The 57201-nt window shown below is 60.1% G+C and carries 53 protein-coding genes and 11 pseudogenes (2 of these 64 running past the window's edge); 42 read left to right on the top strand and 22 right to left on the bottom strand.

Annotated elements, in window-relative coordinates; translation table 11 throughout:
• The 6 genes from DM992_RS40760 to DM992_RS40740 all read left to right on the top strand — a co-directional run.
• On the top strand, positions 1-4309 hold the 3' portion of the coding sequence (locus DM992_RS40760) for a filamentous hemagglutinin N-terminal domain-containing protein (protein WP_239511559.1). Its footprint begins 4592 nt before the window's first position; only the last 4309 of its 8901 coding nucleotides appear in the window; its start codon lies beyond the left edge, outside the window; the stop codon is at positions 4307-4309.
• Positions 4306-4749 carry a replication initiation protein gene (locus DM992_RS42180; RefSeq protein ID WP_162631883.1) on the top strand — a complete coding sequence of 148 codons (444 nt, stop codon included), beginning with the start codon at positions 4306-4308 and terminating at the stop codon, positions 4747-4749. Before DM992_RS40760 ends, DM992_RS42180 begins: the two co-directional genes overlap by 4 nt.
• A 132-nt stretch (positions 4750-4881) precedes the next feature.
• Complete coding sequence (locus DM992_RS40755; RefSeq protein ID WP_111021856.1) at positions 4882-6966, top strand: filamentous hemagglutinin N-terminal domain-containing protein; 2085 nt, start codon at positions 4882-4884, stop codon at positions 6964-6966.
• A 124-nt stretch (positions 6967-7090) separates the two neighbouring features.
• Complete coding sequence (locus DM992_RS40750; protein WP_111021855.1) at positions 7091-8878, top strand: ShlB/FhaC/HecB family hemolysin secretion/activation protein; 1788 nt, start codon at positions 7091-7093, stop codon at positions 8876-8878.
• A 90-nt stretch (positions 8879-8968) separates the two neighbouring features.
• A complete protein-coding gene (locus DM992_RS40745; protein ID WP_111021854.1) occupies positions 8969-9823 on the top strand; it encodes a peptidylprolyl isomerase in 855 nt (284 codons plus the stop codon).
• A gap of 14 nt (positions 9824-9837) precedes the next feature.
• On the top strand, positions 9838-10359 hold the full coding sequence (locus DM992_RS40740) for a hypothetical protein (RefSeq protein ID WP_204356226.1): 522 nt from the start codon (positions 9838-9840) through the stop codon (positions 10357-10359).
• A 237-nt stretch (positions 10360-10596) separates the two neighbouring features.
• Here DM992_RS40740 and DM992_RS40730 read toward each other — a convergent pair.
• A pseudogene (locus tag DM992_RS40730) lies at positions 10597-10956 on the bottom strand (transposase); the annotation flags it as partial.
• Between the two features lie 52 nt (positions 10957-11008).
• On the opposite strand from DM992_RS40730, the gene DM992_RS40725 reads away from it, so the two are divergent.
• Positions 11009-12028, top strand: coding sequence for an IS30 family transposase (locus tag DM992_RS40725; protein WP_111021852.1), 1020 nt, complete (start codon positions 11009-11011; stop codon positions 12026-12028).
• A gap of 15 nt (positions 12029-12043) precedes the next feature.
• Here DM992_RS40725 and DM992_RS40720 read toward each other — a convergent pair.
• Positions 12044-12610 (bottom strand): annotated as a pseudogene (locus tag DM992_RS40720) (IS110 family transposase); the annotation flags it as partial.
• Positions 12611-12681: 71 nt separating this feature from the next.
• On the opposite strand from DM992_RS40720, the gene DM992_RS40715 reads away from it, so the two are divergent.
• The 3 genes and pseudogenes from DM992_RS40715 to DM992_RS40705 form a co-directional block, all read left to right on the top strand.
• Positions 12682-13769 (top strand): IS3 family transposase gene (locus tag DM992_RS40715; RefSeq protein ID WP_111021851.1). Its coding sequence is split into 2 segments (ribosomal slippage): positions 12682-12943 and positions 12943-13769, totalling 1089 coding nucleotides; the frame shifts between segments, so codons are not numbered across the junction.
• A gap of 18 nt (positions 13770-13787) precedes the next feature.
• Positions 13788-14887, top strand: a protein-coding gene (locus DM992_RS40710; RefSeq protein ID WP_111021850.1) for an IS3 family transposase whose coding sequence is annotated in 2 segments (ribosomal slippage) — positions 13788-14040 and positions 14040-14887 — 1101 coding nt in all. Because the reading frame shifts where the segments join, the coding sequence is not laid out codon by codon here.
• A 30-nt stretch (positions 14888-14917) separates the two neighbouring features.
• Positions 14918-15142: pseudogene (locus DM992_RS40705) on the top strand (transposase); the annotation flags it as partial.
• Positions 15143-15520: 378 nt separating this feature from the next.
• Here DM992_RS40705 and DM992_RS40700 read toward each other — a convergent pair.
• Positions 15521-16543, bottom strand: a complete 1023-nt coding sequence (locus tag DM992_RS40700) for an IS110 family transposase (RefSeq protein ID WP_111021849.1) — start codon at positions 16541-16543, stop codon at positions 15521-15523.
• A gap of 219 nt (positions 16544-16762) precedes the next feature.
• Here DM992_RS40700 and DM992_RS40695 point away from each other — a divergent pair.
• Positions 16763-17122, top strand: a pseudogene (locus DM992_RS40695) (transposase); the annotation flags it as partial.
• Positions 17123-17131: 9 nt separating this feature from the next.
• Here the strand turns inward: DM992_RS40695 and DM992_RS40690 are convergent.
• The 8 genes from DM992_RS40690 to DM992_RS40660 form a co-directional block, all read right to left on the bottom strand.
• The gene (locus DM992_RS40690) at positions 17132-17878 is read right to left on the bottom strand and encodes a response regulator (protein WP_111022001.1); all 747 of its coding nucleotides are present in this window, start codon (positions 17876-17878) and stop codon (positions 17132-17134) included.
• Between the two features lie 130 nt (positions 17879-18008).
• Positions 18009-18590: a potassium-transporting ATPase subunit KdpC gene (kdpC, locus tag DM992_RS40685; RefSeq protein WP_111021848.1), complete on the bottom strand. Its 582-nt coding sequence runs from the start codon at positions 18588-18590 to the stop codon at positions 18009-18011.
• A 15-nt stretch (positions 18591-18605) separates the two neighbouring features.
• Complete coding sequence (gene kdpB, locus DM992_RS40680; RefSeq protein ID WP_275427589.1) at positions 18606-20711, bottom strand: potassium-transporting ATPase subunit KdpB; 2106 nt, start codon at positions 20709-20711, stop codon at positions 18606-18608.
• 46 nt (positions 20712-20757) lie between these two features.
• On the bottom strand, positions 20758-22566 hold the full coding sequence (kdpA, locus tag DM992_RS40675; RefSeq protein ID WP_111021846.1) for a potassium-transporting ATPase subunit KdpA: 1809 nt from the start codon (positions 22564-22566) through the stop codon (positions 20758-20760).
• Entirely contained in the window at positions 22563-22655 is a 93-nt protein-coding gene (gene kdpF / locus DM992_RS40670) for a K(+)-transporting ATPase subunit F (RefSeq protein ID WP_063597840.1), read from the bottom strand. Before kdpF ends, kdpA begins: the two co-directional genes overlap by 4 nt.
• Complete coding sequence (locus DM992_RS42570) at positions 22655-22759, bottom strand: potassium ABC transporter ATPase (RefSeq protein WP_204356225.1); 105 nt, start codon at positions 22757-22759, stop codon at positions 22655-22657. The genes kdpF and DM992_RS42570 overlap by 1 nt, the downstream gene beginning before the upstream one ends.
• Positions 22760-23464: 705 nt before the next feature.
• Complete coding sequence (locus tag DM992_RS40665) at positions 23465-23662, bottom strand: hypothetical protein (RefSeq protein WP_111021845.1); 198 nt, start codon at positions 23660-23662, stop codon at positions 23465-23467.
• A 1238-nt stretch (positions 23663-24900) separates the two neighbouring features.
• Positions 24901-25350, bottom strand: coding sequence for an Rrf2 family transcriptional regulator (locus tag DM992_RS40660; RefSeq protein ID WP_343212494.1), 450 nt, complete (start codon positions 25348-25350; stop codon positions 24901-24903).
• An 18-nt stretch (positions 25351-25368) separates the two neighbouring features.
• Here DM992_RS40660 and DM992_RS40655 point away from each other — a divergent pair.
• The 6 genes and pseudogenes from DM992_RS40655 (at position 25369) to DM992_RS42170 (ending at position 28356) form a co-directional block, all read left to right on the top strand.
• Positions 25369-26374 (top strand): annotated as a pseudogene (locus tag DM992_RS40655) (alpha/beta hydrolase).
• A 149-nt stretch (positions 26375-26523) separates the two neighbouring features.
• Complete coding sequence (locus DM992_RS40650; protein WP_059755051.1) at positions 26524-26769, top strand: AbrB/MazE/SpoVT family DNA-binding domain-containing protein; 246 nt, start codon at positions 26524-26526, stop codon at positions 26767-26769.
• Entirely contained in the window at positions 26766-27164 is a 399-nt protein-coding gene (locus DM992_RS40645; protein ID WP_111021843.1) for a type II toxin-antitoxin system VapC family toxin, read from the top strand. The genes DM992_RS40650 and DM992_RS40645 overlap by 4 nt, the downstream gene beginning before the upstream one ends.
• Positions 27165-27249: 85 nt before the next feature.
• Positions 27250-27432: a hypothetical protein gene (locus tag DM992_RS42175; RefSeq protein WP_162631882.1), complete on the top strand. Its 183-nt coding sequence runs from the start codon at positions 27250-27252 to the stop codon at positions 27430-27432.
• Between the two features lie 157 nt (positions 27433-27589).
• The gene (locus tag DM992_RS40640) at positions 27590-27886 is read left to right on the top strand and encodes a hypothetical protein (RefSeq protein WP_162631881.1); all 297 of its coding nucleotides are present in this window, start codon (positions 27590-27592) and stop codon (positions 27884-27886) included.
• A complete protein-coding gene (locus DM992_RS42170; protein ID WP_162631880.1) occupies positions 27847-28356 on the top strand; it encodes a hypothetical protein in 510 nt (169 codons plus the stop codon). The genes DM992_RS40640 and DM992_RS42170 overlap by 40 nt, the downstream gene beginning before the upstream one ends.
• 200 nt (positions 28357-28556) lie before the next feature.
• Here the strand turns inward: DM992_RS42170 and DM992_RS40635 are convergent.
• Positions 28557-29071, bottom strand: a pseudogene (locus DM992_RS40635) (IS5 family transposase); the annotation flags it as partial.
• A gap of 461 nt (positions 29072-29532) precedes the next feature.
• On the opposite strand from DM992_RS40635, the gene DM992_RS40630 reads away from it, so the two are divergent.
• The 8 genes from DM992_RS40630 to DM992_RS40590 all read left to right on the top strand — a co-directional run bounded on the left by DM992_RS40630 (position 29533) and on the right by DM992_RS40590 (position 34564).
• Positions 29533-29922, top strand: coding sequence for a hypothetical protein (locus tag DM992_RS40630; RefSeq protein WP_204356224.1), 390 nt, complete (start codon positions 29533-29535; stop codon positions 29920-29922).
• A 32-nt stretch (positions 29923-29954) separates the two neighbouring features.
• Positions 29955-30260: a hypothetical protein gene (locus DM992_RS40625; protein WP_239511558.1), complete on the top strand. Its 306-nt coding sequence runs from the start codon at positions 29955-29957 to the stop codon at positions 30258-30260.
• 362 nt (positions 30261-30622) lie between these two features.
• Positions 30623-31018 (top strand): OmpA family protein, encoded by a 396-nt coding sequence (locus DM992_RS40620; protein ID WP_111021841.1) that lies wholly within the window; start codon positions 30623-30625, stop codon positions 31016-31018.
• A 58-nt stretch (positions 31019-31076) separates the two neighbouring features.
• Positions 31077-31271 carry a hypothetical protein gene (locus DM992_RS40615; RefSeq protein WP_111021840.1) on the top strand — a complete coding sequence of 65 codons (195 nt, stop codon included), beginning with the start codon at positions 31077-31079 and terminating at the stop codon, positions 31269-31271.
• Positions 31272-31352: 81 nt separating this feature from the next.
• Positions 31353-32477, top strand: a complete 1125-nt coding sequence (locus tag DM992_RS40610) for a hypothetical protein (RefSeq protein WP_162631879.1) — start codon at positions 31353-31355, stop codon at positions 32475-32477.
• Between the two features lie 79 nt (positions 32478-32556).
• Positions 32557-33183, top strand: a complete 627-nt coding sequence (locus tag DM992_RS43635; RefSeq protein WP_343212493.1) for an H-NS histone family protein — start codon at positions 32557-32559, stop codon at positions 33181-33183.
• A 53-nt stretch (positions 33184-33236) separates the two neighbouring features.
• On the top strand, positions 33237-33890 hold the full coding sequence (locus tag DM992_RS40595) for a hypothetical protein (protein WP_111021838.1): 654 nt from the start codon (positions 33237-33239) through the stop codon (positions 33888-33890).
• 11 nt (positions 33891-33901) lie between these two features.
• A complete protein-coding gene (locus tag DM992_RS40590; protein WP_111021837.1) occupies positions 33902-34564 on the top strand; it encodes a hypothetical protein in 663 nt (220 codons plus the stop codon).
• Positions 34565-34822: 258 nt separating this feature from the next.
• On the opposite strand, the gene DM992_RS40585 is transcribed toward DM992_RS40590, so the two are convergent.
• Positions 34823-35883, bottom strand: a protein-coding gene (locus DM992_RS40585) for an IS3 family transposase (protein WP_111021836.1) whose coding sequence is annotated in 2 segments (ribosomal slippage) — positions 34823-35685 and positions 35685-35883 — 1062 coding nt in all. Because the reading frame shifts where the segments join, the coding sequence is not laid out codon by codon here.
• Positions 35884-36046: 163 nt separating this feature from the next.
• Here DM992_RS40585 and DM992_RS40580 point away from each other — a divergent pair.
• Positions 36047-37177 (top strand): IS110 family transposase, encoded by a 1131-nt coding sequence (locus DM992_RS40580; RefSeq protein WP_111021690.1) that lies wholly within the window; start codon positions 36047-36049, stop codon positions 37175-37177.
• Between the two features lie 348 nt (positions 37178-37525).
• Positions 37526-38661 (top strand): IS3 family transposase gene (locus DM992_RS40575; protein ID WP_111021695.1). Its coding sequence is split into 2 segments (ribosomal slippage): positions 37526-37790 and positions 37790-38661, totalling 1137 coding nucleotides; the frame shifts between segments, so codons are not numbered across the junction.
• A gap of 61 nt (positions 38662-38722) precedes the next feature.
• On the opposite strand, the pseudogene DM992_RS40570 reads toward DM992_RS40575, so the two are convergent.
• Positions 38723-38980 (bottom strand): annotated as a pseudogene (locus DM992_RS40570) (alpha/beta fold hydrolase); the annotation flags it as partial.
• 617 nt (positions 38981-39597) lie between these two features.
• Between DM992_RS40570 and DM992_RS40565 the strand changes: the two are divergent.
• From DM992_RS40565 to DM992_RS40555, 3 genes are all read left to right on the top strand, one after another.
• Positions 39598-40479: an RNA polymerase sigma-70 factor gene (locus DM992_RS40565; RefSeq protein WP_111021835.1), complete on the top strand. Its 882-nt coding sequence runs from the start codon at positions 39598-39600 to the stop codon at positions 40477-40479.
• A gap of 149 nt (positions 40480-40628) precedes the next feature.
• A complete protein-coding gene (locus tag DM992_RS40560) occupies positions 40629-41639 on the top strand; it encodes a LysR family transcriptional regulator (protein ID WP_111021834.1) in 1011 nt (336 codons plus the stop codon).
• Positions 41640-41851: 212 nt separating this feature from the next.
• Complete coding sequence (locus DM992_RS40555; RefSeq protein WP_111021833.1) at positions 41852-42364, top strand: Ohr family peroxiredoxin; 513 nt, start codon at positions 41852-41854, stop codon at positions 42362-42364.
• Between the two features lie 25 nt (positions 42365-42389).
• On the opposite strand, the gene DM992_RS40550 is transcribed toward DM992_RS40555, so the two are convergent.
• A complete protein-coding gene (locus DM992_RS40550) occupies positions 42390-43388 on the bottom strand; it encodes a bestrophin family ion channel (protein WP_111021832.1) in 999 nt (332 codons plus the stop codon).
• A 300-nt stretch (positions 43389-43688) separates the two neighbouring features.
• On the opposite strand from DM992_RS40550, the gene DM992_RS40545 reads away from it, so the two are divergent.
• Positions 43689-44168: a carboxymuconolactone decarboxylase family protein gene (locus DM992_RS40545; protein ID WP_111021831.1), complete on the top strand. Its 480-nt coding sequence runs from the start codon at positions 43689-43691 to the stop codon at positions 44166-44168.
• A gap of 111 nt (positions 44169-44279) precedes the next feature.
• On the top strand, positions 44280-44639 hold the full coding sequence (locus DM992_RS40540; protein WP_239511597.1) for a cupin domain-containing protein: 360 nt from the start codon (positions 44280-44282) through the stop codon (positions 44637-44639).
• A gap of 76 nt (positions 44640-44715) precedes the next feature.
• Here the strand turns inward: DM992_RS40540 and DM992_RS40535 are convergent, their stop codons facing one another.
• On the bottom strand, positions 44716-45594 hold the full coding sequence (locus DM992_RS40535) for a LysR family transcriptional regulator (RefSeq protein ID WP_111021829.1): 879 nt from the start codon (positions 45592-45594) through the stop codon (positions 44716-44718).
• Between the two features lie 108 nt (positions 45595-45702).
• Here DM992_RS40535 and DM992_RS40530 point away from each other — a divergent pair, with 108 nt between their 5' ends.
• Positions 45703-46452 (top strand): glucose 1-dehydrogenase, encoded by a 750-nt coding sequence (locus DM992_RS40530; protein ID WP_111021995.1) that lies wholly within the window; start codon positions 45703-45705, stop codon positions 46450-46452.
• Between the two features lie 18 nt (positions 46453-46470).
• Here the strand turns inward: DM992_RS40530 and DM992_RS40525 are convergent, their stop codons facing one another.
• Together DM992_RS40525 and DM992_RS40520 are read right to left on the bottom strand one after the other, a co-directional pair.
• Entirely contained in the window at positions 46471-47043 is a 573-nt protein-coding gene (locus DM992_RS40525; RefSeq protein ID WP_111021994.1) for a YbhB/YbcL family Raf kinase inhibitor-like protein, read from the bottom strand.
• A gap of 189 nt (positions 47044-47232) precedes the next feature.
• Positions 47233-48165: an MBL fold metallo-hydrolase gene (locus tag DM992_RS40520; protein WP_111021828.1), complete on the bottom strand. Its 933-nt coding sequence runs from the start codon at positions 48163-48165 to the stop codon at positions 47233-47235.
• 294 nt (positions 48166-48459) lie between these two features.
• Here DM992_RS40520 and DM992_RS42565 point away from each other — a divergent pair.
• A pseudogene (locus tag DM992_RS42565) lies at positions 48460-49499 on the top strand (IS3 family transposase); the annotation flags it as partial.
• Positions 49497-49940: pseudogene (locus DM992_RS42560) on the top strand (IS3 family transposase); the annotation flags it as partial. The pseudogenes DM992_RS42565 and DM992_RS42560, both read left to right, overlap by 3 nt.
• Before the next feature lie 122 nt (positions 49941-50062).
• Here the strand turns inward: DM992_RS42560 and DM992_RS40505 are convergent.
• The 4 genes from DM992_RS40505 to DM992_RS40490 all read right to left on the bottom strand — a co-directional run bounded on the left by DM992_RS40505 (position 50063) and on the right by DM992_RS40490 (position 52039).
• Positions 50063-50449 (bottom strand): hypothetical protein, encoded by a 387-nt coding sequence (locus DM992_RS40505; RefSeq protein WP_111021825.1) that lies wholly within the window; start codon positions 50447-50449, stop codon positions 50063-50065.
• A 92-nt stretch (positions 50450-50541) separates the two neighbouring features.
• A complete protein-coding gene (locus tag DM992_RS40500; protein ID WP_111021824.1) occupies positions 50542-51123 on the bottom strand; it encodes a cold shock domain-containing protein in 582 nt (193 codons plus the stop codon).
• Between the two features lie 85 nt (positions 51124-51208).
• Positions 51209-51703: a hypothetical protein gene (locus DM992_RS40495; protein ID WP_239511557.1), complete on the bottom strand. Its 495-nt coding sequence runs from the start codon at positions 51701-51703 to the stop codon at positions 51209-51211.
• A 120-nt stretch (positions 51704-51823) separates the two neighbouring features.
• The gene (locus tag DM992_RS40490; protein WP_111021823.1) at positions 51824-52039 is read right to left on the bottom strand and encodes a hypothetical protein; all 216 of its coding nucleotides are present in this window, start codon (positions 52037-52039) and stop codon (positions 51824-51826) included.
• Positions 52040-52433: 394 nt separating this feature from the next.
• Between DM992_RS40490 and DM992_RS40485 the strand changes: the two genes are divergently transcribed.
• The 7 genes and pseudogenes from DM992_RS40485 to DM992_RS40450 form a co-directional block, all read left to right on the top strand.
• On the top strand, positions 52434-52847 hold the full coding sequence (locus DM992_RS40485; protein ID WP_111021822.1) for a hypothetical protein: 414 nt from the start codon (positions 52434-52436) through the stop codon (positions 52845-52847).
• A gap of 72 nt (positions 52848-52919) precedes the next feature.
• Positions 52920-53570, top strand: a complete 651-nt coding sequence (locus tag DM992_RS40480) for a BON domain-containing protein (RefSeq protein ID WP_111021821.1) — start codon at positions 52920-52922, stop codon at positions 53568-53570.
• A 61-nt stretch (positions 53571-53631) separates the two neighbouring features.
• The gene (locus DM992_RS40475) at positions 53632-54081 is read left to right on the top strand and encodes a CBS domain-containing protein (RefSeq protein WP_111021820.1); all 450 of its coding nucleotides are present in this window, start codon (positions 53632-53634) and stop codon (positions 54079-54081) included.
• A 210-nt stretch (positions 54082-54291) separates the two neighbouring features.
• Entirely contained in the window at positions 54292-54681 is a 390-nt protein-coding gene (locus tag DM992_RS40470; RefSeq protein WP_239511556.1) for a hypothetical protein, read from the top strand.
• Complete coding sequence (locus DM992_RS40465; protein WP_111021819.1) at positions 54665-54904, top strand: hypothetical protein; 240 nt, start codon at positions 54665-54667, stop codon at positions 54902-54904. The genes DM992_RS40470 and DM992_RS40465 overlap by 17 nt, the downstream gene beginning before the upstream one ends.
• 739 nt (positions 54905-55643) lie before the next feature.
• Positions 55644-57020, top strand: a pseudogene (locus DM992_RS40455) (nicotinate phosphoribosyltransferase).
• Positions 57017-57201 (top strand): annotated as a pseudogene (locus DM992_RS40450) (hypothetical protein) (its annotated part continues 40 nt past the right edge of the window); the annotation flags it as partial. The pseudogenes DM992_RS40455 and DM992_RS40450, both read left to right, overlap by 4 nt.

Raw genomic sequence — 57201 nt, 5'->3', positions numbered from 1 at the left:
GCCGCACTTTATTCCTTTGACACAGCAGGCGACGCTGGGCGATCTGCTGTCGCCGGTCGGGGTTGCCATCACGCAGGCGCCCGTTGCCTCGACGGGGACCTTCACGATGGTCCAGTTGTCGGGGGACGCGTCGCAGGCACAGCCTCCGATGGGTAACCTCGGGGCGGCGTACTGGTACGTGCAGTCGGCTAACGTTCCGAATGCCGGCATTAGCCAAACCTTCACGCTGCCGAGCGTGATCGAAACGACGACGACGGTCGGCGCGGTGTCCGGCCCACCGTCGGTGATCGCGGCCGGTCACAATCTTTCCCTGACTGCCCAGACGCTTAATAACCAAGGCGGGACCGTCAGTGCTGCGAACGATGTGTCGCTGAACGTGCAGACGTTGAACAACGAGTCACGATCCTATACGTCGACGGTGACGGACACGATCGATGCAACGGGGTTGAATACGCTGCTGTCGGGTCTGCAAGCATTGAGCGGTTCGAATGCGGGGGGATTCTTGGGGCAGGGCGGTACGCCGATCGCGGTTTATCAGAGCGTCAACACATCACCGGGTTCTTCGGGCGGCGGTATCGTGGGCACCGGGATTCACGCTTGCGATCTGAACAGCATTTGCTCGTACGACATCGGCTTGCCGACGACGTTTACGATCAACTCGCCGTCGGCCGTCACGATTCCTTCCGTGTCGCAGAGTACGACCGTGCAGGGAACGGCAGGTCAAGTCCTTGCCGGTCACAATCTGAATGTGTCCGGCGGCAACTTGACCAACGCGGGTACGCTTTCCGCCGGCAACGACGTCAACATTCAGGCCGCGAGCTTCACAAACCAGGGATCGAATGTTGGTTCGAAGTCGGTCACGGCGGGTTGCGCATCGGGCGTATCGAATGCGGGTTGCACGTCGCTGCATACGACGAATCCGAACTCCGAGACGTATAGCTACCAGCAGGCCAATAGCAACGTCACGGCAGGTCACGACATCGTCATTGCGGCCAATCAGGTCGCCAATACCTACGGCAATCTGGTCGCGGCGCATGATGTTGTGATCGGCGGCGCTGGCACGACTGCGGCGAACCCGACGCAAGCGGCGAGCGTCACGAATACGTCGGCGGCGATCGCGGCGGGCAACAACGTCAATATCAATGCGGCGAGCGTCACGAACACGATCGCCGCGCCGGCCACGGTTCACCAGAACTACGGATCGGCGTCGCCCTTTACCGGCTGCGGACAGAACTGCGAAGCGTATATCGAGGTGCAGTCGGCCGCGCCGGCGACGATCACGGCCAACAACAATCTGTCGATTTCGGCTGGGATGTTCAGCAACACCGGCAGCCTTGTCACGGCGCTCAATACCGCGACGATCAGCGCGACGCAGAGCGCATCGAGCGACAACCAGTACCTGCACGCGTACTGGACCGGCAATCCCGGCGGGCTGCGCACGTGGGGCTGTCTCGGCATGGCGTCGAACTGCCAGAATCTGTACGGCAGCGCGTTCAACGCCGGAAATGCACAAGCCGTGTCGGGCCTGCCGTCGAATGTCGGATCGCCGGACTTCGTGCCGGGCACGATTCAGGCCGGCAGCCTGAGCGTCAACTCGCCGACCTTGACGAACACCGGGAATGTGATCGGGCAATCGATCGCGCTGACGGGTTCGCAGCTCGTCAACGGGATCACGAATCCGAACGTCTTTACGCCGCCGCCGGTGGTGTCGGGACAAGTGATTTCGTTGGCGCCGCCGACGTTGCCGGGTTCGGTCGCGACGACCATCAACAACGCTGGGCGGGTGACGAACCAAAACGGCCAGCTGACGTCGGTCACGGGCGCAACGGGTCTGCCGCCGAATACGCCGATTGGCGTGCAGACGGTCGGCAAGCCGGTTGCGCCGACCATCACGACGGTCACGGCGAATGGGGGCGTGACGGGCTCGTTGTCGGCAGGAACGGCACAAACGCCCTATAGCACGACCGTCAAGACGATCGCGGGTCAGACCGTGCCGGTCAGCTACCTGACGAGCAACGCGGCCGTCCAGGTTACGCAACCGCTGTCGTCCGCGGCACTGATCGCAGCGTTGCCGGCGAACCTGCAACCGGGCAGCGTGCCGTTCTATTATGACCCGTACACCGAGAACCAGCAGATCGAGCAGGCAGCGCTGCAGGCGACGGGCAAGAGCAGCTTCTATAGCACGCCGAGCGCGACCGACAGCACGAGCCAGGCGTCGATCAACGACCAGGACAAGGCGGCACTGTACGGTGCGGCGCTTGAATACGCGAAGCAGAACAATGTCGCGCTCGGCACGCAACTGAGCGATGCGCAGCTCGCGCAGATCAATGCGCCGATGCTCTGGTATGTCGAGCAAAGCGTGCCCGAGCCGGGGTGTCAGGGCGCGACCTGCCCGACGGTGCAGGCGTTGATGCCCGAGATCTTGCTGCCGAAGAACTTCGCGGTGGTGAATGCGGACGGTGAGATTACAGGAACGAATGTCGCGCTGAATTACGCGAACAGCATCCTCAACACCGGGACCGTTACCGCACAGAATCTGACGGTCAACACGAACTCGCTCACGAACGAACAGCGGTCGACGAACGTCGGCACGATCTATCAGACCGGTCAGGACGGCATCCTGCTTCAGACCACGGGTACCGTGGCGCAGCAAGGCGGCTTTATGTCGGCCGCCAACTACGATCTGAACGTCCAAAGCCTGAATCAGATCGGCGGGGCCTTGCAGCAAGCTAGCGCCGACGGCAGCGTGAATCAGGCGGCGACGCAGCAAATGCTGTCGAACCTGAAGACGCAACTCGGTGGGCAGTTCACCCAATCGACTGTCTCGGATCATCTGGATACCTCGGCGGTCTACGGTAGCGACGGCTGGTACGACCAGCTCTTCATGACCGGCGTGATCGTCGGGCTGTCGATCATGTCGGGGATGGTGGCGTCGGCAGCCGTTGGGGCGGCAGCCGGTGCGACGGCAGGCTCTGGTTCGGCATTTGCTGCGGCAGGAACCGGTGCAGGTGCATTGGGAGCAGGCACTGCCAACGCAGCGCTGTCGGCGGCTTTCGCCGGCATGATGAACAGTACGATGAGCCAGTTGAACAGCGGCGGTGCGTTCAACGTGGGAACGATGCTGGCGACAGCGGGCACGGCGGCGCTGACGGCGGGCTTAACGAACGGCATCACGTTCAGCAATGGCGCGCCTGGCTGGTCGTGGACGGCGTCGAGGGACAGCCTTGCCGCATTGGCCGGTGTGCAGACATTGGGGAACACGCTGGTGCCGCAGGCGGGTGCGGCGGCGGGTTCGCTGCCGACGACGATTACGGCGATCGCGGCGGAATCGGTGCTTCAAGCAACGGTTCAAACGACCCTTCAAGGCGGTAGCTTCCTGACGAATCTGCGCGACAGCGCGGCAACGAATGCGGCAGCATCAATCGCTTACACGATCGGCAACCTGAATCAGGACAACAAGCTGACTGGCGCTGCTTACGTGGCGGCTCACGCGGCCCTCGGCTGTGCTGCGGGTGCCGCTACGGGGCAAGGGTGCGGCGGAGGTGCCATCGGTGCGGCAACGAGCGCGGTGCTGTCGCAGCAGATCATTGGCTTGCTCGATCCGAGCGGTGCACCGCTGGATCAGGGCCAGGTGGCAATGCTGGCAACGCTTTCGGCGTGGTCGGGCGGTGGGCTTGCGGGACTGGCTGGTCAAAACGCGATGGCCGGTGCAACGGCCGCGCAGAATGAAGCTCTGAACAACGCAGCAGGACACATCAAGCCGACGTCAAGCTTCGAAACGAATGGCGGCGAGCCCGGAATGCATGTCGATGCGGGAAAAGAAACGCTCAACATTCTTCCGCCCAATGCAGCTGAAGCTGCTGGTCCTCAGCCAGGAGCTGAGCCAGCAGCAATTACGACCGGTAACGGTCCAGTAGCTGCGGGTGTCGCCGGTGGGAGAATGTCTCTTTCGGACGCACAAGCGTACGCCGCCGGCCGAGCTGCTCAGTTGCAATCGCAATTGCCCGCGGGATCTCAAGGTCGAGTAACAATGGGCGTCGGCGTCGTGTTGGATCCGAACGGCAATCAGGTAGTAGTTGTTTCTACTAGCGAACCAAACGGATATCTTCGACCTGGTGTCAGCCTGAATCCTGGCGAAGTCGTCATTAAGGGTACCGGACATGCAGAAGCTGACATTACTTCGTGGGCCGCTCAGAATGGATACACGGTGCAAACCGTAGGAGCGGGTCGTCCGATATGCGCAAATTGCGCCGGAGCGATCAGTGGCGCAAACGCCGTTCCGGCAACACCTTTGAAGGTTCCAAAATGAATTCGTGCGACAGGCTAAATTCGGTAGCGACAGACCTTGTCGATCTCGGCAAGACTTTGACTGCAACGCAGCGGAAATTGATGGCTTGCCGCGTCGCAGAGTGGGCTTGCCGCTCTGCTGAGGTCGTGGCCTATCTGAGTGGCGATCGGTTGCGATTTCTCTCCGATCCGTCGTATCAGACCACACGAGCCGAGCGGCAAGCGATTACCAACGAAGTATCAGATCTCGATGAAAAGTATTTTGAAATTGTCGAACAACACGATGGGTTAGATGACGCGGGAGAGGCCATGTCATGGTTTCGCAAAGCGAGGGCCGTCGCGGCCGTCTCATACGCACTTGACGCTTCAAGCGTTGGGACTTTTTGTGAGGCACTCTATGAAGCTCATGCCGCGACAGACGATCTCGCTACTCTTCGGAAGTTGTGCTCCGCAGGTGAATGACGCACTCGGAAACGACAATGCGCGGAATTGGAAAGTAGCCACTTCGTCATCGATCTGAACGTAATCATCTGACGGAGCCTCGCTGAGTAAGCGTTCGGTTATTAAAAGACACAAGAATGATTCGGGGGATTGATGCTGAATGACATACTGGGGCGCAGCCTATTGGCAGCCTGGGCGACACTTCCATACTGCGCTCATGCAGGCGGAATCAGCGTCGACGGTGGTACGGCGACGTCCGTCTCGACCAGTGCGACGGGCCGGCAGACCGTCAACATTGCCCCCGCAATCGGTGGCGTTTCGAACAACACCTATTCGTCGTTCAACGTCTCGAAGGCCGGTGCGGACCTGAACAACATCGGCATCAGCGCACGCACGATCGTGAACCAAGTCACGAGCACGAACCCGTCGCTGATTCAGGGCAACATCAATGTCCTTGGCCCGCGCGCGAACGTGATCCTGGCGAATCCGAACGGCATCACGGTCGACGGCGGGAGCTTCACGAATACCGGCCACGTTGTGCTGTCGACGGGGCAGGTGAGCTTCGCCGACGTGACAATTGCGCCCGGCACAATTCAGCGAAACGTTGTCTTGAACACGGATCGCGGTGCGATCACGATCGGTGCGGGTGGCTTGTCGGGCACCATGCTCGGCCTCGATCTCATCGCGAAGCAATTGGCCGCGAACGGAACGATTGAGAACGACTACAAGAATCCGATCGGCGTGCCGGGCTTTATTCGCGGCACCATCGGTAGCAGCGTCACGACGTGGGACGGCGGACTCTCGCCGACTGACAACAGCCACGACTGGCGGATCGGCATGTCCTCGCCCGGTGCGTCGAGCAAGGCGCTCGCCGTCGACATCACGGCCGCTGGCGGTCTGACGGCCGGCCGCGTCGAACTGGTCGTCACCGATCAGGGCGCTGGCGTGCGTAGTCTCGGCTCCCTCTACGCGAACGCGGGCGATGCAGTCGTCACATCGACTGGCGACATCACCATCGGCCGGACGGCGTCGCCGAACGGCTCTATCAAAGCGGCCGATGTATCCATCACGACGAGCGGTGCCGTGTCGTTGCAAGGCGCGCAAGTGAGCGCCGGCAACAACGCGACGATTAAGGCTGGCTCGATTGCCCTGTCGGACGACGCGACCGGCCCATCGACGCTCGGCGCGGGTAACGCGATGAGCCTGACGAGCAGCAGCACGATCACGAACATCGGCAGCGTGATTCAGACGGGCACGACGACCAACGGCACACTGGCCGGTGGCGACTTGACCCTCAACGCTGCGGGCGACATTCTCAACGGATCGAGCGCGAACAATCAGGGCGTCATGTTCGCGGCTAACGGAAAGGCGTCGCTGACGGCGGGCGGCAACATCATTAACGACAATGCACGGATCGTGTCGAACAACGGCATGAGCCTCACGGCGACTGGTGACGTGCTGAACGTGATCGACCATACGGGCGGCACGAACGGCGGCCAGCCGACCACGTATTCGGATCGCGGCGGCAGCTTTCTGTTTTTCACACACACGACGAGCGTCGTCGGCGTCGACTACGGTACTGTCAGCCGCCCGGATCAACTTTCGTTGATTGAGGCAGGCGTCGGGCCGTTGACGATCTCGGGCCGCAACGTCACGAATTCGGGTGGGATCATCAAGGCGGACGCAGGTAATCTCTCGATCACCGCGCAGAATGCCTTCACGAACGCGGCGGTGTTCTCAGGACAGGCGAACTATTCGCGAAGCTGCTGGATCTTTTGCCATGCCAACGCGTCGAGCAACGTCACGCCCTACGGCGGCACGATTCAGGCCGGCACGCCGCAGGGCGGCGCGGACTCGAGCATCAACAACCTCACGATCAAGGCCAGTACCGTCGCACGAAACGTTGGCGGCAACGTCTACGCGACCGGCGATATCACGGTTGATGCGCCGATCACTTACGCGCAGGGCGTAACGGGCTATTCGGCGATCAATCAGGATCGCGGCTTCAAGGCGTTCTTCGGTAGCACGTGGGCGCAACTGATTGCGATGGACGTCGGTGGCGGTTTCGCCGCGAATGGGCAGGTCACGCTCACCGGCGACGGTGTCATCGACGGCGGTTCGTTCAGCGGCGGCAAGAGCGTCACGGCCGCGGGTGGCATCACTACCATTCGGGCACCGTCGAGAACGCCGGTCTCGATCGACCAGCACTTGGGCCTAACGACGTGGTGGTGGCGATGAAATGGTCTGTCGTCAGTATCGCGTTAATGGTCGCCTTTGCGTTCGTCTGTGTGCTGGTTTTCATCGAAGTGACGGGGCCTATGCCCGAATCGGCAATCGCGAAATGGGCGAGGACAAACTAAGCATGAGCCGTCTGCTGAAATCCCGCCTTTCGATTGCGGTCACATTAGGCATTGCATCCCTGTTGGCACGCCAATCCGCTCAGGCACAAGTTCCGCCCGTTCAAGACCCGGCGCAGCTCATCATCGAACAGCAGCGGCGGCAAGCGCAGGAGCGCCAGCTCGAACAGCCGCCGGCCTCGGTGTCGGTGCCGCAGCCGTCCGCGACGACGCTCGACATTGCTCCCGGCACGCCGATCGACGAGATCGTCGAAAGCGGCCCGACGTTTCGGGTCGGGCAGATTGTGCTGCAAACGGCTGACGGCAAGCCGTTTGAAGTGCCCGGCGGCATATCGCGTGCGAAACTCGATGCGATCACGGGCCTGTTCGTTGATCACGAACTCGGCACGCACCGCGTCAACGTGCTGCTCAAGCGCCTCACGGATACCTTTGTCGGGGCTGGCTACGTGACGACACGCGCGTTGCTCGGCCCGCAGAACCTCGCATCCGGTGTGCTCAAGGTCACGATCCAGCTTGGCCGCATCGAGGCATTCACGATCAACGGCAAGCCGATTCACCGGCTCAACACGAATGAAACCTCAGCAGGCGGCGGATGGTTTACCGACGCAGGTTACGAGACCGCATTCCCCACGGATGCCGGCGATCCGCTCCGGCTGTCGGACATCGATCAGGGCGTTTCCCAGATCAATCGCTTACGCCGGAATCAGGCGGCGGTGCAGATCCTGCCGGGACAGAATGCAGGCGACTCGGTGGTCGCGATCAACAACAAGCCCGGCGACCGACTGTATTTCAATCTCGGCATCGACAACTACGGCAGCTCTGCAACGGGTGTCACGCGTTATCGGGCTGGCGTCGAAGCCGATAACCTGCTCGGCCTGCAGGAATCGCTCAACGTCACCTTTCTCGACAGCCAGGACAGCAACGCGCTGGTCGGGTCGTTCGCCATACCGTTCGGACGCAGTACGTTTAGCTACACGATCGCCGATTCCGAATATCAGCAGTTGATCGGTACGACGGCGTTGCTCTACGGCCGCACGCTCTCGCACATTTTCGGCTGGAACTATCTGGTTCAGCGCAGCGCGGCCGACATCGTGAGCGTTGATACAACGCTGTCATGGCGCCGTACCGATCGGACCATCAACGGCGCTGACCTTGATCCACAGCGCGTCGCCGTATTGAGAGTCGGTGCCAACTGGCTGCACAAGTTCGTGATGAACGACGCGCAGGGGAATTTCACGTTCAACGGCGGGATCTCTCAGGGGTTGCCGTGGTTCGGTGCGAATCACGATGAACATGGCATTGCGCGCGACGCAGCGCATAGCCAGTTCACTAAGCTCGATGCGGCTGCGGCGATCACGTTGCCGCTGCCGAAACTGCAAGGTGCGGTGCTGGTCTATCGGGGTGCGTTAGGTGGGCAGTATACGAATACGGCGTTGTTCGGCTCGGAACAGCTTTATCTGGGTGGCATGGACACGATCCGGGGCTTCCGGTCGGGCGAGATTGCCGGTGACCGCGGCATCTACGCGCGCAACGAGCTCGCATGGGTCAACGTGCCCACCTGGAAGGATGCGCGCATCGAGCCGTATGTGTTTCTCGACGCAGGTAAGGCGAGCCTGGTCGGGACGCCGGGCTTTCCGACGCTGGCGGGCATCGGCGCGGGGCTGCGCGCGCAATGGCAGTGGCGCAAGCAGTCGTGGTCGGGCGAGATGCTGGTGGGCCGCGCGTTGACGCAACCCGCGGCGCTAGAGAGCAAGGCGACGCTGGTGCTGGGGACCTTGAACTGGTTCTATTAGCGAGTTTGGTCGTGCCCGATTCACCCCGAAGCGGGCACTTTGCGCGGTGGCTTCGGTTGTTGCGCACTTTTTATTCAAGTTGGAGTAAGTATGCAGACGACGTTCAATCGCTTGCTTGTCGCGACAGCGATCGCGTGGCAACTGGCGCTGCCGATTCAGGCGCGGGCGCAATCCTCATCACTGTCGGCAGGCGCTGTTGCGACCGTCAATGGCACGCCGATCACGAAGGCGGAAGTAGATGCCGTATTGCAGGCGTCGCGCCAGCCGGATACACCGCAGCTTCGTCAGGCCATCAAGAACCAGCTGATCGCACAGGTGTTGATCCGGCAGGCGGCGGAGAAGGCGAATTACGGCGACAAGCCGGAAGTGAAGCAGACGATACAAATCGCGAAGTCCAACGCTGAGACGCAACTGTTCCTGCGTGATAGCGTGAAGCCCGAGCCGGTGACGGATGCGCAGGTGAAGGCACGCTATGACGAGATCGTCGCATCGCTTGGCAAGGAGGAAGTCAAACCGCGGATCATCGTGACGAAAGATGCAGCGACCGCTGCGACGGTGCTGGCAGGCTTGAAGTCGGGCCAGTCGTTCGACGCGCTGGCCCGGCAGTATAGCCAGGCGCCGACGGCAGCCGCGGGTGGTGAGTTGCCGTGGGTGAGCTTCCAGACGCCGGTGACGGAAGGCAAGACCCAGGGGCTGCCGCTGGCAGTCGCGCAGGCGATCACACAATTGCCAGCCGGTGGCGTGACGCCTCAATCGATCGCGCTCGGCAACGATGCAAATAGCCCTCGAGCGATCGTAAAGGTCGATGCGAAGCGGCCAACGCAGGTGCCGTCGTTCGACGCCGCGAAGGCCACGATTCAGCAGCAGTTGCAGGCACTGGCGATCGAGAAATCGACGGCGATTTTCGTCGGTGGACTGATGAAGAATGCGACGATTCAACAATAAGTGCAGTCACCCGAATGTCGCAAAAGCGCCCGAATCGACGACCACGTAGCAAGGCTGAGCTATTGCCGCTGCCGGCGGCCCATGTCCGTTCCATTTCGCTCGAGAACCATCTCGCGCTTGCGACGATCCGAAGTGGACAGGGCACGCCTGAGACGATGATCGCGTTACTCAGGGTGCTCTATTTGGGGTACTTTCTGGTCGAGCCCGATGTATCGGACACCGACTTGGAGCTTTTTCTCGGGGCGGAGTCGGTGCTGCAACAGAGCATCGATTCCGCGGCCAGCGGGCAGGAGTGGAACGTACCCAACGAGCGCTTGTCCATGATCGAGCAGTTGCTGTTGAAAATGGACGTACTCGTCGCCAGCGTTCCGAAATACCGCTACGTTCAGGCATGGGACAAACTCGGTCGTTTTGCCAATTCCCCCAAATACTCTCCATTACCGGGGAGTCGACTGAACAACGATCGGAAGCAACCGACTGCAGTTTTGCGTCGACGTCAGCAAAATCTATGGTCACCCCCGTTTTTGCAACCCTGATCGACGATGTCGTGGTCGGTTTGCCTAAATCTATCCGGCGTCGTTGAGAGGAACGCTCCTCGCGCCATGATGAGAATCGCGCCCGATGGACCTTAAAACTCCCTCGGCTTGGAAAGCCAGTTTTGCTGTCAGGTTTACCATCAGGCCGTTGTGCCGTTCACGTCATCAACTTTCAGCTGTCGCAAAACCAGATGGGTTGTTAGTGCTGTCGCTAGAACGATAGGTAATGTTTGGCTCTCAGCATGGCAAAGCGGCCCCTCGTGCATTGAAGGTTGTGTGGTGTGCTGCGAGTGCCCAGGCTGTACGAGCGAACTTGTTTGCGAGCGCACAAGCCACAACATTTGAGTGTCGTCGAGTCAACATGGCTCGAACCCAGTCGGCAAGAGCGCCAGTTTGCTTCTCCAGTCGTTGCATATATGCTCGGGCGCACTGCACCAGCAGACGTCGGATGTTTTTGTCGCCTCTCTTGCTGATGCCTAATAGATTTGCCTTGCCTCCCGTGCTGTACTGTCGTGGCACGAGGCCGACGGATGCTGCGAAATCTCGGCTACAGCCGTATTGCTTTCCATCCCCCATCTCCGCGGCTAGAACACTGGCTGCTTAGACTCTAGCTTCAAGTGCAACACCTTTGATGAGATAGGGTGTTGCGATGACGAATTACAAGCATCTGAGCGCCGAAGAGCGTGCGGTGATCATGATCGAGAAGGCCCGGAACACGAGCGTCAGGGCGATTGCAAGGCTGCTTGGCCGCAGCGCGTCGACGATCACACGAGAACTGGCGCGCAATCGTACGGAAGCGCCTCGCTGCTATGACGCCACAAGCGCGGCCAGAGCCTATCGGACGCGCCGCGAGCGAAGTCGGCGTCAGGCGAAACTGGCAGCAGGAAGCACGCTGTACTGGCGGGTGCATCACGATCTGGTTTATCGGTGCTGGTCGCCGCAGCAAATTGCTGCGAGACTTCGCGAGATGCATCCAGACAACCCCGAGCAACGCGTCAGCCACGAAACGATCTACGCGGCGATTTATACCCATCCCCGCGGCGGCTTGAAGCAGACCATGATTGAGGCCCTGCGTCAGGAGAAACCGGTGCGTGGCAACGCACGCAAGACGCTGGCCCGCAAGAGCTTTGTGCCGGAAGAACTTCGCATCGTCCATCGGCCCGAGGCAATCGAAACGCGCCAATGGCCCGGTCATTGGGAAGGCGATCTCATCAAGGGGGCCTTCAATCGTTCCTGCGTCGGCACACTGGTCGAGCGCAAGACGCGCTTCGTGGTGCTGTGCCGCATGGATGGCTGCACGGCCGAGGATGCACTGGAAGGCTTCACGCGCCAGATGAAGAAGCTGCCGGCCTTTCTGCGGGAAAGCCTGACCTACGATCGCGGATCGGAAATGACCTGTCATGTCGAGCTGGCTGAACGATTGAATCTGGATATCTGGTTCGCGGATCCCTACGCGCCTTGGCAACGAGGCAGCAACGAAAATACCAACGGCCTGCTGCGCCAGTTTCTACCCAAAGGAATGGACCTGTCAGGCGTGACCCAGATGCAGTTGAACGATATTGCCAAGCTGATGAACGGACGCCCTCGTCAAACCCTCAACTGGAAAACCCCCGAAGAGGCCATGGCGATGGAATTAGCTGCCACCGGGTTGGCTAAACGTTGCACTTGATTCTTGAGACCGCCCTGTGATAGGGCCTACGCCAGGGATACTCAACAGTCGCTGCCCGAGGTCGTCTTCCGCGAGCTGTTGCGTGATCTCCTTCTCGATGGCGGCGATCTCTTCGCTGAGATATTTGAAATGCCGATGAAGCCGTTCTAACGTGGTAACGATACGTGAAGGGAGCGGATGCTCTGCTAGAACGGCCGGCAAGCGGGCTATAACCACCTTGCCGATAGGGAGGCTGATACCGAATTCGAGGAGGAAGCCATGAATCTGGTTCGTGGCTTTGGTACGGTCTCGAATCAATGATTCCCGTACACGGTGAAGTGCGGACAGGGACTGCTGTGTCTCGGTCTTCGGTGAAACGAATCGCATGGATGGTCGCGTCGCGGCTTCACAGATTGCCTCAGCGTCGATGAAGTCGCTTTTGTTGCTCTTCACGAAAGGACGTACGAACTGTGGCGAGATGAGCTTGACCTGATGTCCGAACGCGGCAAGCTTGCGAGCCATATAGTGAGCTCCGGCACAGGCCTCCATGACAACAGTGCAGGCTTGAAGCGTTGCAAAGAACTCGAACAGTTGCTTACGACTCGCTTTGGTAATCCCCCCGAAAAACCGGTGTGATCAGAAGTAGAATTTTCTCGTTGAGGGAGTTCTACAGCATGAAAAAATCGAGATTCACGGACAGCCAGATCATGGACGCGCTCAAGCGCGTGGAGTCGGGGCTGTCGGTGCCGGACCTGTGCCGGGAACTGGGCATCAGCACGGCAACGTTCTACAAATGGCGCTCGAAGTACGGCGGCATGGACGTCTCGCTGATCGCGCGGATGAAGGAGTTGGAGGCCGAGAATGCCCGGCTGCGCAAGATGTACGTTGAGGAGAAGATCAAGGCCGAGATCGTGGCGGAGGCGCTCGCAAAAAAAGACTGAGGCCATCTCGCCGGCGTGAGATGGCCATGCATGCCGTGTCCAGCCGGGGCATATCGATCCGGCTGGCATGTGAGGCATTGGGGATCAGCCAGGCCTGTTATCGATACGTCGGTCGGCGCAGCGCCGAGAACGACGAGATTGCGAACTGGCTGCTGCGCCTGACGGACAACCATCGGAACTGGGGCTTTGGGCTGTGCTTCCTGTACCTGCGCAACGTGAAGGGCTTCGGCTGGAATCACAAGCGCGTGTACCGGATCTATCGCGAACTGGAACTGAACCTGCGGATCAAGCCGCGCAAGCGACTGGTCAGGCAGGTACCAGAGCCGCTGGCGGTGCCGCGTGCCGTCAACCAGGTCTGGTCGATGGACTTCATGCACGACCAACTGGCCGACGGACGCAGCATCCGGCTGTTCAACGTGATCGACGACTTCAACCGCGAGGCACTCGGCATCGAGATCGACTTCTCATTGCCATCGGAACGCGTGATCCGTGCGCTGCGGCAGATCATCGGTTGGCGCGGCAGACCCAAAGCGATTCGGTGCGATAACGGGCCCGAGTACCTGAGCGGGGCGATCATCGAATGGGCCCGACAGTACGGCATCAGGCTCGACTACATTCAGCCGGGCAAGCCGCAGCAGAACGCGTATGTCGAACGATTCAACCGGACCGTGCGGTACGAATGGCTGTCGCAGTACCACTGGGAAGACTTGGACCATGTGCAGCGCTTCGCGACCGATTGGATGTGGACTTACAATCATGACCGCCCGAACATGGCCCTGGGCGGATTTACGCCAAAGCAGCGGCTGGCCATGGCCGCTTAGTTTCTACTTCTGAACCCCGTGGAAAACGGGGGGATTACCGAGCAAATCATCCGCATCTTGCGCGAGGCCGAGAGCCGGGACGAGCCGGTGAAGGATCTGTGCAAGCGCCACAACATCTCGGAACAGACGTTCTATCGTTGGCGCAACAAGTTCGGCGGCATGGATGTGGCCGACGCCCGCCGGCTCAAGGATCTGGAATCAGAGAACGATCGGCTCAAGCGCCTGATCGCCGAGCAGATGCTGGTGATCGACGGTCTGAAGGAATTCAGCCGAAAAAAATGAGTACCCCAACGGGCCGGCGCGAAGCGCTGGAAGTCCTGACTCGGCGGGGTCTCTCGCAACGCAAGGCATGTCGCTATCTGGGGCTGAGTCGCCGGGTGGCCACCTATACGCTCAAGCAACCGGAGAAGGATCGGAGCCTGGGCGAGCAACTGATGGTGGCCGCGCAGGAAGTGCCGCGCTTCGGCTACCGGCGGATGTCGGCCTGGCTGGCGATGGGCGAGTCGCGCGTGCGGCGAATGTGGCGAGCCTTGCAGCTCAACATTCCTCGGCGGCGTCCGCGCCGTCGTCGTTGTGGCAACGACATTCGCCTGCCCGGTGCGACGCAGCCCAATTCGGTATGGAGCTACGACTTTGTGCACGACCAGTTGGTGGATGGGCGGGCGTTGAAGATGCTCTGCGTGATCGATGAATACACCCGCGAGTGCCTTGCGATCGAAGTCGGCGCCGGCCTGCGGTCGCAGGATGTGATCCTGACGCTGTCGCGCCTGATGCGGCTGTACGGCAAGCCCGCGTTTGTTCGGTCTGACAACGGCGCCGAATTTACCGCTGCCAAGGTCATGCGCTGGCTGCGAGACGCGGCAATTGGTCCGGCCTTCATCGCGCCTGGCAGTCCGTGGCAAAACGGGTTCGTCGAGAGCTTTAACGGCAAGCTGCGTGACGAATTGCTGAACCGGGAGTGGTTCCGCAGCCGTGCGGAGGCCAAGGTACTCATCGAACGCTGGCGGCAGTTTTACAACGAGCGCCGGCCCCATAGCGCGCATCGCTATCAACCTCCCGCCACGGTCCGTCGAGCCTGGCTGGATTCCGATAATATCGACGCGAGACTCACTGCCTGATTGGCTACAAAATCTCGCCGCAGGTCACAGCGGCTAGATCGTCAGCCAAACGCGATGACGATACGTCGCCGGACCGTCGAACATGTGTTCGGCACCTTAAAGCATTGGATGGGATCGACGCACTTCCAGACACGTACCATTGGTCGCGTCGCGACTGAAATGAGCTTGCACGTCCTGGCCTACAACTTCAAGCGCGTCATCAAGATCCTCGGGTTCGAAAAAGCGATGGGTGCGATGAAGTTGGTCGGCGCGTGAGTCCGCGCGTTGGCACCGCTAACCGACGTACGTTCAACTGACGCTGAACACAGGAGCACCCCCTGACGTCGGTGCTCTAGTACCCGACGATGCTGTTTTTACACAGCCTTATATGGACACCGCCCGGTTTGCCAGATTGATCTTCATGTGACGTTCAAACGAGGTATCGGCTGCGGTCTTATATCCGGCCTTTCGTGCAAGCCGAAGCCCGCGGGCCCTGATGGAATACGCCGGGAACATCCTCATCTCGGCCACGCACTTTTGAGCGCAAGGCTGTGTTCAGGTTCATGTTCCTGCGGTCCGACCTGTTTCGCCATCACGTGTCAATCAACCTCAGCAACCTATTGATACTGCACTTCGACGTCTATTGCCTGTCTGCTAGGCAGGTTTCACGTTCACGTGATTCTTCTCATATGCGCTGCCGTGGGCCAGGATGGCCCACGCTGTTCGTGCCATCTTGTTGGCGAGGGCGATTGCCGCGACGTTCGCTGGCCGTCGCTCCTGGATCGATTTTTGCCATGCAGTGGGTGCTTTCGCGTGATACATCACCGAGCGCGCGCCGTGGATCAGCAGCGTACGCAGATACGGATCACCCCGCTTCGATATTCCTCCCAGCCAGACCTTGCCACCGGTACCACTCTGCCTGGGCACCAGCCCGAGAAAGGACGCAAACTCACGGCCAGATCTGAATGTTTTTGCATCCCCGATCGTGGCGACCAGCGCGGTCGCGGTGAGCCTGCCGATCCCTGGCACGGCCGCGATTGCCTGGCACGCGGCTTCCTGCTTGTGCCAACCGCTTATCCGCTTCTCAAGCTGGTCGATATCCTGCTCGATTCCGTCGATGCGTCTCAACTGGTCGTGCAGACTGCTGAACATGGATCCCGGCAGCACGTCCTCGAGCTCTGCCATGCGGGCCCGCATCTCGGTGAGACCGGCCGCGCGTCCTGCCCGGAATGACACACCAAACTCGTAGAGGAGGCCTCGCAACTGATTCACTTGCATGGTGCGGAACTTGATCAGCAGGGAGCGCATCCGGTGAAGACCGAGCATCGCTTGCTGGTCTTCTGTCTTTGCCGCGACGGCTCGCATCCCCGGCTGCTGTACTGCCGTCCAGATTGCCCGCGCATCCGCCGCGTCAGTCTTGTTCGTCTGGACGAACGGTCGGATGAACTTCGCATGTAACAGCACCACCTCGTGCCCGAGCGCCTTGATCTTGCGGGCCCACCAGTGCGCGCTGCCGCATGCTTCGAGCGCCACTCGGCCCGCGGGCCGCTGCGCGAGAAACGCGATCAGCTCGTCGCGTCGAAAGCGTCGATTGGCTATCTCGCCGGTTTGAACGTCGACCCAGTACATCTGGAACACGTGCTTTGCAACATCCAGTCCGTATGTCGTAGCATTCATTTGGGCCCTCCGTTCCTCAAGTGGACGTGTCGAAACTCCACTCTGGCACATTGATGCCGTTCGGTTCTGGAGGGCCTCCGCTTTCCTGCCGAACCCTGCGTCTCCGAAGGGAGGGCGGTGTCCATTCCATCTCGGCCGTTCTGAGCCACTCGTCTCCCTCAGCATCTCTATCACATCGTTGCGCCGGACAATGACAAATTAACCGCGAAATGCGGATACCTCGAGCAGTCGTCCGGCGTCGTACCGAAAAGCCTGCTCGGCAAGTGACTGACCTACTTGCGCGCGCAATGGCCGAAGTTGATCCGCTACCTCGAGAATGGCGACTGGCCCATCTCGAACAATCCCTGCGAAAACACGATTCGCCCGTTCTGCGTCGGGCGCCGCGGCTGGTTGTTCTCCGACACCGTCGATGGTGCAAACGCGAGCGCCAACCTCTATACCTTGGTCGAATCGGTGAAGGCCAATGGCATCGATCCGTACCGATACCTCACCTGGCTGTTCCAGCGCCTGCCCCTGGCGAAGACCGTCGACGATTACGACGCGCTGCTGCCCTGTAAGATGCCTGCCGAGCTCCGCTGACCCGCAGCGTTACCACGCCTCACACACTCCGCCACCTTCTCTGAGGGGCGTCGTTCGTGGACCGCATACGACGAGACGATATCCCGTACCGGCCTCCGTCATGATGTGCTCGGGATGAGTTGGATCACGTTCCAGCTTTTGCCGCAAATGCCCGACATAAACTCGCAAATAGTGCTGATCCCTGGCATGCGCCGGTCCCCACACCGCCCGAAGCAACTCGTCGTGCATCATCAATTGATTTGTATGCCGAGCAAGTTCAGCCAGTAGACGATATTCGATTCGGCTCAAATGAACCGGCCGGCCTTCGCGTGTCACTCTTCGCTCGCCAAGGTCCACCGCAATGCTGCCAAAACAAATCGTCGTAGCCCCGGTGGCCTCGTCGCGGGCCTGCCTTCGCAAGTGGGCATGGATACGTGCCACCAACTCGGGCAGTCCAAACGGCTTCGTGAGATAGTCGTCAGCACCGGCATTCAACGCGGCAACTTTATCCGCTTCCCGGTCCATGGACGACAGAACAATCAGTGGCGAGGTGGACCAGCGACGAATCTCCCGAATTAAATCTACGCCATCGATGTCCGGCAAGTGGACGTCGACGATCAGCAAATCGGGGCGCCGGGTCGCGGCCTCCGACAACCCTTGCATGCCCGTAGCGGCTTCGAAGACAGCCATGCCCTCGTCCATGAGTGATGCGCGCACGAAATGGCGGATGCATGCATCGTCGTCGATGAGCACAACAGTGGTAATGGGGCTTCGCATCTTTGCCGAATCGATTGTTTCGTGCAGGCGGACGACACGCACGTCCGCAATGCTCGCGGTCATGCCGTCGTCCCGGTCCAGCCCGACGCGGCATCATGATGTGATGTCTGCCGCAGGGGTAGCCACGTCATCAACGCATCGGCTTCATCTCGTCGAGTGCGAGGTTCAGCCTGAGTACGTTGACACGCGCTTCACCCAAGACACCGAGTTGGCGCCCAGACGTGTTTGCGGCGATCAGTTGGTTCACCTGCTCGACGGCCAGACCGCGCGCTTTGGCGACCCGCTCTGCTTGGTAAGCCGCAGCAGCCGGGGTGATCTCCGGATCGAGGCCACTGCCGGACGACGTCACGAGATCAACTGGCACGGGCTTCGACAGGTCGGTGCCGGCGGCTTTCAGCGCGTCGATGCGGCCTTTCACCTCATCCGCAAGTGCAGGATTCGTCGGGCCGAGGTTCGATCCGCCGGACCCCTGCGCGTTGTAGGGATTCGGCGACGTGGCGGATAGCCGTCCCCAGAAATAATGCGGCGCATCGAATTGCTGCCCGATCACCGCCGAACCGATGGCCTTACCACCCTTTATCAGCAGACTCCCATTAGCCTGCCACGGAAATACGGCTTGACCGATCGAGGTCACGATCAGCGGATAGATCCCGCCAGTGATCACGGTCAAGGCGATAAACAACGCAAGCACGGGACGAAGCACTGTTTTCACAATGGACCTCTACAGTCATGCCCAGCCAAATGCACTCAGGGCCATATCGATCAGTTTGATGAACGGAAACGGCAGCAGAATGCCGCCCAACCCATAGACCAACAAGTTGCGGCGCAGCAGCGCCGCCGCGCCGAGCGGACGATACTTCACGCCCTTGAGCGCGAGCGGAATCAGCGCAACGATGATCAGCGCATTGAAAATGACGGCCGACAAAATCGCCGAAGACGGCGACGTCAGGTGCATCACGTCGAGCACCCGCAACTGCGGGTATGTCGTCGCGAAGGCCGCCGGAATGATCGCGAAATACTTCGCGACGTCGTTGGCGATCGAGAAGGTCGTCAGCGAGCCTCGCGTCATCAACATCTGCTTGCCGATCTCGACCACCTCGATCAGCTTGGTCGGATTCGAATCGAGGTCGACCATGTTGCCCGCTTCCTTCGCTGCCTGTGTGCCGGTGTTCATCGCTACGGCGACATCGGCTTGTGCGAGTGCGGGGGCATCGTTTGTGCCATCGCCTGTCATCGCGACCAGTCGCCCCTCGGCCTGATGCGTCCGAATCGTCGTCAGTTTCGTCTCGGGCGTCGCTTCGGCAAGAAAGTCGTCAACGCCGGCCTCCGCGGCAATCGTCGCCGCAGTCAAGCGATTGTCGCCAGTGACCATGATGGTCTTGATGCCCATCTTGCGAAGTTCGGCGAAGCGTTCCTTGATGTTGCCTTTCACGATGTCCTTTAGCTCGATCGCCCCGAGCACGCGCGCGAGCCCGTTGTGCAGTTCCGACACAACGAGCGGAGTGCTGCCGCGTCTCGCAATGTCATTGACGATCTGGTCCATTTCTGCCGGAAAGCGACCACCGCGCGACTCGACGTGGTGCTTGATCGCATCGGCCGCGCCCTTGCGAATTTCTCGATCCGGCAGATCAACTCCACTCATGCGGGATTGCGCACTGAACGCGAGAAAGGTTGGATGAAGAGCAGCCATGTCGCGTTCGCGAATATTGAATCGTTGTTTCGCCAGGACAACAATGCTCCGACCTTCCGGCGTCTCGTCAGACAGCGACGCCAGTTGTGCCGCATCGGCAAGAGCATCTTCAGTCACGTTCATCACCGGGAAGAAAGCGGAAGCCTGGCGGTTGCCGAGCGTAATCGTGCCGGTCTTGTCGAGCAGCAGCACATCGACGTCGCCGGCCGCCTCCACCGCGCGGCCTGATGTCGCAATCACGTTTGCCTGCATCATCCTGCTCATCCCGGCGACACCGATTGCCGACAGCAGGCCACCGATTGTCGTCGGGATCAGGCACACGAGCAGCGCAACGAGCGCGGTGATCGTGACGGCATGCCCAGCCTTCACAGCCGCGACGGAGGAGATCGAGAACGGCAGCAATGTTGCGGTCGCCAGCAACAGTACGATCGTCAGTGCGACGAGCAGGATTGTCAGTGCAATCTCGTTCGGTGTCTTCTGACGCTTCGCGCCCTCGACCATCGCGATCATCCGGTCCAGGAACGCTTCGCCGGGGTTCGCCGTGACTCGGACGACGATCCAGTCGGACAGCACGCGCGTGCCGCCTGTCACCGACGAAAAGTCGCCGCCCGATTCGCGAATCACCGGCGCGGATTCGCCCGTGATCGCCGACTCGTCAACCGACGCGACGCCTTCGATCACCTCGCCGTCAGCCGGGATCGTGTCTCCGGTTTCGACCAGAACGATGTCATCCCGACGAAGGTCGCTCGCCGTCATGATGCGAACCGGCGATTTCGGATGTGCATCCTCCAGTTTCTTCGCCATTACATCGTGACGCGCCGCGCGCAGCGACGCGGCTTGCGCCTTCGAGCGCCCTTCGGCGAGCGCCTCCGCGAAATTCGCGAACAGCACGGTGAACCACAGCCACAGCGCGATCGCGACAATGAAGCCTGCAGGCGCCTCCGCCTCGCCGCGCAACGCGGCAAACCAGAGGATCGTCGTCAGGATGCTGCCGACGTACACGCAGAACATCACTGGATTACGCAGTTGCGTGCGAGGCGCGAGCTTGCGGAATGAATCAATCAGCGCCGGCCGCACGATGGCCGGATCGAACATCGACCGTGCCGCGATACGGGTATGGCCAAGATTGTCCGGACGATGCATCGGAGGTTCGGTATGGGAAGTCATGCTTGCCTCGCCATCAAGGACATCAGTGACCTGCAATCATCATCAAGTGCTCGACCATCGGCCCGAGCGCCAGTGCAGGCACATAGGTCAACGCGCCAACCAGCACCACGGTCCCGAGCAGCAACACCACAAACAACGGCCCGTGGGTCGGCAACGTACCGGCCGTTACGGCAAGGCGCTTCTTATCTGCAAGTGATCCCGCGATCGCGAGCACTGGCACGATCGTGCCGAGCCGGCCGAGCCACATGACGATCGCAAGCGTTACGTTGTAGAACGGTGTATTGACTGACAGACCAGCGAAAGCGCTACCGTTGTTATTCGCAGCGGAGCTGTATGCGTACAGGATCTCCGAAAAGCCGTGCGGCCCGGGGTTCGCGATGCCCGCGACGCCTGCCGCCGACAGCACCGCGACCGACGCGCCGACTAGCACGAGAAGGGGCGTCAGCAGAACCGCAATCGACACCATCTTCATCTCATACGACTCGATCTTCTTGCCCACGTATTCTGGGGTGCGCCCGATCATCAGCCCGGCGACGAACACCGCGAGCAGCGCGAACACGAGCATCCCGTACAGGCCGGAGCCGACGCCACCGTAGATCACTTCGCCCAACTCGATAAGCAACAGCGGCACGAGTCCGCCCATCGGCGTCAATGAGTCATGCATGTTGTTGACCGCGCCACAGGAGGCGGAAGTCGTCGCGACGGTGAAGATCCCCGACTGCGCGATACCGAAGCGCGTTTCCTTGCCCTCCATGTTGCCGCCGTCCTGGCTGGCAGTCGCACTCTGATCGACGTGCAGCGTCGTGAACACGGGGTTGCCGGCCTGCTCGGCGGAAATCTCGCCCCAGCAGGCGACCGCGAACGCAATCGTCATCGCCGCGAGGATCGCATAGCCCTGGCGAGCGTCACCGACCACCCTGCCGAAGACGATGCATAGCGCGGCGGGGATCACCAACATCGCGATCATTTGCACGAAGTTGGCAAACGGTGTCGGGTTCTCATACGGATGCGCAGAGTTCGCATTGAAGAAACCGCCGCCGTTGGTGCCGAGCATCTTGATCGCTTCCTGCGAGGCCGCCGGTCCCATCGCGATCGTCTGCTTGTCGGCCTTCTGCTCGACCATCACCGGGTTGCCCTTCGCATCCTTCACCGGGTTACCCTGTGCATCCGTTTTCGGCACCTGATAGGTCGTGACCTGCAGCGTCGGGACGTCGACATAAGCAAGGTAGTTCTGAATCGCACCCTGACTCACGAGCACCAGCGCGACGACGGTCGCGATCGGCATCAGGATATACAGCGTGATGCGTGTCAGGTCCACCCAGAAATTGCCGATCGTCTTCGCCGAATGACGCGCGAAACCCCGGATCAGCGCGATCACGACTGCAATGCCGGTCGCGGCGGAAAAGAAGTTCTGTACGGTCAGGCCCGTCATTTGCGTCAAGTAACTGACGGCCTGCTCAGGCGTGTAATCCTGCCAGTTGGTGTTGGTCACGAAGCTGACTGCCGTGTTGAATGCGGCATCGGGCGTCATCGGACCGAATCCCTGCGGATTGCCCGGCAACCATTGCTGCAAGCGCAGCACGCCATAGACGACGAGAACGCCGAGCGCGTTGAAGACGAGCACCGCGAGCGCATATTGTTTCCATGACATCTCGGCGCTGGGATCGACACCCGCGAGCCTGAACAGCAACGATTCGACAGGGCGGCCGATACGCCGGACGACGACGGACGAGCCATCGAGCACGTTCGCGATGTAACGGCCGAGCGGCAGTGCGAGCGCAGTCAAAATGACAATGTAGAGTGCGGTCTGGAACAGATTGTTGAGGTTCATTCGAGATCCTCCGCGCGCAGCAGCGCATAAAGGAGATAGGCGAAGAGAATGAACGTCGATGCTCCAGCGAGCCACATCATCCACGGGATCATGGCCGGCCTCCCTTTACGCGGCGGAGTTTGTCGCAACCGGTAACCATCGTGGCGATCAGGCCGGCAAAGGCGCCGATGCCGATCAGGTAAAGGAGATCCATGAGCGTGCCTCCGGTTGGACTTCCACTAGATCCAGCGTATGTAGACCACAGTAAACTTTGCGGTAAGGGCTCTCGCGAAAGCGTAAAAACTTTGTATACAGCGGATGCCGCGACGTTGCCTCGGCGGCGGACACACTTGGCACGTATCGCGACGAGCCGCGTGCGTCTTCTAGATGCGAAGCAAGCCTCGCAATGCTTGCCGACGCATCGGATACCGGGGCAAAGCGTGATGACTGGCTAGCATCAGGTTAGATGTCGGCTCATATGACCGATTGACTTGAGTCAACTGACGGTTTGCGGGAGGAAAATCGGGGGCGGGTGACGCGACCGGGGCGCGAAAGTCCATTCCAAGACAGAGGTGGCGCTCGCATGTCTGCTTGAAAAATCGCCCGATCTTGCTTTGCCGTGCCGGCCCTTATTTCCCGGAGATCCGCAAAGAGTCAAAAATAGCGCCCAAGTCCGATGCCAATGAATGCACGGACGTTGACTCGATGTCGCATTGTTTCGACGTCAAGATGGCGAGCGCATTCCGTTCACGATAGGGCGACTGCTCCTTATAGATGCTGAGCAGTTTCCGCCTGCCGCTCACGTTGCACAGCGCACGGCTCGATGCCGTGGAATCGCGCACGGAAGTTGAATACGTGCGCTGAGAGGCACTTTCAAGCCAGAACCGGCATGCAAGCAATCGATCAGCGTGGAGTCCGCTCAGCGCAGTCGTGCAATCGACTGCAGTACGGAATCGCCGTCGCGAGTGAGAAAGGGACGAGGGTGTCCGGAAGCGAGCTGCTCCAGTGCAATTAGCTGGCGCTCCAGTAGGACGTTCAGCTCGTCACGGCTGAGGTCGATTTGGTCCGGCGCGGCCTTGATCAGCATGAGTGTGGCGAATTCATGGGGGCTCAGCATGGCAACCTCTCAAAATTGGTCTTCACGCAAAGGTAATAATTTCCATTACTTTCTGGGGGGCAGGAAATTATTTCTGCCTCGCTGGGCTGTGACGCGGCGTAACATTCTTTCAAGCCCAGGAGTGCTATATTAACTCAAGTTTCGCGAGAATCGATATAAATGGTTAAGTATTGCCAATCGGCGCGATAGAATCGTTTTATTCGAACAATATGATTTCACGTTTTTTAAGTCAGTCGCTTGAATGCCATTCGACACATGGCCGACGGTACCACAATAGCCAAAAATGTCGATTCGTGCGTTTGAATATTTCGATCTCTGGCGTGATCGAGACGTTAGCATGCAGTTATGACGCAATGCGCTACACCTGTTCTAGATGAAAGTCAGTCGCAATGTTTCAATTTTTGAAACACGAATTAAGCGATGTCATGTAATTTATGTACGGTCAACCTTGCATGCTCTTAGAGTCGCTAACACAAGTCATCCACGAAGCGCGAGCAGATGATGGCGGCGGCCAGGAAGAGAAGATATGAATAGACCTCCCCTAGATCTCGGTGCGTTTTACATCCTATGTAAGGGGATCGAAGGAAGCATCAGCGCGTAGAATCGGCATGCCGATTCTCACCGAACGAGGGCATCATGCGTAGCGACCCATGCGTTGCATCGGAGTCCAAGCCCGTCGTGCTGGCCCTATTGCTCTAATCGGCTGCGGCGAAGTGGAAGGTAGCGCGGCACGACGGCTGCCGCGAGAAGTCGACAGTGCACACGGTGAGCGAAACCCAGGCCACAGCCCGGCTTGGAGCCGTGCTGGACCTGATCGAGCGGCAAAAGCAGAAATGGTGCCTTTTTCCCGCAGCACTTCGCGCACGGTCAGGCCGGCGTCGGCCAGCAGCATGCGTAGGGCAAATTAAAGATGTCAACACGCGATTCCCGTCGCGCAAGGCGCTCGACGCCTGAGTTGACGACTTTATCGACAGTCTCGCCGAAATAATGTCGTCACTTCGTCTACGTCCGAGGCAAAGTCGTCAATTCGCCTTGCACTCTCCTGCACGACCGTAGAGGCATGATTTATATCCGACTCTCGGTATCCGATTCATTCAGCTGCGACGCCGGGCCCCGGAGACGCCCTGGAGGACTGTATGGGCGGTGACCTCTCGGCTGCTACTGACGGCCTCCGACCAGAACCCGTCGTTCACCGCCCGAAAGCGGATGGCTCCTAATGCACCGAAGGCAGGCGCCACTCAGTCTGTCGATGCTTTCACACGCCGCGCCAAGTCGGAAAGACGTATTTTCGCAAGATGCCGGAGCAACGCCTCCTCCGCCGAACGCAGCGCATCGTCGAGGACGTGGTTGACAGCGGCTTCTACGGGGCAGGCCGGATTGTCATTCGCCACACCGATCGCAAACGCGCTCTTATGCGCGATCGCGGCGTAGATGTCTTGCACCGTTAGATCACCCAGTTCGCGACGAAGAGCCCAGCCCCCCTTGGGGCCGGCAATCGATTCTACATAACCGGCTTCACGCAGCGCGGCCATGGTGCGCCGAACGAGTGACGGTTGCGTGTGCAGCATTTGCGCGATCGTTTCGGAAGTGGTCGTACCGCCGCGCAGACGCATATGAATGAGCACGTGAAGAAGCCGGGCCAGCCGCGTATCTCGTTGCATATTCTTAGAGCAGAAAATTCGTGACATTTAATGTTACGAATTCGCATGACTTTAAGCAAACCTCGGAGCGCGATCGTGTCTGCATTCACTCAGTCTTCTATCGAAGCCAACGGCATTCGCCTGAACGTCGCCGCCCAAGGTGCCGGACCGCTGGTATTGCTGCTTCACGGGTTCCCCGAGACATCGTACGCGTGGCGGCACCAACTGGCAGCCTTGTCGAGTGCCGGGTTCCGCGCAGTTGCACCGGACCTGCGCGGCTACGGTGCCAGTGATTGCCCGATGAATCCACAGCAGTACTCGACCCTGGACATCGTTGGCGATCTCGTGGGGATCTTGGACACGCTCGGAGAATCCGACGCGGTGGTGGTCGGAAACGATTGGGGGGGCAACCATCGCATGGCAAGCCGCAGAGCTGCGCCCCGATCGCATTCGCGCCGTTGTTGCCCTCGGGGTGCCCATGATGCGCCGGCCCCCGATAACTCCAAGTCGGCTTTTTCCGCTAACCAGGCAGGCGTGGTTTTACACGCATTACTTTTCCCAGGCGGGGCAGGCCGAGAACGAATTCGAGCGTGATGTCGCCGCTACACTGCGAAAAGTTTATTTTTGGGCATCAGGCGAGGCCGGCCCGCGTGACGACAAGACCCCCAATCCTTTCGGGCTTGTTTCGCGTGAGGCGGGGCTCCTCGACGCCTTGCCCGAACCCGCGTCATTACCCGGGTGGCTCGACGGCGCTGACTTCGATACTTTGGTGAGCGCATTCAAGGCGTCGGGTTTTCGGGGTGGTCTGAACTATTACCGTAATCTGGATCGCAACTGGGAGTTGCAGGCGGCGTTCAACGGCCTTCCCGTCTAAATTCCTGCCCTGTATCTTGTCGGCGAGCATGATCCCGGGCTGGCAATTCCAAGCATGCTCGACATTATCGGCGCCATGCCGAAGCTCGTCCCCAATCTTCGCGACTCCCGAATCATTCCGCGAGCGGGCCACTGGCTGCAGCAAGAAGCCCCCGACCACGTCAACGATGCCTTGATCGAGTTCTTGCGCAACTTGTAGGAGCCGCTGACCGGTTGGCGATCCGGTGCGCCTGTCGGCGATTGTAAGAGGGGTGATTTGAGAGGGGATGAGTCGCTTGTCGAACATCCATCTTGCCCTTGCGTTACCATGTTCCTTACCTTAAAGTAAGGAATATCAGAGGTGCCATCATGACAGCAGCAACCATTACTTCAAAGGGTCAGGTCACGATTCCCGTGGACGTGCGCAATCAGCTTGGCCTGCAGGCCGGCGACCGGATCGAGTTCAGCCTTAACGAGGCAACGGGCAGGTATGAGGTCTACCCGGCCACGCGCTCGCTTACGTCGCTCAAGGGCATCGTGAAGAAGCCCGCGAAACCGGTGTCGATCGAGGAAATGAATCGGGCCATCGCGGACCAAGGGGCATCCGCGCGATGATCGGATTGGATACGAACGTGCTGGTCCGCTACTTCGCCCAGGACGACGCCGTACAGTCTAGGAAGGCGACGGCGCTGATGGAGTCCCTGTCGGCCGACCGGCCGGGGTACGTTTCGCAGGTCGCCCTGGTCGAAGTTGTGTGGGTACTCGGGCGATGCTATGGCGTCGAGCGCGAGCAGATGAAGGACATCATCGACTCGATGATCGGCACCAAGGAACTGGCAGTTGAAGGTGCGGACACGGTGCGAAAGGCACTTCGCGTGTACGCGGCATCTTCAAAGGCGGATTTTGCAGACTGCCTGATCGAGCGTTCCGGCCATACAGCCGATTGCGAGTACACAGCTACCTTTGATGTCGGGGCTGCCAAGGTCGCAGGGATGCAGTTGATCAAGTAATCACCGTGCAAGCCGATAAACAGGAAAGCAACCTGGCGCGCTAGCTAGCGCCCCGCCCGGCCGGCAGCCGAAGCAAGAGTACAAGATGAAAAAGCATTTTTTCATGGCGTGCAGTGTTACGAGCGTGGCAATTGGCGCCGCCTCGGCAGTAAACGCAATGGAGGGAAGCTACGCAGTTCGTTGGGAGTCTGTGGCGGCTATTTTGCTGGGCATCGTTGGTATCGCCGGAGCGGTCCTTCGTAGCCGCATCGAAAAGCAACGCGCATAGGCATCGGAAACCTGGAATAGAGGCGATGCAAAAGACACTTCTTGCGGTTGCGCTGATGGCATGCGCGACGGCTCACGCGACGGTCACTACATCGATGGATGGGGACGCATCGTTCGTCCATCTCGGGTCGCTATAGATGGCCGAATGCAAATCATTGATGTCCTCGCCCGTGGTGGCGGGAATGAAGGTCGCGGTCGACGGCCGCCTCACGTCAGCCGACGACGCGACCTGCCGCGCGGGCGCGAAAGTGGACCTGGTGTCTACGACGCCCGTGACGAAAACGACGGCAACCGGTGTGACCTCTTGGCCGCTCACGAAGTCGGAATGCGCGGCGCTGGCTGCCAAGCTGCTTGAAAAGGGCGCAATTCGGATCAACGGTTCATCCGTCGACCAGCCGGATCAGATCACGTCCGCGTGCTCGAAATCGAGCAATTCGGTCACTCTGACGCGGTAGCGGAAAACGAAGGTGTTCAGCCTGGACAAGGCACTCGAAGCGATCGCTGCGTAGAGACACCAAGGAAAGCGGAAGGGGCGAACGACGTGAAGCAATTTCAAGCGGATGTAGGCGAAGCAATTGCAGCAGGCGCCGGGGCTACTGTTGGAGCAGCGGCGGGCGCGACGATCGGCGTGTCGATGGTTGCCGGCGCAGCAGAGGCGGCAGCGGGTGCGGCGCTGGCAGGCGTCGCGGGCAATACTGCGGCGACTACCGGCGCGCTTGCTGCCGCAGGCGGTGGAAGCATTGCCGCGGGCGGTGCAGGAATGGTCGGTGGAGTCTCATCGATTGCGAGTGCCGCCGCATCGTCGGCCGCCGTTCCTGTCATCGGTTGGGTCATCTGTGGTGCTATCGTCGTCGGCGTTGGTAGTTGGGCGGCTTACCGCTACGGCAGGCGCGCGTACTTGAAACACAACGCTGTAGCGAGTTGAACCACGATACGCGGCTAAGGAAAACCGGAAAGGACGTTCGCGATGCCCTATTACTTTGGATTCAGGCAGGTGCGATTGAAGACGACGTCAGGCGTTGTCATGTCGCCAGGCCGTGCGGTGTTGCGTGGTCCATATCCAACTCGCGAGGCGTTGTTGCATAAATCGAGCGTAAGGACGAAGCGACCTCCATGTTTTCGACCTCAGGCGATACGAATGGACTGCGGGCGTGCAAGTGCCGCCATGCGGTTGAGCACGCCTGCACGAATCGAAACCTCGGTCGCTTGGGAGCCGATCTCGCGTGCCCACAGGCAGGTGCCCGTGAGTACCTTGAGTCGGTACATCAGGGCCTCTGCCAACGAACGCCGGTGGTAGCCGCTCTCTTGCTTCCATTCGCGCCTACTGCTCTTCGCGATGGCATCGATGGCCGCATTGCGCCACGCCGCACCGGGTGTGCTGTCAGGCAAGGCATTGCGCCCTCGCGTGGCGGAATCGATGGGGTAGCCGCGCGCGCGGCAATTTGCGCGTGGCACGGCTTGGTGTCGTAGGCGCCGTCGCCACCAATGGTGTCGATCGGCACGTCAGTGGGAATCTGGTCGAGCAAATCGGGCAGCACTTCGCCATCTCCCTCGTCCTGATGCGTCATCAGCGCCGCGCAGATCTGGCCGGTGTTGGCGTCCATCGCCAGATGGACCTTGCGCCAGGTGCGGCGCTTGGACTATCTGTGCCCAGAAAATCCTGGCTGCGATTGATCGGTACAAGGCGAGTCGGTAGGAGAACGCCGGCGCGGCCGGTACCGAGGAAGACACATGGTTCGTCGAAAATACAAAAGAAAAAGTCACCTTGCAGAGGCGATAAATCGCTCAAGTCCGGGATGGCAACTGTTTTGGTCCGTTGTCGTTGTTCTTGCCTTCGTCTTCTCGATGGTGATGTACTTCTCTCACTGAAAGATCGGAAAACTATGGCCACGATCTTAACGATGCAAGTCCGTCGAAAGCGCGCGAATCGGAAACACCTCGCCGATCTCGACGGTAGCAACACCGCCGATCCGGGAACTCGCGCACGCTCTTGGGATAAGCGTATCTTGGCCTCCAAGATACGAGGAGATCTCGACGGCGAGCAGGCGCAGCAAGTCAGGGAAGTGACCGTAGGGACAATCAAGGACGAATAGGAAAACAAATGCAGAAATTGCTTGCGGCAAAAAAGGCGTATGACGAGGACAACGGTAACGACCCGATCCGACTCCCCGACTATATTGCGGCTCTCGACGCATTCGAGTCCATCGTCGTGAAGGTTCAGGTCCCAGACTCCTATGAGACTGATTTCCGTAGAAATCTGCCGGCCGGCGGTTGGAGAGGTCTCGAAGTCGCACCTACGCTGAAGGATCGGATTGATGACGTAAGGGCATTTGCTGGGAGCCGTCCGGTATATAGTCCTGCGGGAGCCGCACTGCTGGCCAATTTGATTGCATGCATCCAGCTATGCGCCGGGCAGGGTGTGGATGTGCAGGGTGTCATGTCCAACTTGGAGCCGATGCTTGTCCGAGTGGGCCGGGGTGAGTTGCGCTAGGAAGACGTCGGCCAGGCCGACACTGCGGAAAAATGCTCATAGATGATCATCAAGAACGGGTACGCGCAGCAGTGGCTCGGGCCATTTGCGCCGCGTGCGGAGAGGAGCCGGAGCATCCCGGCGACGCTCGCGGCAACGGGTTTCGCTGGCAAGACTACGAGCATTCGGCCGAAGCTGTTCTGGTCGAACTGCAGGCGGCAGCAGCGGGTGAGCCAGGGCGCGGTGCGGTAGCGCATCTGGCGAATGTCATCGCGCGATCTTGCGACGACGGCCCCGAGCTGGCGTGGATGTACGAACGTGCGGCCGGCGACGCGCTGAGCGCCTACGCTGTTCGCTGAGATAGGAAAACACCATGAAGAAACTGGCTTTGATTCTCGCATTTGCGAGCATCGCAACGGGGGCGGAAGCGGCGGACCAGGTGCGCTTGGTGTTGGAACCAATTTGCAATACCCGAATCCTCTAATGGTGATACGTGGGCCAGCTCGCTGACATCCGACGGGGGTTTCGCGATCACCGACAAGGATTGCTCGGCGTTGCAGTTGCTCGAACACGCACCGCACCCTGCCTGGGCTGACATTCCGGTGAAGGAATTCGAGTCGCGCTGACGCGCATTGGTACGCCGCGAACGTTGACGACTGGCAGACTAATTGAACCCGGCCAGGTCCCGCTTTTGCAATATCACCCAAAGGAGAGCAATAACATGACACCTAGGAACCCGACCGATGTCGCACAGGTCAACGTCGACGCGCTAACCGAGCCGAACAGTATCTACTTCGACTTCGACAGCTATCAGGTGACGTACCAAGACGCGAACGTCCTGCTGCAACAATTCGCGGACTTTCTGACGAACCACCCGCAACAAGAAGTGCTGATTCAAGGCAATGCCGACGCTCTTGGCAGCGGCGAGTACAACCTGGCGCTCGGCGCGAGGCGTGCTAACGAGGTCGCTCGTTTGCTGTTAGGGATGGGGGTAACCGCCTCGCAGATCAAAACCGTCAGCTTCGGCAAGGAGCATGCCACCGGTCGGGACGAAGCGTCGCGGGCAAAAGATCGCCGCGCCGACCTCCTGTATATAAAATCCGGCCAGTCCAGCTAATTCGGTTGAATGTCCAACCTTCGGGGTTCAGTTCAAATCAAAATGAACCCGGAAAACAATGTGCTACCAGACCACCGCGCAGGCGCCGACGGACGAAGAGATCGAGGCCTTAGCGCGCGCACGCGAACCGCAGGTGTGGGCGCTCGATTCTCCCGACTTCTCATCGGCGCAATATCGCCGGGCGTCGATCGAGCATGCGGAGGATGTGCTTCTGGAGCAGCGTGGCCTGCCTCCGGTCAGGGCCTACGAGTAACTGAGAACGGAAAAGCATGGGAGGACCGACCCTGTCATTTGTTCTGTGTCGTTTCAAAATATCTCTCAACGGGGAAGCGAAATGAATCGAGCAACAGTTAAACAATCCGATCCGTCCGAACTTGCTGATCGAATAACGGAAATAGTCAAATCGAGCGATGCCCCGTGGCCCGGGCTTGACAACAAATATTTTGACGCGCTTTCAAATGAAATGATGCAGAGATATAAGCTGCGAATCTGGGACGATCTGTTCAAGGTCGAGCTCGGTTACATCGCCGCCATCGCAGCGCTACCGCCGATCAGCGACCCCCACGATCCGGAGTGGGCGAGGCTTATCGCCACGACCGAAGAGACAGTTGGGCGGAAGGACGCAATACGAGATTTCTTCGCCGGTCTTAGTACTTATTGCCTAGAGATCAAGGATCGCACAAACACTCTAATCGAGGAAGTAGCGTATTACGTCTCTCTTGTTGAACGGAAAACTCCAATTGTTATCCAATTTGGCGATATCTTCGGCGCGATGTTGTCGGGCATTGCGCTCATACCATATGTTGGCGGAGCCCTATCGGGTATCCTCCGCGGCATCGTCTCGATAGCGATTGACGCGATGGGCAATGGCGGAAGCGCCGATCCATTCGAAGCGAAGTTCCGTGCAACTTTGGAAAAGTATCGTGAGCAGGTTGAAAATCAGTTCAATCAGCTCGCAAAGGCTCATGTTGACGTGCTGAACCGCGTCGTGAGCAACTACGGCAAGCTCACTGACGTCACGGACCTAATCAATAGCCATCAGGTTGCGTGGCCTCAGAATATTCCCGACCTGTTTACCGAACCGGCGATGCGAGGTGCGGAGGTCGCGGTATGGCAAGGACTGCTTCCCGGGAGGTGGAAGCTCATCGACTACAATCGCTTCTTTATGAATGGAAACCGAGAGGAAGTCGTTGCGATGTTTAATAACGTCCCATGGGCCTATATGGCGAGCTGGGACGATGCTATCGTATGGGCGACCAAAGGCGGCTGGGTGACCGCGAGAGTATTGGGCAATGAAACTCCCGCCCTCGAGCATTTGGCACGTGAGAGCATCCATCGACTATTCGATATCTTGAAGGTCAATCGGGATAGTCTGTTCAACGGGAAAGATGGGTGGAGCCTAACTCGTCTTCCTTCTACGGCTGCGGAAAACCCAGTGAGGGAAATCTTCGGTGACTAGACAGTTGTGTAACTCTCATCCGCAGGGGACATTCCACTGGCGATGCTCCCCGAATGATCACATTATCAACAAAACTCCCTTGACGTCGTCGGCAATGCGCCGAGCAACTCGGACCTGTCGACGAGCTTGCTACCGCAAGGCAATCGACCCGCGCGCAAGTGACGGCGAAGGTGCAGCCTGGTGGGATGAAGTTGCAGATGAAGTCCGCGACGTCGTAGCAGTACGAACGATCAGGATCGCGGCAGAGTTTATTGCTTGGTGGCACCACGACTGGACGAGCATCAACGATACACTGCGCCAAGCAGCGAAGCGTCTTCGAGACGCGGCGCGAGCGATGCACCTCCGAGCACAGGAAAACGCCGGCCATGCCGGCGCAAGGAAAAGAGAGAACATGAGCTCCAAACCGACAGGCTACCTAGCTCTAATTGCGCAACGAGAGGCACTGGATGCGCAAATCAACGCCGCGCGCGAAGCCGAACGTTCAGCGGCGATCGGGCAGATCAAGGCCCTGATGAAGGACTTCGATCTCAGCGTTCAGGATCTGCAAGAGAAAGGGCATAAGCGCGACTCGAGACGCGTGCCGACCGTTCCGAAGTACCGCGACCCTGCTACAGGTAAAACCTGGTCTGGCAGGGGGCGACAGCCAGCATGGCTCGGTAACGATCCTGCAGCGTTCCTAATTCAGCCCGACCTGCTCGCCATCTGAGTAGGGTAGCCGCTCTTCGACCATTGATAGGAAAGGAAGTGTACAAAGATCTCATGAAACGCGGGAAACCAAAACTTACCCGTCAGGACGCCGAGCGTCTTTTTACGGGATTACCAAGCGGGAACACGAGCATGTCGGGCCGGCCCGTGAATCCATTCGAAGCCAGCGCGTTCGATACGGCCCAGCGCGCCGATGACGAAACCCGGCTCTGGAAAGACAATCTGATCACGCTACCGAGCGCGATCGCTTTGCCTGCCGGCTACGCGTCGCTGTCCCACTTGTGCGACGCGATAGCGCGCACTTTGCGGGTGAGATGGGTGAGGGACGCTGGCCACGAGGTTGTTGCCGAGTTTCCTGAAGGATGGAAAGCCGTTCGTCCGGCCACTGGCCCCATTGAACTGCGAGATCCGTCGAACGTGGTGCGAGCAGTGTATGGCTGGGCCGAGGATGCCGAGCTGCGGCTGTTGCCGCGCTATCTGGTCGAGACACAGTCGAACAGTTCGAGCGGGATGGGAAGCTTGCTGGTCCGCGATCGCGCCACTGGGCGGATTCTCGAACGTTCCTCGATCTGGTCCTCACTGACAGGCAGCAACCATCCGGATTGGGTTCGGCTTTCGGGGTGGCTCAGCTTACGCTATCCGCAACATCTGGACCCGTTGCGGTACTGGGACGATTGTGAGGCTAATGTCGGCCACGTCGGCACCTAGGAAATCGACCGATGGGCGAGAACAAGGTGCGCAGGGGAGCGGCTACGCTGGAGTGCCGCATGCCGGACATGGGAAACGGCCAGCAGTGTACGAGCTGTGGAGCACGCCTCCAGAGCGATCTGGTCGCTCACCCGTCCTCCGGATTGGCTGCTGGATGTATGGCACAACACGGGGCAGTGTGGATGCTGTCGGGAAGAGATCTTCGAAACGATTTTCCATTTTTCGGCACAATCGGCTTTATCTTCGGCCTGATTCAATGGTTCGGTTACCGCTACTTCAACAAATCCAACGTTGGTACCGAACTCTTGATGGAGCACATCGCCTTTAACTCGCTACTAATGACCGTGATGGTCCTCTGGTTCGCCAAGTGGAGTGTCGAGCGGTTTTGCATCACGCGGGATAGACCGCTTCTCCGTGCACTAATAGCGCACGTCAGTACTCGCGCCGTAGCCTTGGCCTCGGTCGCGGCTACGACCGTCATCGGTTTCGGGGCGGCCGCCGCTGTATGCCGCAATATTGGCCCGGCCCTATGGACCTGGTATTTTTCGCTTTACCTCGTTGCGATGGCCGAGATCGCCGCGAATCCGTTCTTCGGGCCGAACCACTCCAGGCTGTATCGCTGCGCGATGGTCATCGTCATTGTTTCGCCCGTCGCCGCTTCATTCATGCGTTGAGGCGAGCCGTCGCCGAAGTGTTGGGCGACATCTGTAACGCGTGGCGCATCGACACCTCGCTAGACCGTGGTGAGCGAGCCAGTTGTGACAAGCGGTGGCGAAGCCATTCGCCTCGGACTTGAGGCAGTTGCTCCACTTTTCGGGATCGAAGGCACGTAGGAAAACGGAAGGGCGAACGACGTGAAGCAATTTCAAGCGGATGTCGGCGAAGTGACCTGCCCCCATCAATAGGGCCAATGGGCTTCTAGCAAAGTCCCTTTAAACCAACTCCTGGAAAGCGGCAGGAGTATCCGCGGTTGCCCGGTGCTTCGCCGCAAACTCTGACGGCGCAAGGTAGTTCAGTGCGCTGTGCGGCCTTTGCTCGTTGTAGTCCTGACGCCATGCCGCGATGACAGCCCGAGCGTGCGCGAGCGTCGTGAACCAGTGCTCGTTAAGGCATTCGTCGCGGAACTTGCCGTTGAACGATTCGATGTACGCATTCTGCGTTGGCTTGCCCGCCTGAATCAACTTCAGCGTGACGCCGTTCGAATACGCCCACTGGTCAAGCACGCGGCTCGTAAATTCGGGGCCCTGGTCTGTTCGCACGGCCTTGGGATAGCCACGGAAGCGAGCTGCACGGTCCAATGCCCGAGCGACATACAAACCTGAGATGCCATGGTCGACGACGATGTCGACAGCCTCTTTCGTGAAGTCGTCGACGACGGTCAGGCACTTCACGCGCCGGCCGTTGGAAAGCGCATCCATCACAAAATCGATTGACCACACCTCGTTGGGCGCACCCGGCAATGCCAGTTGCTCGCGCTCAATCATTACGCCGTGGCGCTTGCGACGGCGCCGCACAGCCAGCCCTGCCTCACGGTACAGACGATAGATGCGCTTGTGATTGGCGTGCGTGCCTTCGCGTTCCACTAGGGCGTGCAATCGGCGGTAGCCGAATCGACGACGTTCGTGTGCCAACTCCACCAGACGCGCCGCTAGCACCTCATTCTCGTGGTCTGGCTTCGCGTCGTAATGCAGCACGCTGCGAGAAAGCCCGACAAGCCGGCAGGCGCGGCGCTCGGAGATGTTGACCTTCTCCCGAATCGCCGATACTGCTTCGCGTTTGGCTTGCGGGCTCAGGGCTTTCCCTTGACGACGACCTTCAACGCTTCCATATCGAGCATTGCTTCGGCCAGCAGCTTCTTCAGCCGGGCATTCTCCACCTCGAGGTCCTTGAGCCGGCGGGCTTCCGAGACTTCCATGCCGCCGAACTTCGCGCGCCAAGTGTAGAACGACGCATCACTGAACCCGTGCTTCCTGCACAGTTCCTTGACCGGCATACAGAGGTGGCCTCGCAAATTCGGACAGACGGGTAAGCCAGTATGACTTTCCGTGAGGCGGGGGCTGGCCTGGCGTGGCGAATTCAACGCGGGTTAGCATTGCTGCCAGAGCCGCACGGTGTGGGCAGGGCCACACCCGGCGATTTCCACCACGGAGGCCAGCATGAAGGACGATAGCACGGTGTACGTTGGGTTGGATGTGCATAAGGAATCGATTACGGTCGCATATGCGATCGACGCAGTCGAGGTCGAATCGCTTGGCAAGATCGGCACAACCCAAACGGAGATCGATCGACTATGCAAGCGGCTGCAATCAAAGGCTTCGCACGTGCGTGTGGTTTATGAGGCGGGTCCGTGCGGCTACGGGCTGCATCGGCAACTGACGCAGCGCGGCTTCGAGAGCATGGTCTGTGCGCCATCGCTTATTCCGAGGAAACCTGGCGAGCGCGTCAAGACGGACCGGCGCGACGCCGCGAAGCTCGTTCGTTCTCTTCGTGCAGGCGACCTGACTGCCGTGTATGTGCCGGGTGTCGAAGACGAAGCCTTTCGGGATCTAGCGCGGGCGTGGGCAGCCGTCAAGGAGGATTTGCGGCAAGCCCGGCAGCGACTGAAGTCGTTTCTGCTCGCTCATGGCGTGGGCTATACGGGGCGCGCGAACTGGGGTGAATCGCACCGACGCTGGCTCTCCGAGTACTCGTTCGCTAATGCATGGCAACAACTGGCATTTGAAGAGCATCGGCGCACGATCGAGGATCGGCTGGTGCAGTGTGGACGACTGGAGGCGGCATTGCGCGATGCCGTCGTCAACTGGCGCTTTTATCCTGTGGTGCTGGCTCTGCAGGCGATGCGCGGCGTGCAGTTTGTTACGGCTGTCGGCATGGTTTCAGAATTGGGAGACCTGTCGCGCTTCACGCACCCACGTCAGCTCATGGCGTGGCTTGGTGTGACGCCCTCGGAGCATTCGTCGGGCGGCAAGCGGCGTCAGGGCAGCATCACCAAGACTGGCAACAGCTATGCCCGCAAGCTACTTGTTGAGGCAGCCTGGAGCTATCGGCACGTGGCACGCATTGCGCCGGAGATTCAGCGGCGACACGAAGGGCTCCCCAAAGCGATTATCGATCGGGCGTGGGATGCGCAGTTGCGACTGTGCCGGCGATATCGCAAGCTCGTGGCCCGCGGCAAGAATGCCAACATTGCGGTCGTTGCCGTTGCGCGCGAATTGGCCGGTTTTATCTGGGACATCGCCCGACTCGCGATGGCGCTTGCATTGCCGCGTAGCGTGCAGTCCACATGAGACCGGCGACACGTTGATATGGATAAGCGATGAACTGATCGTGCAGGGAGTTTCCTGAAGGCGGCGTAGCCCGGTATTCGAGCAATCCGCGTTTCCACTTCGCAACGGGCAGTCCCCGACTTGCGTTTTAAGAAAGCGGCAGGCTCACGAGACGGAACTCTGTAATGCGGTATCCAACCCGCGTATGTCAGTGTGATCCACCGTCGAGCATTATTGCTACGTCGCCCTCAGGAAATTTCAAAACCTATGGAAAGAGCTTGAAAACCGATCGTGCTTGACACGGAAAGTCATATCAGTGGAATGCCCGGGGCCTGAGCCAGCGATAATGCAGGCAAAGGAACCGGAAAGATGACGAAGAGAACCCGACGGACGCACTCAGCGGCGTTCAAAGCGAAAGTGGCCCTGGCGGCGGTCAAGGGCGAGCGCACGCTGGCCGAACTGGCGCAGCAGTTCGATGTGCACCCGAACCAGATCACGGAGTGGAAGCGGCAACTGCAGGAGCGTGCGGCGGATGTGTTCGGCGCGGCCGCTCCACCGTCGAACGAGCCGCCGGTGGACGTGAAAACGCTGCACGCGAAGATCGGACAGTTGACGCTGGAGAACGATTTTTTGTCAGGAGCGCTCGGCAAAGCCGGACTGCTGAGCGCAAAGCGATGATTGACCGTACGCATGCGCTGCCGGTTTCGCGACAGACGCGACTGGTCGGCATCGCGAGATCGAGCGCGTATTACCGGCCGCAGCCAGTGAGCGAGGCGGACCAGTTGCTGATGCGGCGGATGGACGAACTGCACATGGAGTTTCCGTTTGCCGGAGCGCGGATGCTGGCGCGTCTGTTGCGCCGGAAAGGCCATGAGGTCGGCCGCCGCCGCGTGCGCACGCTGATGAAACGCATGGGCGTGGAAGCGCTGTACTGCAAGCCGAACACGAGCCGACGCAATGCGCAGCACAAGATCTGGCCGTACCTGCTGCGCGGCATGAAAATCGCCCGGGCCAATCAGGCGTGGGCACTGGACACGACATACATTCCGATGGCGCGAGGCTTCGTGTACCTGACGGCGGTAGTGGATTGGTCAAGTCGCAAGGTGCTCTCGCACCGGGTGGCGATCACGCTGGAAGCCATGCACGCCGTCGAGGCGCTGGAAGAGGCGTTCGCGCGCTACGGGCAGCCCGACATTGTGAACACCGATCAGGGCAGCCAATTCACGGCGAACGCGTTCACGGAAGCCGTATTGGGCCGAGGCATCCTGCTGTCGATGGACGGCAAGGGAAGCTGGCGCGACAACGTGTTCGTCGAACGGGTGTGGCGAAGCATCAAGTACGAAGAGGTCTACCTGAAAGCGTACGAGTCGGTCAGCCATGCCCGGCGCTCCATCGGCGAATACATCAACTTGTACAACCGGAATCGGCCCCATTCGAGCCTAGCGGATCAGACGCCGGATGAGGCATACTTCGCGACGCTGCCTGCGATCAAATCGGCAGCATGATTGCCTCGGACGCTCCACTTAAAAATCTCAGAAAACTGTCCGAACGAGCGAGGCCACCTCTGAGTGATTCGACAACAGCAAAAGCATCGGCAGCGTAATGGTCCATATCATGCCCGCCTGAGACCTGCGACGAACGGCCATGACCGCGCCGGTCATGTGCGATTACGCGGTAGCCTTGCTCGAGGAAAAAGAGCATCTGCGTATCCCAGTCGTCGGAAGATAGCGGCCAACCGTGATGGAAGACAATGGGCTGCGCGTCTTTCGGGCCCCAGTCCTTGTAGAAAATCTCGACATTGTCCTTTGTGGTGACGTACGGCATGGTGATGCTCCTTGACATGATCGCGGGAATAACCGGTTGACATGATCCGGCTCCCGCGCGGCAGAAATGACTCTTCGATGGAGAACCGCGAAGAGTGAACGCAACAAAACAATGGGAAACAGACGTTGTGACGAAAAAGCGAGCCGTCTGAAGCAGACTAACAGTCCTGCAACGTATTGGAATCATGCTGGGTGTTGCTATTTGTGAAACACGGTGTGCTATTTGGGCGCGCTACAGCTCGCTCCACGTCGTATCTACGATTTGTTTCACTGTTCGATATCCGGAATATCGAAAACATCGGCCGGAATGACTGTGTTTTCAGCAACCCAATCTAAGGATCAGGCTGTGAAAGAGGGCAATATTCGCGAGCGCGACCTAGCGGTTTCGCCTGCCGATGCGACGCATCGGCGCCGGCCTGTTTGCGTAGCAAAATACGAGTATTCGATCGCTTTCTGTGAAACGCATATGGACGCACGCGTCGAGCCGCCGTTCCCTGGCTGTTCGACGGCACGCCGGCGGCGATTGCTATTGCCCGCGCGATCGCCGCGTTCGTGGCAATATGCGGCTTTCGGGTATCCGCTCGCCCGGCATGGGATTTCACTCAGGGGATCGTATTTATGGACGGCGAAACCTGCGTCTTCAATGACCTGCGCCCTCGATTGCAGAAAATCGCGTATCGAATGCTCGGATCGGTGGCTGAGGCCGAAGACGTCGTGCAGGACGTCTGGCTGCGCTGGTTCGCGGCAGACCGCGGAGCGATCGAGAATGGTGAGGCATGGCTGGTCGCGGTCGCGACGCGCTTATCCATTGATCGCCTGCGCGCTGCGAAAGTTCAGCGCGAATACTACACGGGCATATGGTTGCCGGAACCGGAGATGACTGACTCCCCGACTACGCCGGAGCAGGCCAAAGAGCGTGCCGATGAAGTGTCCGTCGCGTTTCTGCTGCTGCTCGAGCGGCTTACGCCCGAGGCGCGCGCGGCGTTCCTTCTGCGCGAGGTATTCGACGCCGATTACTCAGAGGTCGCGCTGGCCATTGGCAAGAGCGAGGCAGCGTGCCGTCAGCTTGTCAGCCGCGCAAAAACGCAACTCCGCGACGAGCGGCCACGCTATGCTGTCTCGCGCGAAACGCACCGGCGGCTGCTGGAGGGTTTCGCACAGGCAATTCAATGCGGTGACTTCCACGCAATCAACGCGCTACTCTCCGAGGACGCCATCCTGATTGCCGATGGCGGTGGCAAGGTAACAAGCTTTCCGGAGCCGATGGTGGGCGGCAGGCGCATTGCGCAGCTCTTCTATGCGTCGCATTTGCGCTTTCATAGCGACATGCAGCTCAAGCTCGTGCTGCTCAACGGCGAATGGGCGCTGCTGCGCTATTGCGAAGGTCAGCTCGAATCCGCGCAGTCGTTCGAGACGGACGGAGATCGAATCGTTCGCATACATGTTCAGCGCAACCCCGAGAAGTTGGCACGTATCGCAGCCGTGCACGGCAACGGCTGATTCCGCGCGTTGCGCACGCGCACCGGTAACGCGGTGCGTGGCACCGAAGCGCGCGAAATGCGCCGCGCACCGAAAAAAACTCCGGCCTTGCGTCACAACGGCATGCGTTGGCACGTCTAGTCATCAGGGACACTACGATTCTCGCTTCCATGACAGACTATTCATCGCACCCATCAAGCGGCCCTGACGACCCGTTGGCAAGCAGCTTCGCAACCAGCTATGCCGGCGTTGTATCGTTTCTCGCAGTCGCGAATGAAGGCAGCTTCGCACGTGCGGGCGACCGCCTGGGCATTGGCCGCTCCTCGGTGAGCCGCAATGTGCAGAAACTCGAAGCCCAACTCGACGCGCGCCTTTTCCAGCGTACAACGCGCAGCACGTCGCTCACGTGCGAGGGCGAACTCTTCTACGAGAACTGCCAGCCGGGTCTTGCGCGCATTGCGCAGGCGCTCGAAGACATGCGGGAACTGCGTAACGGGCCGCCGCGCGGCCATTTGCGCATCGCCTCGACACCGGGCTTCGGGCGCAAGGTTGTTGCGCCGCTGTTGCGGGGTTTCCACGCCCAGTATCCCGACATTTCCCTTGAACTGCTGCTCGGCGACCGACCCACTGATTTCACTTCGGATCGCGTCGACGTGTCGTTTCGCGAAGGACGCATGGAGGACAGTGGCATTGTCGCTCGCCGGTTGATCCCCATGCAGATGATCGTCTGCGCGTCGCCCGCCTATGCACGGGTATATGGTTTGCCACGGCATGTCGCAGACCTGGCCGGCCATCGCTGCATTAATCTGCGGACGGCAACGGGACGCATGAAGGAGTGGGAATTCAAGGTGGATGGCCTTTCGCAACGTTGCCAGCCCATCGCCCTTCACACTTTCAACGATCCCGACCTGGCCCTGGAAGCCGTGCTCGACGGCTTGGGGCTGGCGCAGCTGGCCGCCTACCAGGTGTGCGATCTGCTGCGCGATCAACGGCTCGTTGGCTGCCTCGGCCAGCACGCCCCCGATGACGGCGGCCACTACCTCTGCTACCTCAGCCGAAAGCTGCTGCCGGCGCGCATTCGCGTGTTCGTCGACTACATGACAGAGCATACGCGGCTGCTCGACCTCGAGTGTTCGACGCCGCTGGCCATGGCGCAGACGCACGAGCGGCAGCCGGCATGAGGGCAGCGATTGGTGCATGACGGGCAACACAGTGAGTGCATGTCATGCCCTAGCGCAAAAGTCAGCGCATACCTAGCATCGCTGATGGATGGACCGGTCGCGGTGGCAATCTGTAGACGCAAGATTTTCCGGAGCAACGTTATGAGGATCGTCGCAATGAGTGGTACGGGACCCTCCGATAGCAAGAAGGCGATGACGGGAGCCAGTGTGTTATGAACGAACCATTGCTGCCCCCGCCTCTGACCTTGCTCGACAAGTATCACGGCAAGGAAGGGCAGACGCTGTATTCGACGACCGTCACCGTAACGGGCGGCGAAGCGGGGCACGGTCGCGCGTCGGGCGTTGCGTGCTCGGACGACGGCCAGTTAGCGGTTGAGCTGCGCCTGCCTGAAGCATTGGGCGGCCACGGGGGCGGCACGAACCCGGAACAGCTTTTCGCAGCGGGCTATGCGGCCTGCTTTCATGGCGCCCTGAATCTGTTCGCCGCGCGCGCCGGAATCGCGCTCGCTGACAGCGCAGTGGATGTCACGGTCCAGTTCAGGCGTGATCCGGTGGATGGACTCTTCGTGCTCAAGGCGCACACACACGTGCGTTTGCCGGGCGTGGAGCGCTCGCTCGCCGAGTGGCTCGTTCGCGAAACGGAACGCTTCACGCCCTACACAAAGATGGCGCGGCAGGGAATCGAGAATGTCGTGGCGCTCGCCCCTCCAGAAGATACCCGCTGAGTCTCCGGGCTTCGCGTCCGAGATGCTACATCGCAATTGTTCCCTGCTTGAGATTCTCTGGCTGTTCGCCCAGCATCGATCGCAAATCGCGCTCGATCCGCGCGCACAACGTTGAAATCGGCACGTCGTTCGCGCTTCCCTCAAACGGATTCTCCGTGCTGTCGCCAACCTGTTCGAGCGACGTATACATCCACGATACGGCCACGCTGCATGGTACAACGAGCCATATCATGTTCCCCTGCATGAAGCCGCTTACGCCTTCGTTGAGCTTGTCGAATTCGTGGAGCAAACCAAAAGGAAAAAAGAGGCAGAAGAAGCGGACGAATAACGCGCTTACGGTAGCGTATTGGCGAGGATACGGGAAATTTTTCAACTGCTCCGCCTTTGCCTGCAATGTAATGAAATCTCCAAGCGTATGGTGTAGCTCAAGATAGAAAGATAGATTCAATTCCCCAGCCGCGTGGCGTTCTTTCAGGAACGCACTTTGGCTACCCAGCAGGGCGGTCGCCGCATTTGGGGCGCCGAGCGTGTGCGAGGTTTCTGCTGGGGACAAATATCTGTGCAGCGTTTCTTGAAGATTTCCTTCCCATTCCGGGACCTCGTAATGCTGACGGAATTCGACGTTGTATCCTTTTCCCATGTTTTCCCATACACGCCGGCGGCGCAGCGCGTAGCGCAATGCGGTGAGCCATGCGAGATGTCGCGCGATTAGCTCACGGCTGACTCTGATGTCGTTCGGGAAATTGCGGGCGAGCTGTCCCCAGCGCAGGCTTGCGCTCCTGATGCTCGTCCAGATGTCCAGAGCGTCCATTGCCCTGTTGTATGTCTGAACGTTCTTGAAACCAACGATGAATGACGTGGCGGTGCCAAGCAGCAACACGATCGTGAGCGGCACCGACAGCCATGTCATTCTGAAAAACTTGAACAGGATCACGGGCAGCGTGCCCCAGATCGCGAGCGCATAGAGTTGTCTGCGGGTCGAGAATAGAAATTCGGATAACGTATAGGATTTGCCGAGATGCATGTCGTAATGGCCTCACGACGTGGTGAATGATCGGGTGCGGGGAGACCACACGATGCATTCTCTCCCCACTTGCATAAGACGTTCGGTGCGCGCGTCGTGTGACATCGAAGCAGCGACGGTTGTTGGCCCGAGTATGCGGTCAAGGACGCGACGCGATTGATGCGCAAAGGACAACATGATGGAGCCGCGCATCGCGCTACCGAAACGTGCTGCGTCGGACTACGATGGATCAACGCAACGATCCTCGTCCGACATCTCAATCAGTCGAGGTTTGATCATCGTCTACATAAGGAGAAGCACATGACGCAGCGTATCAACTATATTCACCAGTCGCCGGAACTCTTCAGGAAGTACATGGAATTCAGCAATCAGCTGAAAGAGAGTGTGATCGAGGAGTCGATTCGCGACCTCGTTTCGATGCGCGCTTCGCAAATCAACGGCTGCGGTTTCTGCGTTGACATGCACGTGAAGGAAGCGCGCATGCACGGCGAGCGCGAACTGCGCATTCATCATCTGCCGATCTGGCGCGAGTCCACACTTTTCTCGCCGCGTGAGCGCGCCGCCCTCGCATGGACTGAAGCGCTGACGGAATTGAACGCATACGGCGTCGCCGACGATATCTACGAGCGTGTACGCACGCAGTTCTCGGAGAAAGAGCTTTCAGACCTGACCTTCGACGTCATGGCTATCAATGGCTGGAACCGCGCGAATATCGCGTTCAGGACCGTGCCAGGTTCGGCGGACAAGGCATTCGGCCTCGACAAGGCAAACCTCGCCTGACCCCCCCGTACCTTGTTATCACAACCGGCCCGCCTATGCGGGCCGTTTCACTGGAGCGTCATCATGTCGGGGTTTAAACGTATCGTAATCGCCACGTTTCTCGTTACGCAGATGCTTGTATGTTGCGCCAGGGCCTCGCCCCCGCTCGCTATCGTCACCCCCGTCATGACCATTCCGCTCAAGGACTGCCCGGGCAAGGAAGCGCTGATGATCAGCGTGGAATACCCGCCGGGTGCCGTAGATCCCGTGCACAGACATAACGCTGATGCCTTCGTCTACGTGCTGGAAGGCTCGATTGTCATGCAGGTTAGGGGCGGCAAGCAGGTTACGCTCTCGCCGGGGCAGACTTTCTACGAAGGCTTGAACGACGTCCACACGGTTGGGCGCAATGCGAGCCATACGAAGCCGGCTAAATTTATCGTACTGCTGCTCAAAGACAAGGGCGCACCGCTCCTCGTGCCGGCGAAATGAACGACGCCTCCCTGGCGTGATTCGAATGCAGCGCGACGGCAGCCGATGGCGCTGAGCGCCGGGGCGACGGGATGCTTCACTTCGAGAGTTGCGCCGTAACGAAATCGACGAATACGCGCGCGCGCGTCGGCATGTTTTTGCCGAAAGCGTGAATAGCGTGCACGGGGACGCACGCGAGCGCCTGATCGGGTAGTACAGCCTGCAGCCTCCCGGCGGCGAGATCGGCCCGTACGGCGATTTCCAGTATTTGAGCGATACCCAGTCCGTTCAATGCCGCCACGCGCATTGCCTCACCGTTATCAGCGTCGAACCTGCCTTCGATGGAGCTGGACGTTCCATCGGCGAAGTTCAAGGGGTACGGTCGGCCATTGAGCCGGTAGCGCACATGCCGATGTGCAGCGAGATCTGCAGCAACACGCGGTGATCCCCGCTCGCGCAGATATGCAGGCGCCGCAACCAACACCAGCCGAAGACTGGTGATCGGCAGCGCATGCAGGCCGCTGTCTTCCAGCCATCCCGCCCTGATCGCGATATCGATGCGATCGCGGATCAGGTCGGCATGATGGTCGCTGACGCTCACGTCGAGTGCGAGTTCCGGGTGGTTTGGCAGGAGTTCCCGAGTGATGGGGTCGAGCAAAAAGCGACCCAGTTCGCCAGGCAGGCTTACACGCAGTCTTCCTGCGGCGGCGGCTGGCGATCGCAATACTTCTTCGGCGCCCTCCAGGCCGCGCATCAGCGGGGCAATGCGCTCATAAAACGCCTGACCTTCAATCGTCAGAACGGAGGCCCTAGTCGAGCGCTGGAATAACGTGACGCCCAGGCGCTTTTCGAGCCTTGCCACGCTTTTTGACACGGCCGACGTCGTCGTACCCAAAGATTGCGCCGCAACCGTGAACGAGCCCGTCTCGACGGAGCGAACGAACGCGGGAAAGCCGCTAAATTTATCCACGGACATGATGACAAAGTGGAAAGAGTGAAATGACCTACGAGTGACTTCAACCCACCAGAAGCCGTTGCTAAATTCTGGCTCTACGCCGAACAGGTGGAATATGACGGAGAAAACATGAATCGACTCGCAAACAAGGTTGCTGTTGTTACTGGCGCAAATAGTGGAATCGGATTGGCCACGGCCAGGCTGCTGAATGAAGAGGGTGCGAATGTCATTATGGTGGGCCGACGTCCGGATGCCGTCGATGCAGCCGTGGCCGAACTTGGCGACCGGGCAATCGGACTGACGGGAGATCTCGCGAACCCGAAAACGCACGACGAAGTGGCCGCGCTAGTGTCGAGGCGCTTTGGAGGAGTTGACATATATTTCGCGAACGCGGGAGTGAATACTATCGAAGCATCGAACGAAGTGAGCGAAGACTCCTATGACCGTCACTTCGCGACAAACACCAAAGCAATTTTCTTCGGGGTACAGAAGATCGCGCCACTCATGAGAGAGCGTGGCGCCATTCTATTGACGAGTTCGATCGCGAGTTCGAAAGTGTTCGAAGGACATGCAGTCTACGCGGGTACGAAGGCCTCAATCGAGGCCTTCGCGCGGAGTTGGGCTTTGGAGCTTCAGGCGCGTGGCATTCGCGTGAATGTACTGAGTCCCGGGCCGGTCGACACGCCAATACTGACGAAGCTGGGTATCGCGCATGACGAGCGACCGGCGTTCGAGGCTGCCGTCGCAGGGCGTATTCCGCTAGGCCGTCTCGGACTTCCTGAAGAACTCGCACGCGCGGCGCTCTTTCTCGTGAGTGACGAGGGCAGCTTCGTCAACGGCGTCAACTTGCGTGTCGACGGTGGCATGTCGCTCAGTTGATAGCGCCCGTGGCGCGGCTCAGTTCGCCGCGCTTTGGTAGGTCGCGACATAGCGAGCCCGAGCGATGATCTTCCCGTGCATTTGAAACGCAACGAGTGCAGGGCTAGATGCCGGGCTCACGTCGATTTGCGGGACATCGAGTGCGTACGCCGTAACGACATAACGATGTGGCTTGCCTTGTGGTGGACACGGTCCGCCATACTTCGATTGGCCGAAGTCGGTCAGCGTTTCGGTGACCCCGGGCGGCAGCAGATTCACGTTGCCGGAGGCGCCCTTTTGCAGAGACGTCTGTGAGGGCGGTATGTTGACAACAGCCCAATGGGTCCAGCCGAGACCGCCCGTCGGCGCGTCGGGGTCATGAATCGTCACGACGATGCTGCGAGTACCGGCTGGCGCGTTTGACCATGTCACGTGCGGTGACACATTCTCGCCGTGGCAGCCGAATCCGCTGAACACTTGTTCATTCCTGAAACGGCCGTGATCCAGATCGGCAACTTTCAGCGCAAACGTTTCGGCGGTCGCGACGCCGGGCAGCGTTGCGAATAGCGCGCAAGCGCAAACAGCTTTTCGTGGCATGGGAAGGGATCGCATGGCAGGCTCCTGTGGATTGAAGGGCTCCACGCGCCGCGTGCGCACGTGGAGATAGCAGTCATGCTCGAAGAAATTCAGGTGCGGGTAACGCTTAACGACAGTGTCATGCACGGGATGCGCACCAGTCGCTTCCGGATACGGAAAGTGAGTCCCGATCGCCGAGGGTGATTGTCAATTATCCGGTATTAATTAGTAATCCCACGTAACAGGAACAAAGCGAAAGCCGTCGCCGTTCCTTGCAATGTGTCCGATGGATGGGAACGCGACGTGCGCTGCGGCAAGCAAAGCGCCCGTTTCCGCGGCTTCGTTGAACAGCGCGAGACGCACGTCCACTGCACCTTCAGGATCATGCTCGAAGCCATTCTGCCAATCCGGATTGTCGAAGTTGACTTCGAAAATCGCATCTCCTACGAACGTTAGCTTCTCGCCGTTTGATGTGACGTCCACGACGCAGTGCCCCGGTGTGTGCCCGCCCGTCACGCGCGCCGACACGCCCGGTGCGACTTCGACTGCCTGATCGAACTGCACGATATTCTCGCGGTAGAGTTCCACGAACTTCGCAGCAGCCTTGCGTAGCGCAGGCGGAACCGTCTCCGGCATCACCGTCTTGCTGAAGTCCGGGTTTTTCCAGAACTCTACTTCCGAGGCCGACACGTGGATGCGCACGTCCGGGCGTAGCCTGGCCTTGACGCCATCGACGTTCAAGCCGCCAACGTGATCCATATGCATGTGCGTAATCACGATGTCAGTGATTGCAGCAAGGTCGATACCTGCCGACTCCAGTCGCGCTACTGACTGTCCGGCCCGCGTGAAGTATTCGAAGCCATCACCCACGCCCGAGTCGATCAGAATGAGCTGCCCGCCGCTGCGCACGAGTGCAATATTCAGCGCCCAGTCGAACATGTCTCGTTGCAGGAAACGACCATCGAACCATTCGTTGCGATCCGCTTCGCTCACATTGGTGGACATGGTGGAGGTGGGCAGCGGTAGAACGCCATCGCTGATCAATACGACATCGATGTCACCCACGCGCACCGCGTAACGGGAAGGTACGAGTTCAGCTGAACCCTGTTTGCCCAGGTTGGAAGTAACGGGCTGCACATTGTGAGTTGTCTTGCTCATAATCCATTGTCCTATTGCTTCAGTTGGGGGGATCCGGTACACGCGGCGCGGTTCACGAGAGCGACCACGGGTTTTGCGCGTATCGCTTTGCTCGCAATTCAAGCGAGCGTGTGACGCATTGTAGTGAGGGACGGGCGAGTGCCGGTAGGATCGCGAGTGCGTATGCCATGTTGTCTCGACGGCAACAATCCAGGTCGTACAGCCGGCGAAATGCAATGCCAGCGACAGAAGGTAATCCCCCAAGAAACCGGTGTGATCAGAAGTAGAATTTTCTCGTTGAGGGAGTTCTACAGAATGAAGAAGTCGAGATTCACGGACAGCCAGATCATGGACGCGCTCAAGCGCGTGGAGGCAGGGCTGGCGGTGCCGGACCTGTGCCGGGAGCTGGGCATCAGCACGGCGACATTCTACAAATGGCGCTCGAAGTACGGCGGCATGGACGTGTCGCTGATCGCGCGGATGAAGGAATTGGAAGCCGAGAACGCGCGGCTGCGCAAGATGTACGTCGAGGAAAAGCTCAAGGCGGAGATCGTAGCGGAGGCGCTCGCAAAAAAGGATTGAGGCCATCTTGCCGGCGCGAGATGGCCAAGCGTGCGGTGTCCAGCCGGGGCGTGTCGATTCGGCTAGCGTGTGAGGCGCTCGGAATCAGCGAGACCTGCTACCGGTACGTCCGGGTGCGTGATGCCGAGAACGACGAGATTGCCAATTGGCTGCTGCGTCTGACCGACAACCATCGGAACTGGGGTTTCGGGCTGTGCTTCCTGTACCTGCGCAACGTGAAGGGTTTCGGCTGGAATCACAAGCGGGTGTACCGGATCTATCGCGAGCTCGAACTGAACCTGCGGATCAAGCCGCGCAAGCGACTGGTCAGGCAGGTACCGGAGCCGCTGGCGGTACCGTCCGCCGTCGACCAGGTCTGGTCGATGGACTTCATGCACGACCAACTGGCCGATGGGCGTAGCATCCGGTTGTTCAACGTGATCGACGACTTCAATCGCGAGGCGCTTGGCATCGAGATCGACTTCTCGCTGCCGTCGGAGCGAGTGATCCGCGCGCTGCGACAGATTATCGGTTGGCGCGGCAGGCCGAAGGCGATTCGGTGTGACAACGGGCCCGAGTACCTGAGCGCGGCGATCACCGAATGGGCGAAGCAGTATGACATCAGGCTCGACTATATCCAGCCGGGCAAGCCCCAGCAGAATGCGTACGTTGAGCGATTCAATCGGACCGTGCGGTACGAATGGCTGTCGCAGTACCACTGGGAGGATCTGGACCATGTGCAGCGTTTCGCGACTGACTGGATGTGGACTTACAATCACGACCGCCCAAACATGGCCGCCATAATCGACCTGTTTAGCCGGCAGGTGGTGGGCTGGTCGATGCAGCCGCATATGAAGGCCGAGCTGGTCACGGACGCGCTGCGCATGGCATGGTTCCGGCGCCGCCCAGAAGCCGGCGTGATTGTGCATAGCGACCGTGGCAGCCAGTATTGCAGCGGACTCTTCCAGGACACGCTCAAGGCGTACGGCATGCGTTCGTCGATGAGCCGGCGTGGCGATTGTTGGGATAATGCGCCGACCGAAAGTCTGTGGGGTTCGCTGAAGGTCGCACGACTGCACGGTCGGCACTTCGTGACGCGGCGTGCTGCGATGGATGAAATCGTCGACTGGCTTGGTTTCTACAATGCCCGCCGACTGCATTCGACATTGAACTACGTCAGCCCCATGACGTTCGAGAAGAATTGGGCCGCAGCTCAACGAGGGCAAGCGGCCTGATGGCTTCAGCTATGGGATTCGTGGAACAGGGGCAAGGTCAGTGCTCCCGCCGGGGAGGGGTCGGTCGGCCGTTCTGCGCGTTTTTACACGGCCTCGGCCGATGACGGACAACGCCACATCATTCAGCTTTGGTCGAGCAGCGCCTCACCCCAAATCCTGATGACAGACGAAAACTGGCCCGGGTTGCTAGCTTCGACCTTGATCGCTTTGGGGATAAAGCTTGCCCCTTGGTATTCCGGTGTCGCCGAATATCTAGTGACCTTGCCCGCAGCTGCCATTGGGGCGATAACGTTGCGGTCCATAGATTGCTTCAGGGCCACAATGTCGACTGGTACGTAAACGACGTTTGCCCCAAAATCCGGGCCGCCGAACTCGCTGGGCATCAGCAACACTTTCCCAAGTGCTCCGCTTTTGTATAGCGCTTCCGCTTTCTCGAGAGAGTCGACATCTGAAAAATCTGGACCAGTCGGCTTCGTCTTGCTCTTGCTCTTGAGCCAATCAAAAATCACTGTTTTCTCCTAATGCGAGATGGCCGGTTTTGGCGAACGCCGACGTTCCTCGCCAGCGTTCCCACCGGAAATCCACGAAGAATCTATTTTGTTCAGTGCGGGCGCCGCCGAACACTGCGAACGACTTCGTCGAGAACTGGTTTGATGCGCTGCGCGAGCTTCGGATGCGCATGGAGGAATCGCGCTAGCGGCGGCGATACCCGGTAGTACGTCCGGATCGCCCATCGGCCCGGCTTCGTGGTCCGGAGGACATTGTCTCGGAATCCACGGAGAGCGAGGACCTCCGGTGCGTCGTAGTTGCCATAGACCGCGGACGCAATGAAGCACATGCCGAACCGTTTGAACGTGGCTGCGCAATACGGGCAAACGGAGCGCTCCGGCCGTCCCCGGTGCGTGATGATCCGCGGGACCATCTTCTTCTTGCATGCAATGCATTCGACGCGATCATCGCGATGTTGCGAGGTGGGCGCCCGCGATTGTCTTTCGACGATCCGCACTTTGGCCGCGCGCGGACCTCGATTGTTTGAAGTCGCGTCGAACTCGACTATGTCACCGTCGCGTGGCGCCTCGGCCCCGATGACGTCGCTGACGTGAAAGAAATAGTCGGTGGCTGCTTCCCCGTGGATAAAGCCGTGGCCCTTATCCTTCGAGAACCACTTTATGGTTCCTCGCATGGTTCTGGTTTTGTAGTTGGTTGGTCGAGTTCGTAATGATATCCGTCCGGCGCCTGGTCGCCCGACGTGTTGTGGCGTTCACCAGCTACCACCGATCTCGGTCGGGCATGGCGTCCACCGCGATCGCGATCCGATCTTCAAACAGAAAATCTCGATGCTCGCTCGGCGAGTGGATTTTCGGGAACTGGACATAGTCCTGGCCGTCGACTTCGATCCACTTCGCCAACTGGACGAGTTTTCGATATCGTGCTGCGTCTTCGAGTACCGGTGCGATCGGCCACGTATCGAAGGTGACGACGGTCGCGTCGACAATGCGCTGCGCCAACATCTTGAAGATCGGACCAATCTCGTTCCAGTCTCCTTCTACGCGGGACAGCATGTCGAGAACCAGCTGCGTATCGCAGGCGCCGAGCTCTCTCTCGATCAGCCTTCGCAGGTCGCCATGCAGGCGCGTTGCGAGGATGCTTCCCAGTATCAATGCGCCGCGTGGTATCGCCAGGACCAGCGGGTGTTCGCCACGGTAGGCCTGAAGCACGGACGCAAGCTGATTGGCTGCGTCGCGGCGGTCGTCGAAGATCATTTCACCTCCTGTTGGCACGAGGGCGTGCGTTGCTGTGCGCTGACGCGAAATCCGGTTGTCGAAGTCGAAGCACGGTCGGACCTGCGGTCGTCCGGATCGCCGTCTAACCACACGTAGCGGTCAAAGCCGTTCGAGTCGTGCGAGGATCTCATCGGTCCGGCGCAGCAGCGTGCTGTTCCGCTCAGCCGTCTGCCTGACAGCATTCAGTCTTGCGCGCCAGTACGCGGGGTCGGTTATGGATGCCTGCTTGTGGAAGCAGGACCGGGTCTGCTCTAGCAGACGAATGGATCCTTCGATATGTGAAAGCTCGCGTTCGACGTCGCAGTACCAGTTCATGCATGGTCTCCGTTGCATTGAATGACTCATGTTGGATTCCCGATATCAGTCACGTCTTGATTTCACTCAATGCATCGAATTCATCCGATTTTTCGGTGACTGAAAAATGATTCGCAGTACTGGATCGAGCGATTTCACGCCGCACGGTGAGACGAGAAGTTCGACGCGAAGACCGGGCAAGCAATCCGGCCCGGTCTCGCAAGGCGTGCGCATCGGTATTTCGATGGCATTGCGTCAGACGAATCGGGGAACGTTTCGATCGCTCGCGTCTGCCGGATGACCTGCATCAAGAACGCTTGGCCGGCAGGAGCGAATATTCATCTTCTTGCATGTCGACTTCGACCGACATGTTCCGTGCCTTCTGCGTCTTCACGTTCATGATACGGACACCATCATGCCCGCCTTGTTTACGAACACGTCGAATCGCCAGATCATTTCCCGTTCCGAAGCATCGGCACTGAGCGTGTCGGCTGCCATGCCTCACCAGCATCACCCGATCGACGGCGACGGCGACCGGCTGCTGAGTCCCCACGAAATCGCGATCCTGATGGTGCTCGCCAGCGAGCCGCGGCGCCAGCAGGGCGATCTCGCCGACCTGCGCTGCCTCGTCGATCGCGGTCTCGTTCGACTGGATGCAGCGTCGCTTGCCGAGGCGCCCGCCTGCCTGTCGGCCGACGGGCACCAGATGGTGTTGCGACTCGCCAGACGCGATCGCGCCAGGCAAGGGCGCAACGTCGACGTCACGACGGCGTTTCGCGCGATCGCGGCGGAGACATCGGCCGCGATCGCGCACCACGCCGCGCACTGACCTGTATCAATTCCACGCGGTGCAGCGGGCATTACTGTTGTTTTCATCGATTGCGGACAGGAGTCGATGGCCATGAAAACCGACAGCGAGCTGAAGAAGGACGTCGAGCAGGAGCTCGAGTGGGATCCGTCGATCGATGCGGTGCGCATCGGCGTGGAAGTGCACGAACGCATCGTGACGCTGACCGGACACGTTTCCAGCTATCTGGAGAAGATCGCCGTGCGCAAGGCCGTCGAGCGTATCGAAGGCGTGCGTGGCATCGTGCTGGAACTCGGGGTGCGGACGGACGACGGCAAGCGCCGCTCGGACGAGGACATCGCCGTCGCCGCACGCTCGCTCCTGCAGTGGGATGCCGGGCTCGGCGAGCAGGCCGTGCACGTGACCGTCGAGAACGGGTGCGTGACGCTGTCGGGCGAGGTGATGTGGAGCTACCAGATGCAGGAGGCGGAGCGGGCCGTCGAGCGGCTGCGTGGCGTCACCCGGATCATCAACGAGATCCATGTCCGGCCGCATCCGACGCAATCCGACATCGCGGGCAAGATCCAGGCGGCCTTGATTCGGCATGCAACGGAAGAGGCCGCACACGTCGGCATTACCGTCCAGGATGGTTGCGTGACGTTGACCGGCCAGGTGGGCTCGCTGAGCGAACGGCGGCTTGCCTTCGATGCCGCGTGGTCGGCGCCCGGCGTGCGCGACGTGGTCGATCAACTTACCGTTGCATGATGGTTCGGGCGGCGGCGGACATCGATCGATGGTCCGCCTCGCCCCGGCCGGGAGAACGAACATGAATGCCGCGATGCTCTGTACCCGCGATGTTGCCACGTGTTCGGCACAAGCAACCGTCGTCGAGGCGGCGGAAATGATGCGCGACGCGCACGCCGGCGATCTGATCGTCGTGCGCGAACAGGAGGGGCAATGCGTGCCGGTCGGTGTGGTGACCGATCGCGACATCGTGCTGACGGTGGTCAGCCCCGATGCGCAGGCCGGCTCGCTGTTCGTCGGTGACATCATGTCGGCGCCCGTCGCGACCGCGAACGTCGACGACGACATCTGGCTGCTCGCGAAGCGGATGCGCCAGCACGGCGTCCGTCGATTGCCGGTCGTCGGCGGCGACGGCGAACTGGTCGGCATTGTGTCGCTCGACGATCTGCTGCGTGCCGCTGCGGCGCTGCTCGACGAGTTGCGGCTCGTGGCGGCCCGCCAGCCGTATTTCGAGGAGAAGCAGCGTGGCTGATCCGGTCGATTCCAGCTTCCGTCGCGCCGGGTATGGCGCAGCGACGATCTCGATGCCGGTGCGACGCGCCCTCCGGCCGCGCGCGAACCCATGACACGCGGCCGGCAAACCGACCCGCGCAACCGGATACGCCGGTGGCTCGGCGCAATCGGTCTCTGCCTACTGCTGTCGAGCGCGACGACGTGGCTCGGGGCGATCCACGATCATCCGGTGAGCACCGGTGTCCTGGCCGGCATGACCGCGCCGGAATGCGGGCGCGTGAGCGCTCGGCCGGCCGGATCGCTGCTGACAGCACCGATTCCGGAACACGACGTCTGCCTGCCTCTGTTCGTTTATCGCGCGTCGTATCCGGACGCCGCGAGCGACGTCGCGTCGTACCGCACATGGATCCTGCAGCAACGGGTCGGTGAGTTCTGGCAATTGTTCGGCTACGTGCTTCTGCTGTGGGCCGCGATCCTCGGCCTCGTCGTCGGCCCGATATGGATCTTCCGGCGGCGGGCCGGAAATCACCATCGCGCCTCGCGGCGTGGCGCAACCGATGATGGAAGCGGGATGCGCTCGCACGGCAAGCAAGGGGGTAATCATGACGATCTCCGGTGAATTGAACGAGACGGACTGGACCGTGGCGATCGAAACGGTTGGCGTTGCGACCGGCGGCTACCGCTGCCGTGTCCACGTGATGATCCGCTCGTCCGACTGCAAGTGCGAGCATGTCTTCCCGCATCACCGGGTATTCGCGACCGAGCGCGAGGCAGCGCTGGAGGGGCTGCGCAGCGGTATGACATGGATCGAAATGAAGAAATCGGACACCTTCACGTACTGACGGACGGCGTTGCTCACGGTCATCTGCGCTGCATGCGAACCGGCGAGCACGGCGACACGGACCCTGCGCGCGCGTCATGATCCGGGCCCTGCGAATGCCGCGTCGCCGGCATCCCGCCGGGCCGCCAGCATGCGTTGATCCCGGTCAAAGCCGCGCGGCACGGCCTCAATACGATGGATCGCATCTCCGCGAAGAAAGACGACCATGAACAGGCTCAGATGCGCATGCCGCGTTCTCGCGCTGTGCGCGTCGGCGTGCTGCGTGCCGACGCAGCCGGCACATGCGCAGCATGCGCGGCATGTACCCCGTCAGGATTTCCACAGCAGGGATTTCCACGGGCGGGACTTTCGCCATTTTGCGCCGAGGGAGCGTACGCGGTGGCAGCGCGGTCGATGGGTCCAGGACTGGCACGGCGGGCGTTACGCGTGGTGGTGGATCGTCGACGGTTACTGGTACATCTATCCTGAACCGATGTATCCGTATCCGACCTACATTCCGCCTGCGATCGTCGTTCAGCGGCCGCCACCGACCCCAGCCCGGCTACCGCCGGCACGTGCGTGGTACTACTGTAACGACCCGCGCGGATACTATCCGTATGTCGCGTCGTGCAATGGCGTGTGGACCGCGGTTCCGTCGACCCCGGGCCCCGCGCCGCAATGACGGAAGCGACGCTTGTTAGCATCGCAGCGACCGGGTCCCGGCTGCACGATTGCGCGCGAGCGACGCGGGAGGGCGCATGATGAACGGATCCTGGCCGGACGCTGACGTCGACGACGTGCTGCTGACGGATTGGTATGAACTGACGATGATGCAGGCCGCGTTCGATGCTGGAATGAACGACATGGCCAGCTTCGAGTTCTTCGTACGGGCGCTTCCCGAGCATCGGGCATTCCTGATGGCGGCGGGATTAGCGCCCGTGCTCGACTATCTGGAGGGCCTGCGCTTTCCGGCTGCCGCCGTTGAACGACTGGCCGCGACCGGGAGCTTGCGAGACGATTTCCTCGCGTCGCTCGCCGGCTTCCACTTTACGGGTACGGTCGACGCGATGCCGGAAGGCACGGTGTTCTTCGCCGAGGAACCGATCCTGCGGATCACGGCGCCGTTTCGCGAGGCGCAGTTCGTCGAAAGCCGCGTGATGAACCTGCTCCATTACGCAACGCTGGTTGCAAGCAAGGCCGCACGCGTCACGCTCGTCGTGCATGGCAGGTTGTTGGTCGACTTCGGCATGCGGCGCGCGCATGGCGCGGAGGCGGCGATGCTGTCCGCGCGGGCCAGCTACCTGGCAGGATTCAACGGCACGGCGACCCTGCTCGCAGGGTTGCGCTACGACATTCCCGTGTACGGCACGATGGCTCATTCATACGTCCAGGCGCACGACGACGAAGCGCTCGCGTTCGAGCATTTCGCGCGATCGCAGCCGGATAACGCGTTGCTGCTGATCGATACATACGATACGGAGCACGCGGCACACAAGGTCGTCGAACTGGCGCGGCGGCTTGCGCCCGACGACGTGCGCATCAAGGGTGTCCGGATCGACAGCGGCGATCTGGCGGCGCACGGGCGCAACGTGCGCGCGATTCTCGACCACGGTGGCCTGACGGACGCGACGATCTTCGCGAGCGGCAATCTCGACGAAATCCGCCTGCAGGAACTCGTCCACCAGCACGCGCCGATCGACGGTTTCGGAATCGGCACGCAGATGAGTACGTCGGCGGACGCACCGTGCCTCGACTGCGCGTACAAGCTCGTCGAGTATGCGGGCCGGCCGCGCTGCAAACGCTCGGAAGGCAAGGCCACGCTGCCCGGCCGCAAGCAGGTGTTCCGGCAATACGGCCCGGACGGGCGAATCGCCGCCGACTGCCTCGGACTCGACGGCGAGCATATCGACAGAACCCCGCTGTTGCGTCCCGTCATGATGGGAGGGGCGTGACTCGCGGCCCCCACGCTCGGCGAGAGCCGCATTCACGCAATGCGCGAACTGTCCACGCTGCCCGATCCGATGCATGCGCTGGCGCCCGTCATGCCGCTGCAGCCGGCGATTTCTCCGGCGCTGGCGGCACTCGTCGCGCAGGAGCATGCCAGATCGGACACGCACGCGGGGCAGCAAGCGGCATGAACGATGCCCATATCCCGGCCGGCCGCGCGATCACCTTGCGCGACAAGGTGGCCGCATTGCGCGAGCCCGCGGCCTGGCCAGACGGCACGAGATCGGTCGAGGGCGTGGAGACGCACATGTCATGGGTATTCCTGACGGAACGGTACGCGTGGAAGCTCAAGAAGCCCGTGCGCGCACCGCA

The sequence above is a fragment of the Burkholderia sp. JP2-270 genome, assembly GCF_003233675.1.
GTDB classification, from domain to species: Bacteria; Pseudomonadota; Gammaproteobacteria; order Burkholderiales; family Burkholderiaceae; genus Burkholderia; species Burkholderia pyrrocinia_C.
This window is presented reverse-complemented; position numbering and strand designations above follow the sequence as displayed.

Coding starts and splice junctions, on each gene's coding strand:
- DM992_RS40650 (WP_059755051.1), top strand. CDS start 26,524: ATGACAGCAGCAACCATTACTTCAAAGGGTCAGGTCACGATTCCCGTG.
- DM992_RS40750 (WP_111021855.1), top strand. CDS start 7,091: ATGAGCCGTCTGCTGAAATCCCGCCTTTCGATTGCGGTCACATTAGGC.
- DM992_RS40620 (WP_111021841.1), top strand. CDS start 30,623: ATGACACCTAGGAACCCGACCGATGTCGCACAGGTCAACGTCGACGCG.
- DM992_RS40610 (WP_162631879.1), top strand. CDS start 31,353: ATGAATCGAGCAACAGTTAAACAATCCGATCCGTCCGAACTTGCTGAT.
- DM992_RS40755 (WP_111021856.1), top strand. CDS start 4,882: ATGCTGAATGACATACTGGGGCGCAGCCTATTGGCAGCCTGGGCGACA.
- DM992_RS40550 (WP_111021832.1), bottom strand. CDS start 43,388: ATGCATCTCGGCAAATCCTATACGTTATCCGAATTTCTATTCTCGACC.
- DM992_RS40545 (WP_111021831.1), top strand. CDS start 43,689: ATGACGCAGCGTATCAACTATATTCACCAGTCGCCGGAACTCTTCAGG.
- DM992_RS40725 (WP_111021852.1), top strand. CDS start 11,009: ATGACGAATTACAAGCATCTGAGCGCCGAAGAGCGTGCGGTGATCATG.
- kdpB (WP_275427589.1), bottom strand. CDS start 20,711: ATGCATCGTCCGGACAATCTTGGCCATACCCGTATCGCGGCACGGTCG.
- DM992_RS40475 (WP_111021820.1), top strand. CDS start 53,632: ATGAATGCCGCGATGCTCTGTACCCGCGATGTTGCCACGTGTTCGGCA.
- kdpA (WP_111021846.1), bottom strand. CDS start 22,566: ATGAACCTCAACAATCTGTTCCAGACCGCACTCTACATTGTCATTTTG.
- DM992_RS40640 (WP_162631881.1), top strand. CDS start 27,590: ATGTCCTCGCCCGTGGTGGCGGGAATGAAGGTCGCGGTCGACGGCCGC.
- DM992_RS40590 (WP_111021837.1), top strand. CDS start 33,902: ATGGGCGAGAACAAGGTGCGCAGGGGAGCGGCTACGCTGGAGTGCCGC.
- DM992_RS40615 (WP_111021840.1), top strand. CDS start 31,077: ATGTGCTACCAGACCACCGCGCAGGCGCCGACGGACGAAGAGATCGAG.
- DM992_RS40740 (WP_204356226.1), top strand. CDS start 9,838: ATGTCGCAAAAGCGCCCGAATCGACGACCACGTAGCAAGGCTGAGCTA.
- DM992_RS40480 (WP_111021821.1), top strand. CDS start 52,920: ATGAAAACCGACAGCGAGCTGAAGAAGGACGTCGAGCAGGAGCTCGAG.
- DM992_RS40565 (WP_111021835.1), top strand. CDS start 39,598: ATGGACGGCGAAACCTGCGTCTTCAATGACCTGCGCCCTCGATTGCAG.
- DM992_RS40625 (WP_239511558.1), top strand. CDS start 29,955: ATGCTCATAGATGATCATCAAGAACGGGTACGCGCAGCAGTGGCTCGG.
- DM992_RS40495 (WP_239511557.1), bottom strand. CDS start 51,703: ATGATCTTCGACGACCGCCGCGACGCAGCCAATCAGCTTGCGTCCGTG.
- DM992_RS40490 (WP_111021823.1), bottom strand. CDS start 52,039: ATGAACTGGTACTGCGACGTCGAACGCGAGCTTTCACATATCGAAGGA.
- DM992_RS40530 (WP_111021995.1), top strand. CDS start 45,703: ATGAATCGACTCGCAAACAAGGTTGCTGTTGTTACTGGCGCAAATAGT.
- DM992_RS42570 (WP_204356225.1), bottom strand. CDS start 22,759: ATGGATCTCCTTTACCTGATCGGCATCGGCGCCTTTGCCGGCCTGATC.
- DM992_RS42175 (WP_162631882.1), top strand. CDS start 27,250: ATGAAAAAGCATTTTTTCATGGCGTGCAGTGTTACGAGCGTGGCAATT.
- DM992_RS40520 (WP_111021828.1), bottom strand. CDS start 48,165: ATGAGCAAGACAACTCACAATGTGCAGCCCGTTACTTCCAACCTGGGC.
- DM992_RS40630 (WP_204356224.1), top strand. CDS start 29,533: ATGCAGAAATTGCTTGCGGCAAAAAAGGCGTATGACGAGGACAACGGT.
- DM992_RS40540 (WP_239511597.1), top strand. CDS start 44,280: ATGCTTGTATGTTGCGCCAGGGCCTCGCCCCCGCTCGCTATCGTCACC.
- DM992_RS40690 (WP_111022001.1), bottom strand. CDS start 17,878: ATGCGAAGCCCCATTACCACTGTTGTGCTCATCGACGACGATGCATGC.
- DM992_RS40595 (WP_111021838.1), top strand. CDS start 33,237: ATGAAACGCGGGAAACCAAAACTTACCCGTCAGGACGCCGAGCGTCTT.
- DM992_RS40560 (WP_111021834.1), top strand. CDS start 40,629: ATGACAGACTATTCATCGCACCCATCAAGCGGCCCTGACGACCCGTTG.
- DM992_RS40535 (WP_111021829.1), bottom strand. CDS start 45,594: ATGTCCGTGGATAAATTTAGCGGCTTTCCCGCGTTCGTTCGCTCCGTC.
- DM992_RS40660 (WP_343212494.1), bottom strand. CDS start 25,350: ATGTCACGAATTTTCTGCTCTAAGAATATGCAACGAGATACGCGGCTG.
- DM992_RS40745 (WP_111021854.1), top strand. CDS start 8,969: ATGCAGACGACGTTCAATCGCTTGCTTGTCGCGACAGCGATCGCGTGG.
- DM992_RS40465 (WP_111021819.1), top strand. CDS start 54,665: ATGACGATCTCCGGTGAATTGAACGAGACGGACTGGACCGTGGCGATC.
- DM992_RS42180 (WP_162631883.1), top strand. CDS start 4,306: ATGAATTCGTGCGACAGGCTAAATTCGGTAGCGACAGACCTTGTCGAT.
- DM992_RS40700 (WP_111021849.1), bottom strand. CDS start 16,543: ATGAATGCTACGACATACGGACTGGATGTTGCAAAGCACGTGTTCCAG.
- DM992_RS40500 (WP_111021824.1), bottom strand. CDS start 51,123: ATGCGAGGAACCATAAAGTGGTTCTCGAAGGATAAGGGCCACGGCTTT.
- DM992_RS40645 (WP_111021843.1), top strand. CDS start 26,766: ATGATCGGATTGGATACGAACGTGCTGGTCCGCTACTTCGCCCAGGAC.
- DM992_RS40555 (WP_111021833.1), top strand. CDS start 41,852: ATGAACGAACCATTGCTGCCCCCGCCTCTGACCTTGCTCGACAAGTAT.
- DM992_RS40665 (WP_111021845.1), bottom strand. CDS start 23,662: ATGCTGAGCCCCCATGAATTCGCCACACTCATGCTGATCAAGGCCGCG.
- DM992_RS40525 (WP_111021994.1), bottom strand. CDS start 47,043: ATGCGATCCCTTCCCATGCCACGAAAAGCTGTTTGCGCTTGCGCGCTA.
- DM992_RS40580 (WP_111021690.1), top strand. CDS start 36,047: ATGAAGGACGATAGCACGGTGTACGTTGGGTTGGATGTGCATAAGGAA.
- DM992_RS40485 (WP_111021822.1), top strand. CDS start 52,434: ATGCCCGCCTTGTTTACGAACACGTCGAATCGCCAGATCATTTCCCGT.